The organism is Nocardia sp. NPDC046763 (genome assembly GCF_040645495.1).
In the GTDB taxonomy this organism is placed as follows: domain Bacteria; phylum Actinomycetota; class Actinomycetes; order Mycobacteriales; family Mycobacteriaceae; genus Nocardia.
Map to the genome: position 1 here is coordinate 57,012 of NZ_JBEYYI010000026.1, position 56,103 is coordinate 113,114.

The 56,103-nt window shown below is 67.7% G+C and carries 56 protein-coding genes and 1 pseudogene (2 of these 57 running past the window's edge); 26 read left to right on the top strand and 31 right to left on the bottom strand.

What is annotated here, in order from left to right; genetic code table 11:
• The 3 genes in view from ABZ909_RS32790 to ABZ909_RS32800 are tightly spaced (each overlapping or abutting the next) and all read right to left on the bottom strand, a layout consistent with a single transcriptional unit that may run on beyond the window.
• Positions 1 to 624, bottom strand: partial view of a hypothetical protein gene (locus ABZ909_RS32790; RefSeq protein WP_357007441.1) — the 5' portion only. Its footprint begins 129 nt before the window's first position; only the first 624 of its 753 coding nucleotides appear in the window; its start codon is at positions 622 to 624; its stop codon lies off the left edge, out of view.
• Positions 621 to 1,448: an ABC transporter ATP-binding protein gene (locus ABZ909_RS32795; protein WP_357007443.1), complete on the bottom strand. Its 828-nt coding sequence runs from the start codon at positions 1,446 to 1,448 to the stop codon at positions 621 to 623. Before ABZ909_RS32795 ends, ABZ909_RS32790 begins: the two co-directional genes overlap by 4 nt.
• The gene (locus ABZ909_RS32800; protein ID WP_357007446.1) at positions 1,441 to 1,644 is read right to left on the bottom strand and encodes a PLDc N-terminal domain-containing protein; all 204 of its coding nucleotides are present in this window, start codon (positions 1,642 to 1,644) and stop codon (positions 1,441 to 1,443) included. The genes ABZ909_RS32795 and ABZ909_RS32800 overlap by 8 nt, the downstream gene beginning before the upstream one ends.
• A gap of 90 nt (positions 1,645 to 1,734) precedes the next feature.
• Here ABZ909_RS32800 and ABZ909_RS32805 point away from each other — a divergent pair, with 90 nt between their 5' ends.
• Entirely contained in the window at positions 1,735 to 2,295 is a 561-nt protein-coding gene (locus ABZ909_RS32805; RefSeq protein WP_357007448.1) for a helix-turn-helix domain-containing protein, read from the top strand.
• Positions 2,296 to 2,470: 175 nt separating this feature from the next.
• Here ABZ909_RS32805 and ABZ909_RS32810 read toward each other — a convergent pair whose 3' ends face one another.
• Positions 2,471 to 3,259: an alpha/beta fold hydrolase gene (locus ABZ909_RS32810; protein WP_357007450.1), complete on the bottom strand. Its 789-nt coding sequence runs from the start codon at positions 3,257 to 3,259 to the stop codon at positions 2,471 to 2,473.
• A gap of 65 nt (positions 3,260 to 3,324) precedes the next feature.
• On the opposite strand from ABZ909_RS32810, the gene ABZ909_RS32815 reads away from it, so the two are divergent.
• Complete coding sequence (locus ABZ909_RS32815) at positions 3,325 to 4,695, top strand: CoA transferase (RefSeq protein WP_357007453.1); 1,371 nt, start codon at positions 3,325 to 3,327, stop codon at positions 4,693 to 4,695.
• 190 nt (positions 4,696 to 4,885) lie between these two features.
• Complete coding sequence (locus ABZ909_RS32820; RefSeq protein ID WP_357007456.1) at positions 4,886 to 6,433, top strand: MFS transporter; 1,548 nt, start codon at positions 4,886 to 4,888, stop codon at positions 6,431 to 6,433.
• Between the two features lie 27 nt (positions 6,434 to 6,460).
• Here the strand turns inward: ABZ909_RS32820 and ABZ909_RS32825 are convergent, their stop codons facing one another.
• Positions 6,461 to 7,033, bottom strand: a complete 573-nt coding sequence (locus tag ABZ909_RS32825) for a helix-turn-helix domain-containing protein (protein ID WP_357007459.1) — start codon at positions 7,031 to 7,033, stop codon at positions 6,461 to 6,463.
• Positions 7,034 to 7,167: 134 nt separating this feature from the next.
• On the opposite strand from ABZ909_RS32825, the gene ABZ909_RS32830 reads away from it, so the two are divergent.
• The 3 genes from ABZ909_RS32830 to ABZ909_RS32840 all read left to right on the top strand — a co-directional run bounded on the left by ABZ909_RS32830 (position 7,168) and on the right by ABZ909_RS32840 (position 9,569).
• Complete coding sequence (locus ABZ909_RS32830; protein ID WP_357007617.1) at positions 7,168 to 8,199, top strand: nucleoside hydrolase; 1,032 nt, start codon at positions 7,168 to 7,170, stop codon at positions 8,197 to 8,199.
• Positions 8,196 to 9,083 carry an amidohydrolase family protein gene (locus ABZ909_RS32835; protein ID WP_357007461.1) on the top strand — a complete coding sequence of 296 codons (888 nt, stop codon included), beginning with the start codon at positions 8,196 to 8,198 and terminating at the stop codon, positions 9,081 to 9,083. Before ABZ909_RS32830 ends, ABZ909_RS32835 begins: the two co-directional genes overlap by 4 nt.
• Positions 9,084 to 9,206: 123 nt before the next feature.
• Entirely contained in the window at positions 9,207 to 9,569 is a 363-nt protein-coding gene (locus tag ABZ909_RS32840; protein WP_357007463.1) for a DUF1304 domain-containing protein, read from the top strand.
• Here the strand turns inward: ABZ909_RS32840 and ABZ909_RS32845 are convergent.
• The 3 genes from ABZ909_RS32845 to ABZ909_RS32855 are packed head-to-tail and all read right to left on the bottom strand — an operon-like array spanning position 9,555 to position 11,436.
• Entirely contained in the window at positions 9,555 to 10,550 is a 996-nt protein-coding gene (locus ABZ909_RS32845; protein WP_357007466.1) for a zinc-binding dehydrogenase, read from the bottom strand. The two genes, ABZ909_RS32840 and ABZ909_RS32845, sit on opposite strands and share 15 nt — an antisense overlap.
• Positions 10,551 to 10,561: 11 nt before the next feature.
• Positions 10,562 to 10,984, bottom strand: coding sequence for an organic hydroperoxide resistance protein (locus ABZ909_RS32850; RefSeq protein ID WP_357007468.1), 423 nt, complete (start codon positions 10,982 to 10,984; stop codon positions 10,562 to 10,564).
• Positions 10,984 to 11,436, bottom strand: a complete 453-nt coding sequence (locus tag ABZ909_RS32855) for a MarR family transcriptional regulator (RefSeq protein ID WP_357007471.1) — start codon at positions 11,434 to 11,436, stop codon at positions 10,984 to 10,986. Before ABZ909_RS32855 ends, ABZ909_RS32850 begins: the two co-directional genes overlap by 1 nt.
• A gap of 201 nt (positions 11,437 to 11,637) precedes the next feature.
• Between ABZ909_RS32855 and ABZ909_RS32860 the strand changes: the two genes are divergently transcribed.
• The gene (locus tag ABZ909_RS32860) at positions 11,638 to 12,822 is read left to right on the top strand and encodes an acyl-CoA dehydrogenase family protein (protein ID WP_357007473.1); all 1,185 of its coding nucleotides are present in this window, start codon (positions 11,638 to 11,640) and stop codon (positions 12,820 to 12,822) included.
• 1,223 nt (positions 12,823 to 14,045) lie between these two features.
• On the opposite strand, the gene ABZ909_RS32865 is transcribed toward ABZ909_RS32860, so the two are convergent.
• Both ABZ909_RS32865 and ABZ909_RS32870 read right to left on the bottom strand, forming a co-directional pair.
• Complete coding sequence (locus ABZ909_RS32865; RefSeq protein ID WP_357007475.1) at positions 14,046 to 14,645, bottom strand: TetR/AcrR family transcriptional regulator; 600 nt, start codon at positions 14,643 to 14,645, stop codon at positions 14,046 to 14,048.
• Positions 14,646 to 15,157: 512 nt separating this feature from the next.
• A complete protein-coding gene (locus tag ABZ909_RS32870; RefSeq protein ID WP_357007477.1) occupies positions 15,158 to 16,393 on the bottom strand; it encodes an LLM class flavin-dependent oxidoreductase in 1,236 nt (411 codons plus the stop codon).
• Between the two features lie 264 nt (positions 16,394 to 16,657).
• Here ABZ909_RS32870 and ABZ909_RS32875 point away from each other — a divergent pair, with 264 nt between their 5' ends.
• Positions 16,658 to 16,954 (top strand): hypothetical protein, encoded by a 297-nt coding sequence (locus ABZ909_RS32875; protein ID WP_357007479.1) that lies wholly within the window; start codon positions 16,658 to 16,660, stop codon positions 16,952 to 16,954.
• 5 nt (positions 16,955 to 16,959) lie between these two features.
• On the opposite strand, the gene ABZ909_RS32880 is transcribed toward ABZ909_RS32875, so the two are convergent.
• Positions 16,960 to 17,967: a WYL domain-containing protein gene (locus tag ABZ909_RS32880; protein ID WP_357007482.1), complete on the bottom strand. Its 1,008-nt coding sequence runs from the start codon at positions 17,965 to 17,967 to the stop codon at positions 16,960 to 16,962.
• Between the two features lie 102 nt (positions 17,968 to 18,069).
• On the opposite strand from ABZ909_RS32880, the gene ABZ909_RS32885 reads away from it, so the two are divergent.
• Entirely contained in the window at positions 18,070 to 19,380 is a 1,311-nt protein-coding gene (locus tag ABZ909_RS32885; protein ID WP_357007485.1) for an FAD-dependent monooxygenase, read from the top strand.
• Positions 19,381 to 19,836: 456 nt separating this feature from the next.
• A pseudogene (locus ABZ909_RS32890) lies at positions 19,837 to 20,153 on the top strand (hypothetical protein); the annotation flags it as partial.
• Here the strand turns inward: ABZ909_RS32890 and ABZ909_RS32895 are convergent.
• The 4 genes from ABZ909_RS32895 to ABZ909_RS32910 form a co-directional block, all read right to left on the bottom strand.
• Positions 20,134 to 20,649, bottom strand: coding sequence for an N-acetyltransferase (locus ABZ909_RS32895; protein ID WP_357007488.1), 516 nt, complete (start codon positions 20,647 to 20,649; stop codon positions 20,134 to 20,136). The pseudogene ABZ909_RS32890 and the gene ABZ909_RS32895 sit on opposite strands and share 20 nt — an antisense overlap.
• Positions 20,646 to 21,644, bottom strand: a complete 999-nt coding sequence (gene meaB, locus ABZ909_RS32900) for a methylmalonyl Co-A mutase-associated GTPase MeaB (protein WP_357007619.1) — start codon at positions 21,642 to 21,644, stop codon at positions 20,646 to 20,648. Before meaB ends, ABZ909_RS32895 begins: the two co-directional genes overlap by 4 nt.
• Before the next feature lie 125 nt (positions 21,645 to 21,769).
• Positions 21,770 to 24,028: a methylmalonyl-CoA mutase gene (scpA, locus tag ABZ909_RS32905; RefSeq protein WP_357007491.1), complete on the bottom strand. Its 2,259-nt coding sequence runs from the start codon at positions 24,026 to 24,028 to the stop codon at positions 21,770 to 21,772.
• Positions 24,029 to 24,030: 2 nt separating this feature from the next.
• Positions 24,031 to 25,848: a methylmalonyl-CoA mutase family protein gene (locus ABZ909_RS32910; RefSeq protein ID WP_357007494.1), complete on the bottom strand. Its 1,818-nt coding sequence runs from the start codon at positions 25,846 to 25,848 to the stop codon at positions 24,031 to 24,033.
• Between the two features lie 240 nt (positions 25,849 to 26,088).
• On the opposite strand from ABZ909_RS32910, the gene ABZ909_RS32915 reads away from it, so the two are divergent.
• Entirely contained in the window at positions 26,089 to 26,730 is a 642-nt protein-coding gene (locus tag ABZ909_RS32915) for a TVP38/TMEM64 family protein (protein ID WP_357007622.1), read from the top strand.
• Here the strand turns inward: ABZ909_RS32915 and ABZ909_RS32920 are convergent.
• The 4 genes from ABZ909_RS32920 to ABZ909_RS32935 form a co-directional block, all read right to left on the bottom strand.
• On the bottom strand, positions 26,709 to 28,442 hold the full coding sequence (locus ABZ909_RS32920) for a tetratricopeptide repeat protein (RefSeq protein WP_357007497.1): 1,734 nt from the start codon (positions 28,440 to 28,442) through the stop codon (positions 26,709 to 26,711). The genes ABZ909_RS32915 and ABZ909_RS32920 overlap by 22 nt on opposite strands.
• Positions 28,439 to 30,289 carry a hypothetical protein gene (locus ABZ909_RS32925; RefSeq protein ID WP_357007500.1) on the bottom strand — a complete coding sequence of 617 codons (1,851 nt, stop codon included), beginning with the start codon at positions 30,287 to 30,289 and terminating at the stop codon, positions 28,439 to 28,441. The genes ABZ909_RS32920 and ABZ909_RS32925 overlap by 4 nt, the downstream gene beginning before the upstream one ends.
• 7 nt (positions 30,290 to 30,296) lie before the next feature.
• Positions 30,297 to 31,559, bottom strand: coding sequence for an extracellular solute-binding protein (locus tag ABZ909_RS32930; RefSeq protein ID WP_357007503.1), 1,263 nt, complete (start codon positions 31,557 to 31,559; stop codon positions 30,297 to 30,299).
• Positions 31,560 to 31,898: 339 nt separating this feature from the next.
• Entirely contained in the window at positions 31,899 to 33,239 is a 1,341-nt protein-coding gene (locus ABZ909_RS32935) for an alpha/beta fold hydrolase (protein WP_357007506.1), read from the bottom strand.
• Positions 33,240 to 33,749: 510 nt separating this feature from the next.
• Here ABZ909_RS32935 and ABZ909_RS32940 point away from each other — a divergent pair.
• Together ABZ909_RS32940 and ABZ909_RS32945 are read left to right on the top strand one after the other, a co-directional pair.
• Positions 33,750 to 33,998: a hypothetical protein gene (locus tag ABZ909_RS32940; protein ID WP_357007509.1), complete on the top strand. Its 249-nt coding sequence runs from the start codon at positions 33,750 to 33,752 to the stop codon at positions 33,996 to 33,998.
• A complete protein-coding gene (locus tag ABZ909_RS32945) occupies positions 33,995 to 34,792 on the top strand; it encodes an ABC transporter ATP-binding protein (RefSeq protein ID WP_357007512.1) in 798 nt (265 codons plus the stop codon). Before ABZ909_RS32940 ends, ABZ909_RS32945 begins: the two co-directional genes overlap by 4 nt.
• A 78-nt stretch (positions 34,793 to 34,870) precedes the next feature.
• Here ABZ909_RS32945 and ABZ909_RS32950 read toward each other — a convergent pair whose 3' ends face one another.
• Positions 34,871 to 35,206 carry a transglycosylase family protein gene (locus ABZ909_RS32950; RefSeq protein ID WP_357007515.1) on the bottom strand — a complete coding sequence of 112 codons (336 nt, stop codon included), beginning with the start codon at positions 35,204 to 35,206 and terminating at the stop codon, positions 34,871 to 34,873.
• A gap of 434 nt (positions 35,207 to 35,640) precedes the next feature.
• Here ABZ909_RS32950 and ABZ909_RS32955 point away from each other — a divergent pair, with 434 nt between their 5' ends.
• The 6 genes from ABZ909_RS32955 to ABZ909_RS32980 all read left to right on the top strand — a co-directional run bounded on the left by ABZ909_RS32955 (position 35,641) and on the right by ABZ909_RS32980 (position 41,657).
• Positions 35,641 to 36,381, top strand: a complete 741-nt coding sequence (locus ABZ909_RS32955) for a helix-turn-helix domain-containing protein (RefSeq protein WP_357007518.1) — start codon at positions 35,641 to 35,643, stop codon at positions 36,379 to 36,381.
• A gap of 172 nt (positions 36,382 to 36,553) precedes the next feature.
• Complete coding sequence (locus ABZ909_RS32960) at positions 36,554 to 37,633, top strand: ABC transporter substrate-binding protein (RefSeq protein ID WP_357007520.1); 1,080 nt, start codon at positions 36,554 to 36,556, stop codon at positions 37,631 to 37,633.
• The gene (locus ABZ909_RS32965; protein ID WP_357007522.1) at positions 37,630 to 38,466 is read left to right on the top strand and encodes an ABC transporter ATP-binding protein; all 837 of its coding nucleotides are present in this window, start codon (positions 37,630 to 37,632) and stop codon (positions 38,464 to 38,466) included. The genes ABZ909_RS32960 and ABZ909_RS32965 overlap by 4 nt, the downstream gene beginning before the upstream one ends.
• On the top strand, positions 38,459 to 39,331 hold the full coding sequence (locus ABZ909_RS32970; protein ID WP_357007524.1) for an ABC transporter permease: 873 nt from the start codon (positions 38,459 to 38,461) through the stop codon (positions 39,329 to 39,331). Before ABZ909_RS32965 ends, ABZ909_RS32970 begins: the two co-directional genes overlap by 8 nt.
• A gap of 22 nt (positions 39,332 to 39,353) precedes the next feature.
• Entirely contained in the window at positions 39,354 to 40,700 is a 1,347-nt protein-coding gene (locus ABZ909_RS32975) for an LLM class flavin-dependent oxidoreductase (protein WP_357007527.1), read from the top strand.
• Between the two features lie 18 nt (positions 40,701 to 40,718).
• Entirely contained in the window at positions 40,719 to 41,657 is a 939-nt protein-coding gene (locus ABZ909_RS32980; protein WP_357007529.1) for a TauD/TfdA family dioxygenase, read from the top strand.
• A 98-nt stretch (positions 41,658 to 41,755) separates the two neighbouring features.
• Here ABZ909_RS32980 and ABZ909_RS32985 read toward each other — a convergent pair whose 3' ends face one another.
• Together ABZ909_RS32985 and ABZ909_RS32990 are read right to left on the bottom strand one after the other, a co-directional pair.
• On the bottom strand, positions 41,756 to 42,997 hold the full coding sequence (locus ABZ909_RS32985) for an SPFH domain-containing protein (protein WP_357007531.1): 1,242 nt from the start codon (positions 42,995 to 42,997) through the stop codon (positions 41,756 to 41,758).
• On the bottom strand, positions 42,997 to 43,428 hold the full coding sequence (locus ABZ909_RS32990) for an NfeD family protein (RefSeq protein ID WP_357007533.1): 432 nt from the start codon (positions 43,426 to 43,428) through the stop codon (positions 42,997 to 42,999). Before ABZ909_RS32990 ends, ABZ909_RS32985 begins: the two co-directional genes overlap by 1 nt.
• Positions 43,429 to 43,556: 128 nt before the next feature.
• On the opposite strand from ABZ909_RS32990, the gene ABZ909_RS32995 reads away from it, so the two are divergent.
• The 3 genes from ABZ909_RS32995 to ABZ909_RS33005 are packed head-to-tail and all read left to right on the top strand — an operon-like array spanning position 43,557 to position 45,657.
• Entirely contained in the window at positions 43,557 to 44,381 is an 825-nt protein-coding gene (locus tag ABZ909_RS32995; protein WP_357007536.1) for a DUF3097 domain-containing protein, read from the top strand.
• A gap of 22 nt (positions 44,382 to 44,403) precedes the next feature.
• A complete protein-coding gene (locus tag ABZ909_RS33000; RefSeq protein WP_357007538.1) occupies positions 44,404 to 45,213 on the top strand; it encodes a hypothetical protein in 810 nt (269 codons plus the stop codon).
• A gap of 51 nt (positions 45,214 to 45,264) precedes the next feature.
• The gene (locus ABZ909_RS33005; protein WP_357007541.1) at positions 45,265 to 45,657 is read left to right on the top strand and encodes a VOC family protein; all 393 of its coding nucleotides are present in this window, start codon (positions 45,265 to 45,267) and stop codon (positions 45,655 to 45,657) included.
• 437 nt (positions 45,658 to 46,094) lie between these two features.
• On the opposite strand, the gene ABZ909_RS33010 is transcribed toward ABZ909_RS33005, so the two are convergent.
• Positions 46,095 to 46,826, bottom strand: coding sequence for a helix-turn-helix transcriptional regulator (locus tag ABZ909_RS33010; protein ID WP_357007544.1), 732 nt, complete (start codon positions 46,824 to 46,826; stop codon positions 46,095 to 46,097).
• A 111-nt stretch (positions 46,827 to 46,937) separates the two neighbouring features.
• The gene (locus ABZ909_RS33015; protein ID WP_357007546.1) at positions 46,938 to 47,453 is read right to left on the bottom strand and encodes a pyridoxamine 5'-phosphate oxidase family protein; all 516 of its coding nucleotides are present in this window, start codon (positions 47,451 to 47,453) and stop codon (positions 46,938 to 46,940) included.
• A 71-nt stretch (positions 47,454 to 47,524) separates the two neighbouring features.
• On the opposite strand from ABZ909_RS33015, the gene ABZ909_RS33020 reads away from it, so the two are divergent.
• On the top strand, positions 47,525 to 48,271 hold the full coding sequence (locus ABZ909_RS33020; protein WP_357007548.1) for a serine protease: 747 nt from the start codon (positions 47,525 to 47,527) through the stop codon (positions 48,269 to 48,271).
• A gap of 4 nt (positions 48,272 to 48,275) precedes the next feature.
• Here the strand turns inward: ABZ909_RS33020 and ABZ909_RS33025 are convergent, their stop codons facing one another.
• Both ABZ909_RS33025 and ABZ909_RS33030 read right to left on the bottom strand, forming a co-directional pair.
• Positions 48,276 to 49,763, bottom strand: a complete 1,488-nt coding sequence (locus tag ABZ909_RS33025; protein ID WP_357007550.1) for an FAD-dependent oxidoreductase — start codon at positions 49,761 to 49,763, stop codon at positions 48,276 to 48,278.
• A gap of 92 nt (positions 49,764 to 49,855) precedes the next feature.
• Positions 49,856 to 50,452 carry a TetR family transcriptional regulator gene (locus tag ABZ909_RS33030; protein WP_357007552.1) on the bottom strand — a complete coding sequence of 199 codons (597 nt, stop codon included), beginning with the start codon at positions 50,450 to 50,452 and terminating at the stop codon, positions 49,856 to 49,858.
• A gap of 75 nt (positions 50,453 to 50,527) precedes the next feature.
• Here ABZ909_RS33030 and ABZ909_RS33035 point away from each other — a divergent pair, with 75 nt between their 5' ends.
• Positions 50,528 to 51,670, top strand: a complete 1,143-nt coding sequence (locus ABZ909_RS33035; protein WP_357007554.1) for an acyl-CoA dehydrogenase family protein — start codon at positions 50,528 to 50,530, stop codon at positions 51,668 to 51,670.
• A 243-nt stretch (positions 51,671 to 51,913) separates the two neighbouring features.
• The gene (locus ABZ909_RS33040) at positions 51,914 to 52,108 is read left to right on the top strand and encodes a hypothetical protein (protein ID WP_357007556.1); all 195 of its coding nucleotides are present in this window, start codon (positions 51,914 to 51,916) and stop codon (positions 52,106 to 52,108) included.
• Positions 52,109 to 52,153: 45 nt separating this feature from the next.
• On the opposite strand, the gene ABZ909_RS33045 is transcribed toward ABZ909_RS33040, so the two are convergent.
• The 3 genes from ABZ909_RS33045 to msrB form a co-directional block, all read right to left on the bottom strand.
• On the bottom strand, positions 52,154 to 53,368 hold the full coding sequence (locus tag ABZ909_RS33045; protein ID WP_357007558.1) for an FAD-dependent monooxygenase: 1,215 nt from the start codon (positions 53,366 to 53,368) through the stop codon (positions 52,154 to 52,156).
• 142 nt (positions 53,369 to 53,510) lie between these two features.
• Entirely contained in the window at positions 53,511 to 54,023 is a 513-nt protein-coding gene (gene msrA / locus ABZ909_RS33050; RefSeq protein WP_357007560.1) for a peptide-methionine (S)-S-oxide reductase MsrA, read from the bottom strand.
• Positions 54,020 to 54,475 (bottom strand): peptide-methionine (R)-S-oxide reductase MsrB, encoded by a 456-nt coding sequence (gene msrB / locus ABZ909_RS33055; protein WP_357007562.1) that lies wholly within the window; start codon positions 54,473 to 54,475, stop codon positions 54,020 to 54,022. Before msrB ends, msrA begins: the two co-directional genes overlap by 4 nt.
• Positions 54,476 to 54,659: 184 nt before the next feature.
• Here msrB and ABZ909_RS33060 point away from each other — a divergent pair, with 184 nt between their 5' ends.
• Positions 54,660 to 54,899 carry a hypothetical protein gene (locus ABZ909_RS33060; RefSeq protein ID WP_357007564.1) on the top strand — a complete coding sequence of 80 codons (240 nt, stop codon included), beginning with the start codon at positions 54,660 to 54,662 and terminating at the stop codon, positions 54,897 to 54,899.
• Between the two features lie 16 nt (positions 54,900 to 54,915).
• Here the strand turns inward: ABZ909_RS33060 and ABZ909_RS33065 are convergent, their stop codons facing one another.
• A complete protein-coding gene (locus ABZ909_RS33065) occupies positions 54,916 to 55,149 on the bottom strand; it encodes a hypothetical protein (RefSeq protein ID WP_354849335.1) in 234 nt (77 codons plus the stop codon).
• A gap of 10 nt (positions 55,150 to 55,159) precedes the next feature.
• Positions 55,160 to 56,103 carry the 3' portion of a ferrochelatase gene (locus tag ABZ909_RS33070; RefSeq protein WP_357007567.1) on the bottom strand. Its footprint extends 145 nt past the window's final position, so 944 of the gene's 1,089 nt are visible here — the last part of the coding sequence; its start codon lies off the right edge, out of view; it ends in the stop codon at positions 55,160 to 55,162.

The following is a 56,103-nucleotide window of genomic DNA, read 5'->3' on the forward strand; positions in this document are numbered from 1 at the left end:
CGGTTGCAGGGCGGTGGTGGGCAGATAGGGCTGCACCGATGGCACGGCCGACACCAGCAGGCAGCCCACGTAGACCACGGCGGTGACCCCGGCGGCGATGCCCGCCGAGCCGAACCGCGCTGCCAGGGCTGCGGCGAACACCGCGAACGACACCATCGCGAGGGCTTGCACCGCAAGCGAACCCACGGCCGGACCCAGCGGGTAGGCCCCGAACAGCGCCCAGCACTCGTACAGCGCGACCGCGGCCCCGATCGAGGCGGCCACGGTGATCACGGCCGCGGCGACCAGGATCCGGGGCAGATACAGCCGTACCGGAGAGACCTCGCGGCTGAAGTAGTAGATCCCGATCGGATCGGTATTGCGGAGGGCGCATGCCTGCGCGGCCAGGATCATGGCCACCGCCGCGACCAGCAGTCCGGCGTTCTTCACATACTGTTGCAACCCGTCTCGCCAGTCGGGCACGCGCAGCAACTGAATCTCCGATGAGTGCCCGATCAGGTCCGGCAGGTACTTCGCCCCGAGCAGCGATACGAATCCGAACAGGACGAAGGCGGCCACCAGGGCGACCAGTCGCCGCGTGCGCAGCCACCGGTACCACTCGACCCGGAATACGGCGCGGTTCATGGCTTCTCCCCGATGGCGGCGAAGAACGCGTCGGTCAAGGTCGGACGGGTGATGTGGATGTCGTCGAGTCGCCCGCTGTTTGCGGACGCATTCGCCAGGGCCGGGCCCCACTGCGGCTGCTCGGCCTCGATGATCCGGCCGTCGGTCATGACGATCCGAAGGGTCGGCGCGGCGGTGTGTTCATCAAGGAACTCCGCTGTCTCCCCAGCGAAGACGGCCCGCCCGCGGTGCAGGACCAGCAGCCGGTCGGCGAGATCCTCGACATCGGCGAGCAGGTGGCTGGAGAACACGACCGTCATCCGATCGCCCAGGTCCCGGATCAGCCCCAGCACGGCGGCGCGGCCTTCGGGATCCAGTGCGCTGGTGGGTTCGTCGAGGATGAGTACCTCGGGCTCGCGCACCAGCGCCGCGGCAATTCCCAAGCGCTGCAACATGCCCCGGGAGAACCCTCCGGCGCGCCGGTGGGCGTGCCGTTCCAGGTCGACGGCCGCGAGCGCCGCCTCGGCGGACCATGTGCCGGCGCCGCGGACAGGTCCGATGGCCGTGGATTGTTCGAGGACCTCCCGTGCGGACAGCCAGGGCTCGAAACCCGGTGTGTCCGGGCAGTATCCGAGGGCATCCAGTCCGATCGGCACCCGTACGGCGCCGCCGGTCACCGGTTGCAGACCCAGCACGGTGCGGATCAAGGTGGTCTTGCCCGCGCCGTTGAGTCCGATCAGCCCCACGACCCCGGGACCGTCCACGGTCCAGCTCACGGTGTCCAGGGCGAGGAAGTCGCCGAAGCGCACCGATACATCGGTGACCTCGAGGTGGGGCTCAGCCACGGACCGTGTCACCGTCCCGGCCGACGATCAGGTAGATGATCCCGCCCAGCGGAATGCTGATCAGGCAAATGATCGCCCACGCCCATTTCGGCAGGTATTTCACCCGCGTGCGGGACAGGTCGTACCAGCAGAAGCCGATGAAGCCGAGCCCCACCACGATCAGGGGCACCAGTGCGGCTACCGGAATGTTGGACACCGCGATTCCTCTCCTCAGCGCGAGCGCATGATTGCTACCAGATATGCGAACATTATCAATATCGATAGCAATGATGCTAGTGTCGAGACCGTGGAATCCGTCGAACTCCTGTTGCACCCGGTTCGGCTGCGGATCATGCAGGCATTCCTCGGCGACCGGACCCTGACCACGAGCGAGCTCAATGCCGAACTCGACGATGTTCCGCCCGGCAGCCTCTATCGGCATGTCGCCAAGCTGGTCACCGCCGGCGTCCTCGACGTCGTCACCGAGCGTCGTGTGCGCGGCACCGTCGAGCGCACCTACCGGCTACGATTGAGCGCCGCCCAGATAACCCCCGATCAGCTCGACACCATGAGTCCCGAGGACCACCGCCGCGCCCTCATGGGCTTCGTCGCCGGGCTCATGGCCGACTTCGACCGGTACGTCGACGGCGGCGATATCGATTACCTGCGAGACGGAGTCGGCTACCGCATGGCTGGTCTCTGGCTCGACGACGCCGAATTCGCCGATTTCGTCCGCGATCTGGGCCGCGTGGTGGCCCCGCGCCTGGCCAATGCCCCCGCGCCGGGCCGGAGGCGTCGCATCCTGCGCACCATCCTGGTCCCCGACGCTCCCACCCCCGGAGGCGAAACCGCTTCGGGCCCGGCGTAATCGCGACGATGTCCTGGTCGATGAACCGATCGCCGTCGTCGCCGGGTGCCCGGCACAGCATGGAAAGCAGGTCCGTGCCCGGGTTTTCGCGGGCGGCGACAATGCGGTCGGCGTGAGAACCCCCTCCTGCTACGAAGACGCAACGGAGGAAGCTACCCGCACGAATACGGGGTGCTCAACTCGAGCGCCCCGGAACCGCGGCGGCCAGCGCGCGGGTGATCAAATCGACTATCGCGGACAGGTTTTCGGGTAGATCCAGATAGAAATGGCCACCGAGGAAGGTGGCGAGGTCGAATCCGGCGGCGGTGTAGTCGCTCCACTCCCCCGCCTGCGCGGCCGAGGTGGTCGGATCGGCGGAGCTGACCAGTGCGGTGATCGGCGCACGCAGCAGCGCACCCGGCTCGTGCCGGTAGGTCTCCACGGCGCGGTAGTCACTGCGGAGGGCCGGGAGCACCAGCTCGGCCAGACCGGGCTCGTCGCGCAGGATCCGCACCGACGCCGGATCGTTCGACAGGCGTTCGAGATCGGCGATGAGGCCCTCGTCGGGTCCGGCGTGCAGGCGTGCGGTTTCGGCGAAAGCCGGTGCGGGACGGCCGGACACGAACAGATGGGTCAGCTCGCGCCCGTCCGCCTCGACCCGGCGGGCGGCCTCGTAGGCGACGGTCGCGCCCATGCTGTGCCCGAAGATGGCCAGGCGCACGTCCCGCGGCCAGGCCAGCAGGTCGGCGGCGGCCCGGTCGGCCAGTTCGGTGAGCTCGGTTACCGGCGCGTCGCCGATGCGGTCCTGGCGGCCGGGGTACTGCACGCCGAACACCGCGGTACCCGAGTCGACGCGCTGGGCCAGCGCCCGGTAGGCGGTGACCGAACCGCCGCCGGGCGGGAAGCAGACCAGCACGGTTGCGGGGCCGGGAGCGGATTTCAGTTCGCGCAGCCAGGTGGTTCCGGTGAGTCGTTGGGCTGTCATCCGATCGAGTATGCCGTGAGATATGCCACCGTGGTCGGACCCGGCGCCGGCGATACAGTCGGATCGTGGCTACCTACGATGCGCTGGTTCGTGCGTACGAGGCCGGAATCGGCGTTCCGGGGACACCGTTGCCCACGCTCGATCCGGGTGCGAATCTGGCTGCGACGCTGCCGGTCTGGGCGCTGGCGGGCGGTGCGGTGGCGGCCTTCGCCGCGGCGGCGGACCGCTGGCGGGCCACCTGCGGCGTGACACCGCTGGGCAGCACGGTCGACCCGGCCCGGGTCGCCGCGGCCTTCTCGAGTGAGCGCCTGTTCCGGCTCCACGGCGAACCGGCGGACGGTTTCGCAGAGTTGTCGGGATTCTTCAGAGCTGCGGACGCATGGGTCCGTACACACGCCAACTATCCGCATCATCGCGCCCGGTTGCTGGCCGCTATGGAGTTGCCCGGCACGGCCGGCCGCGAGGACTTCGCCCGGCGCGCAGCGACACTGACGGCTGCGGACATCGAACAGCGGGCCGGCGAGCACGGTGCGATCGCGGTGCGGGTCCGGCCCGAGCGGGAGTGGGCCGACAGCCCGCAGGGCAAGGCCGCCGCCTCCGGCCCGCTGGTGGCCGTGGACGTGCGCGGCGATCGGGGTGGATTCGAGTGCCCCACTGCCGCATCACAATTGCTGCCGCTGCGCGGGATCCGCGTTCTCGATCTCACCCGGGTGATCGCCGGACCGGTGGCGACGCGGGCATTGGCACTGCTCGGAGCCGATGTGCTACGGATCGACCCGCCCGGGTTGCCGGAGATTGGCTGGCAGTACCTGGACACGTGTCAGGGGAAGCGCTCTACTGTAGTCGATTTGCGTACCGGACTTCCCGTTTTTCGCGAATTGATCAACAATGCAGACATAATCATCTCGGGTTACCGACCGGGCAGCTTGGAACGGCTCGGAGTGCGGCCCGGGGAAATTCGTCCGGGAATTGTGCACGGCCGAGTTTCGGCCTGGGGCGAACTCGGACCATGGGGTGATCGACGCGGTTTCGACAGCATCGTGCAGGCTGCATCGGGAATTTCGCTCATCGAAGGCACACAGGATAATTCGCGTGGCGAATCATCCGTGGGCGCCCTCCCGGCCCAGGCACTCGATCACGCCAGCGGGTACCTGCTCGCAGCGGGCGTGCTCGACGCACTGTGCGCGCTCCGTGGCGACGGCCTCGGCCGCGATGTCCGGGTTGCCCTGGCCCGCACGGCATCCTGGCTGATCACCGCGCCGGGCCGGACGCCCGCCCACGAACCCGCCGCGGCGCCCAATGCCCGGTACGCCTTCACCCACGACGCGGTGACCACAGCGGGACCCGCGCTGAGCGAGTATCCGGACCATCCGTGGCCCGCTCCGGCCCACGGTTCGAGCGCTCCCGGATGGAAAGCCCGACCGGACGGTTCGTAACGCGCGCGAATGTATACAACGTGCTGCACGCACACCCGCAAGTGCATCGGCGAATTGGGCGAATTGGCTTTGCAATACAGTGCTTTCAACACGCCGGACTTGTCCCACGTCCGGCGTTAATATTTGAGACCCTGAAACCGACATCAAAATTGTCGACCTGTATGTCGGCATGCAGATGGAGGACGTCATCGTGGACACACCTACTCCCTTGCTCCCCGCCGCCAGCGACGCCGGCGCCATCTCGGTGGGGCGACGGGAATGGGCAGGATTGGCGGTACTGGCGCTGGCCTGCCTGGTGTACTCGATGGACCTCACCGTCCTGCACCTGGCGGTCCCCCAGATCAGCGAGAAACTCCGCCCCACGAGCTCCCAATTGCTCTGGATCATCGACGTTTACGGTTTCATGGTCGCCGGTTTGCTGCTCACCATGGGCACCATCGGCGATCGCATCGGCAGACGGCGACTGCTGATGGTCGGGGCGGCCGCCTTCGCCGCGGTCTCGGTGATCGCGGCCTTCGCGCCCTCGGCGCCAGTGCTGATCGGCTGCCGGGCCCTGCTCGGCGTCGCCGGGGCCACCCTGGCGCCGTCCACACTCTCGTTGATATTCACCATGTTTCGCGATCCGGGCCAGCGCTCCATCGCGGTCGGGGTCTGGGTGGGGTCCTACTCGGTGGGCGGCTCCATCGGGCCGCTGGCGGGCGGCATCATGCTCGAGCACTTCTGGTGGGGGTCGGTGTTCCTGCTCGCGGTGCCCGTCATGGTGTTGCTGATCGTTCTCGCGCCCCGCGTGCTCCCCGAGTTCCGCGATCCCGATGCCGGACGCCTGGACCTGGTCAGTGCCGGATTGTGCACGACAGCAGTGCTCTTGGTGGTCTTCGGCATGAAGAAGGCCGCCCAGGACGGCCCCGGCGCGGCCGCGGTCTCGGCACTGGTGGCCGGCCTCGCGATCGGCGCGGTCTTCGTCCGGCGGCAGCTCAACACCAGCGAACCCATGCTTGATCTGCGGCTGTTCCGGCTGGGCAGCTTCCGCACCGCGCTCACCATCAATATGGTCGCGATCTTCGTGGCCTTCGGATACGCCCTGTTCGTGGGGCAGTATTTCCAACTGGTGCTGGGCATGTCGCCGCTGCGGGCGGGTCTCGCCACCATCCCGGCGGGCCTCGGCTTCATGATCGGCTCGCAGCTGGGCCCGCGCATCATGAAGGTGATGCGGCCCGCCTACATGATCGGCGGGGGCATGGCCATGGCCGCGTGCGGACTGCTGCTGCTCACCCGGATCACCGCGACCGGCGGCGTGGAGCTCACCATCGCGGCGTCGCTGCTGGTGTCGTTCGGGCTGGCGCCGGTTTTCGGCATCACCACCGAGCTCATCGTGGGCACCGCGCCCCCGGAGCAGGCGGGCGCGGCATCCGGGCTCTCGGAGACCGGGGCCGAATTCGGTGGCGCGCTGGGGATCTCCATTCTCGGCAGCATCAGCATCGCCATCTACCGCAACCAGCTCAACACCACCCTGCCCTACGGGGTGCAGGAGCCCGACGCCCGCGCCGCGCGCGACACACTGGGCGCGGCACTCGAAGTCGCCCGGACGATGCCGGGGAAGGTGGGCAGCGCCATGGCCGAGGCGGCCAAGCACGCCTTCCTGACCGGCATGCACCTGACCGCCGCCATCGCGGCGGGCGCGGCGCTACTGCTGGCCGTCATCGCCATGACGCGGCTGCGGCACGTGCCGCCGGGCTGAGCTCACACGGCCGGCCGAACGGTGAGTTCATTTGCTCCGGATGGCTTCGATGGCGGTCACCACCGAACCACCGTCCAGCAGTTCGGCACCCGGCGCGATCATCTTCTGGATGGCGAGGCCCTGGAACAGCAGGAACAGCAGCTGCCCGACCGCTGCGGCCTGGTCGTCGGTCAGATCCGGGTGCGCCGAGTGGACGGCCGCGGCGATCTCGCGATGCGCGACCGCGCTGGCCTCGGCCATGTAGACCTGCTGCACGGGATCGCGCGCGATCTGGATGCCGTTCTCGGTGCTCAGCAACAGGCCGTCGCGATTACGCTGCACCACATCGACGAAGCCGTTCCAGGTCGCGGCCAGCGACTCCCACAGCGTGCGGCCCTCCCCCGCGTCCCGGATAGCGGCCTCCATGTCGTCACCGATCTGGGTGCCGACGCCCATCGTGATGGCCTCGGTGACCAGCTGGTCCTTGGAACCGAAGTGATAGCCGATGGCGGCCAGGCTCACTCCGGCGGCAGTGGCGATGTCCCGGGCGGTCACCTTGGCCAGGCCGCGTTCCAGGACGGCCTTGCGGGCGCCCGCCAGGAGGTCTTCTCGATTTCCCATAGGACCACCCTACCAGCGTCTTAGACGAACGTCCTAGACGAGCGTTTCATGAACCGGCAGGACCGGCACATGCTCCCCGTGGGGCGGCCGGCACCGATACGGCTACCCTCGAACCCGTGCGGCAGAAGATCCTCATGGACAACGACACCGGCATCGATGACTCCCTGGGCCTGCTCTACCTCCTCGCCTCCCCCGAGGCCGAGATCGTCGGAATCGCCTCCACCGCGGGCAATGTGCCCGCGCCGCAGGTGGCCGCCAACAATCTCGCGCTGCTCGAGCTGGTGCGGGCCCCGGAGCTCGAGGTAGCCCAGGGCGCGTTGACACCTCTGTCCGTGCCATTGCGCACGACCGAGGACACCCACGGGCCCGAGGGCGTCGGCTACGCCGAGCTGCCGCCGACCACCCGGACCCTGTCCGGCCGATCAGCGGCCCAGCTGTGGGTGGACCTGGTGCGCGAGCATCCGGGCGAGATCGTGGGGCTGTGCACCGGGCCGCTCACCAATCTCGCCCTGGCGCTGCGGATGGAACCTCAACTGCCGCAGCTGCTCCGACGCCTGGTGATCATGGGCGGCGCGTTCAACCATCCGGGCAACACCACTCCGACCAACGAGTGGAACGTGCACGTCGATCCGGAAGCGGCCAAGGAGGTGTTCGACGCCTTCTCCACCGCACCCGCCGACCGCCGGCCCATCGTGTGCGCGCTCGACATCACCGAGACCATCGAGATGAAGCCCAAACACCTGGCGCTACTGGCCGAACGGGCCGGGAGCACACCGGTGGAGCATGTCAGTGAGAACGATCCGCCGGAGGCGCGGTCGGCGGCAAGCAATCCGCTGGTGCGGTACCTGACCGATGCGATCCGCTTCTACTTCGACTTCCACAAGCTCTACGACCAGGGGTATCTGGCGCACATGCACGACCCGTTCGCGGCGGCCGTGGCACTGGACCCGAGCTTGGCCGTCACCAAACCCGCGACCGTCGACGTGGAGTTGACCGGAACGATCACCCGCGCCACCACGGTCGCCGACTGGGCGGGCATGTGGGGGCGGGAACCCAACGCCGACATCGTGATCGGGACCGATCCGGAGCTGTTCTTCGAGCGGCTCGTCGACCGCGTCGGGGATTACGCGCGAACCGTGTTCGCGGAAGGAGATTCGACCCGGTGACCGACGAGCAGGACCTCGACTACGTCACCGGTTTCCATACGCGGCTGGGCCTGCCCGGGATCATCGACGTCCACACGCATTTCATGCCCGAACAGGTGCTGCGGAAGGTGTGGGGCTACTTCGATTCGGCGGGGCCACTGCTCGGCCACCGCGCGTGGCCTATCACCTACCGCGCCGAGGAGCAGGTGCGGCTGAAGACGCTGCGCGGCTTCGGCGTTCGCGCCTTCACCTCGATGGTCTACCCGCACAAGCCGGAGATGGCGGCCTGGCTCAACGAGTGGTCCGCCGATTTCGCCGCCCGCACCCCGGACTGCCTGCACACGTCGACCTTCTACCCGGAGCCGGGTGCGGCCGGCTATGTGCGTGCCGCGATCGAGTCGGGGACGCGAATCTTCAAGCTGCACATCCAGGTCGGCAACTACCACCCGGCGGATCCGCTGCTGGACGAGGTGTGGGGGCTGGTACAGGAGGCGGGCATTCCGGTGGTCACGCACTGCGGGTCCGGGCCTGCCGCCGGGCGATTCACCGGACCCGAGCCGATCGCCCAACTGCTGCGGCGGTTCCCGCGACTGCGCCTGATCATCGCGCACATGGGGGCGCCCGAGTACAGCGAGTTCCTCGACATCGCCGCGGACAACCCCGGCGTCCTACTCGACACCACCATGACCTTCACCGACTTCTTCGAGGCCGGCGACCCCTTCCCCGCCACCGACCTGCGGCGGCTGCGCGACTTCGGGGATCGCATCCTGTTCGGCAGCGACTTCCCGAACATTCCCTATTCCTACGGCCATGCGCTGTTCGCTCTGGAACGGCTCGGTCTCGGCGACGACTGGCTGCGGGCGGTCTGCTACCGCAATGCCGCGGACCTCTTCGCCATCGGATAGCTCACCGGGCGCGCGACACTCCGCGTTCCGGCGATGCGCTCAGGGCCTTCCAGTGGGACTGGTCTGACACGATGAGACGCGATGGCCGGTGTCGGCCGAAACCCCACGGAAGGCGGGTCGGTCATGCGTTTGGTCGCGGACATCCTGGTCGGATTGCTCGCCGCGCTGCACATCTACATCCTGATCATGGAGATGTTCCTGTGGACCACGCCGCGGGTGCGCGCGGGCTTCGGTGTCACGGCCGAGTTCGCCGAGGAGTCCAAGGTGTTCGCCGCGAATCAGGGCCTCTACAACGGCTTTCTGGCGGCGGGGCTGATCTGGGGTCTGATCGCCGGCGATCCGGTCGGCCAGGCCGCGAAGATCTTCTTCGCGGCCTGCGTCGTGGTGGCCGGACTCTATGGTGGGGCCACCGCGAGCCGCCGGATCTTCTTCGGGCAGGCGCTGCCCGGCGCGATCACGCTGATCGCGGTCCTACTGGCCGGGTAGCGCCGCCGCACTGAGCGCGATCTTGGCATTGCGGCCCGGGCGTTCGCTCGCGGCCGCGGCCTCGGCGGCCTCCGCGAGCGGGTAGGTGGCCTCGACGGCCAGGTCCAGTTCACCGCGGGCGGCCAGAGTCACCAGCTCGGTGATGAGGCGGCGGCGTTCGTCGCCGCCGATCTCCTCGGCGCGCTTGGAACCCCAGAAGCCCTTCACCACGGCCTGTTTGAAGATGATCGGGCCGGGGTTGAGCACCAGCGGCTGGCCCGACAGCGCGCCGAAGGTGATGAGCTCACCACGCGGGCCGAGCACCGACAGTAGGTCGTTGGCGGCCGGCCCACCGACCTGGTCCACCGCGCGGGCGATGGGTTCGCCGTCGGTGACCTCCGCGACCTGCTGCTGCCAGTCCCCCGACTCGGTCTCCAGCACCGGTTCGAAGCCCAGCTCCCGCAACGACTTCGCGGCCGCCGCGCTACGCACCAGGTTCAGGACGTGGACACCGCGGGCGCGGGCGAGCTGGTTCACCAGTCGTCCCACCGCGCCATTGGCGGCATTGATCGCGATCCATCGGCCGGGTTCGACATCGAGGTCCTCGAGCAGCATGAGGGCGCTCAGCGGCATGGCCAGCAGCTGACTCGCGGTCGCGTCGGACACCGTATCCGGCACCGGGACGATCCCGCCCGCCTTGGCCACGAAGTACTCCGCCCACGCCCCCTGCACACCCGAAACCGTCACGCGCTGACCGATTTCCAGGCCGGTGACCCCGGGGCCCAGGTCGTCGATGTGCCCGACGGCCTCGGTGCCCGGGATGGCGGGCAGCTCGGGCCGGTAGCCGTAGACGCCCCGGATGATGGCCAGGTCGTGATTGTGGATCGGGGCCAGCGTGGTCGCGATCCGCACCTCACCCGGCCCGGGCTCGGGCATCGGACGCTCAGCCGTGGTCAGGACCTGATCGGGCTCGCCGAACTGTTCGATGATTACCGCACGCATGCTCAGCCTCCTCAGTCTTCGACCACGATGACGTCGACCTCGATATTGCCGCGAGTGGCATTGGAGTACGGGCACACCTGGTGTGCCTTGTCCGCCAGCGCCCGGGCCTCGTCCAGGGGCAGGTGCGGCAGCGACACCTCGAGGGTAACGGCCAGGCCGAATCCGCCAGCGTCATTGGCGCCGATACCGACCTTCGCGCCCACGGCCGAGTCGTCCACATTCGCCCTCAGCGACCGCGCCACGGTGCGCAGCGCCGAGTGGAAGCAGGCCGCGTAACCGGCGGCGAAGAGCTGCTCCGGGTTGGTGCCGAGGCCGTTGCCGCCCATCTCCTTCGGAATCGACAGTGTGGCGTCGATCTTGCCGTCGTCGGTGCGGACCTGGCCGTTGCGGCCGTCGCCGGTGGCGAGGGCTTCGGCGGTGTAGAGCACGTTCATCAGGGGGTCTCCTTCGATCGGGTGTGGGCTGTGAGGGCCACGGTGAGTCGGTGCAGGGTTTCCCGCAGTTGGATCAGTTCCTCGCCGGGCAGGCCGGCGAGCTCGGCCGATCGGGCCGGGATCCGGCATGCGGCCGAACGCAATTCGCGTCCGCGGTCGGTCAGCGTGATCTCCACGCGGCGTTCGTCGGCGGTCGAGCGGCGGCGTGCCACGAAGCCCGCCGCCTCGAGCCGCTTGAGCAGCGGCGACAGCGTGCCCGACTCCAGTTCCAGGGCCGAGCACAGGTCGCCGACGGTGCGGTCGTCGCGCTGCCAGAGCGCGAGCAGCACCAGGTATTGCGGATAGGTGATGCCCAGGTCGTCCAGCTGAGGCCGGTACATGGCGGTCATGGCCCGGGACGCCGAGTAGAGCGCGAAGCACAGCTGGTTTTCCAGCGCCAGCTCATCGGTCATGTCCAATACGGTAGCCAGCAATTAGATTGTGCACAATCTATCTGACCGTATGCTGCGTCACACCGGGCGAAAACATCGCCCGGACCCGACCGCGGGGCGGGTTCTCATCATCGGGAATTTCGCTCGCGGGCAGGCGGATTCCCGGACACCACCGCTAGAACGCGTTCTAATAGGGGCACACCGAACCAGTGGGGAGTTGCGATGACGCACGAGGTAGTGATCCGGGTCGCGGAGCTGTCGGGCCAGTTGGCGGCGACCGCCGAGGAGACCGAGCGGCTCGGCAAGCTCTCCGACGAGAGCGTCAAGCTGATCCGTCAGGCCGGGGTGATGCGGCTGCTGCAGCCCGCCGATTTCGGCGGGTACGCAGCGCATCCGCGGGATTTCGCCGAGGCGGTCATGGCCGTGGCCCAGCACTGTGGATCCACCGGCTGGGTATGCGGCGTCGGCGGCGTGCACCCGTGGGAGATGGCGCTGATGGACCGGCGGCTGCAGAACGAGGTGTGGGGCGAGAACCCTGACACCTGGATCGCCTCGCCGTACGCCGCCCAGGGTGTGGCGACTCCGGTCGACGGCGGGTACACCCTGCGCGGCCGCTGGAACTTCTCCTCCGGCACCGATCACTGCGACTGGATCTTCCTGGGCGCGCTGCTCGGTGACGCCGACGGCAATCCGGTCATGCCGCCGACCGTGCTGCACGTGGTGCTGCCGCGCGAGGACTACGCAATCGTCGACGACTCGTGGGATGTCATCGGGCTGCAGGGCACCGGCAGCAAGGACGTCATCGTGGACGGCGCATTCATTCCGGACTACCGGACCATCGAGTTCGATGCCGTCGCGGCCGGTGAGATCGCGGCCGAGCAGGCGGGCCGCACCGAGACCGTATACAAGCTGCCGTTCTGGGCCATGTTCCCGCTGGGCATCACCTCGGCGGTGATCGGCATCGCCGAGGGCGCGCTCGCAACGCACCTGGACTATCAGCGCGACCGGGTCACGGCCATGGGCACCAAGATCAAGGACGATCCGTACGTGCTGTCGGCCATCTCCGAGGCGGCGGCCGATATCGCGGCCTCGCGCACCCAACTGCTGGACGGCATCAGTCGCCTCTATGACCAGGCCGAGGCCGGGAAGACCATCACCTTCGAGGATCGTTCCCTGGTGCGCCGCAATCAAGTTCGCTGTGCCTGGCGGGCGGTTTCGGCGGTGGACGAGATCTTCGCCCGGTCCGGCGGCAATGCCGTGCGGCGACAGAATGTCATGCAGCGGTTCTGGCGGGACGCGCACGTTGGTCTGCAGCACGCCATCCACACGCCCGGATCGCTGTACCACTCAACGGCATTGACCATCATGGGCATCGAGCCCGAGGGCCCGCTGCGCGCCATGATCTGACAACCGCCCGGTCGGCCCGGCACTTTTCCGCGCTCAGCGGCCACGCTTCCAGGCCGTTCCGGTAGTCATGCCGCAGGGCTCCTTCGGCACAACACCACGACGCGGACATACGACTGGGTTCCGAACTCCGACGGCGTGTTCCTCAGCAATATTCTCCACACATCCGAGAAACCCCTCACCGGGCAAACGACCGTGCTCAGTTCCTGACAGCATCAACACAAGTGGTCCGCCCGGAAGGACAGACCACAACCTCGGCCACACGGCTCGTTCCCCGCCGCAGCACAGCCGAAGGGGCGCGGGTCACGGAATATCCAGAGGTCCGACCGAGGGCGGATGCTCGATCACGCAGCTAATTCGGAGATATCTACGACCTTCCGTGCCTGGGCACTCTCGATTCGTGCCACCAGCACGGTATTCGGGCCGCCCCGCGCAGCAACTCATTACTGTGCTGGAGCGGGTGAGCTGATAGTGGGACGCGGCGGTTAACCCGGCGCACTCTCACTTCGGATCATCCGGCCGGGGTCGTAGTTGGACGGCTCCGGAATCGGTGCCCGCGTCACCAACTCGAGCGGTGCACCGTGCTCGGCGGCCGGGTGGATCGGCTCGCAGACTCTTACGATCCACCCGGCCTGAGCAGTACGGACCGTCACGGCGGAAATGGCCGTGTGTCATGAGCAGGTATGGATGCGCGCCGCCGGAGTGATCCGCCGACTCTGGTGATGGTGAAGGCATGTCCCGCCTGGCCGAGCTGCACCTGTGAGGGGACCGTCGCCTACGGCGCCGAGCTCGCGCGGGTGCTGACCGCGGCGGGGGTCACCGTTATCGACATCGACCGACCACCCCGATCGCGGTGAGCGCGCCGTGTCAACGCCTGACCGCAAAACACCACGGCCACAGAATCCAAGTGTGGCAACAACTTTCGAACCAGGTCCCCAGAGCACGCCTGTCACCATTACCAGTACCGGACTCCGCCCGGCAAACTACCGACCAGCGCGATCACGCTTCCTGCGCCAGAACCCATCACCTTGGCAGGTGACATCGAGACCATCGAACCCCTTGATCAACAGGGGAATTCATACCACCGGAATACGAGCCCGTACCAGTCTCAACCCCCGAACCTGGCAGACACCCGCTGAGCGGGTCATTCCATGGTGCCCACCAGCTGCCGATCGACCGCCGGAAACCCGCACAGGTCCGGCCCGAGAACCGGCGAGGAATCGAGGCTAACGGCCATGGAGCCTGCAGACGTCATCGACAATGGTGTCGACATAGGCCGGATCGATGTTCCTGCCTGCCATGAGTTTCCGAAAGATGAGCGGTCCGGCCAATTGATCGATAACTTGGTCGACATCCGCTTCGGGTGCCAGATCGCCACGCACTCGGGCTGCTTCGAGGATGGCCCTAAAGCCTGCCGAACCGGCGGTATACAGCGCCTTCTTCAATCGATCGAAGGCTGGATCGAACGGAGCCCGGTCGATGACAGCGCGCATTCCGCGCTCACCGACTGGATCGTGGAGCAAATATCGCAGGCCGTTCAGTTCTTTTCGCAAGTCAGTTTTCAGATCGCCTGTGGGTGCATGCCGGATCCGGCCTATGCGTTCGGCTATCGCGTCATAGAGCAGGGCTGTGATGTCCGGCCAATGTCTGTAGAGGGTGGTCCGACCGATGCCGCTGCGCGCGGCCACTGCGACGTGCGTGACACCGCTCCAGCCCTGTTCGATCAGCAGTTGTCTTGCCGCCTCGAGCGCAGCCTCCCGACTGCGCACGACGCGCGGATCCGGTCCACGAGTCAGACTCGGATCCGTTCGCTGCGCTTCGCTCACTCCACCCTCCACGCTCGGACCCTTTTCAGCACATCTTGTACCACAAGGAACTGTTGTGCACGTATCCCGGTCTTCGGGTGCAAGAAATTCACGAGTTCGGCGACTGTGGAGTTACGTCTATCGGGGTCTCACGTCCAAGGCCGAGATTGGTTGCGGCGGGATATGGTGCGGCGCTTGCGCACTGGGCAGACGTTACCCAAGCAGCCGCCCCCGCAAGATCGCCGAAACGCAAGTGCGCCACTGTCATCCGACGTGTACAGCGCGATCGAAGTTGACCACGCCATGATCGAAGTCATGCGCGTGGTCTGTCCCGTGTCCCGGTAAGCGAGCTCTTTCAGGTATCCATCCCGCCGACTGATGCGGCCGATCTCGGGGCCGGGTCGGACCGCTCGGCCCGACCCGGATCCAGCAGCGACAGTGGTGGTCCCGATCGGCACCAACAAATGGGCCATCCGTGTAGATAGTGCCGGATCACCTCCGTGCTCTATGGTGCTGGCATTCGATGTTTCTGGTCAGCGGAACGCTGGCATAATTTCATCGGCATAGGTACTGAGCTGGTAGCGATGAACTTCGCTGCGCTCGTCATCGGGCAGTGACTGCCCCCAGGTCTCATAAATCAGCCAGTCCAACTCGCCATCACCATAGACGCTGGCCACTTCCGCAATCTGGTCACGAACCTGATCGGCGGTGCCACACAGCAGCTGGCCGCAGTCGATCATCCGTTGGGTCAACGCCCGTGTATCGGCCATGTCGAACGGCCGGTTGGGGTCGTCGGCGTCGGTACGAAAAATCTCTGTGAAGCCGAACTTCTGGAAGAAGTGGTGGTACCAGAACCCGAAAGTTCGGGCAGCGTAGTCAAACGCCTGCTCGTAGGTGTCACCGAAAGCGATCTTCACCAAGAGCCCGTAGTTCTGGCCTAGGCGCAGTTCCTGGCCGGCCTCACGCGCGGTGTCCCGGTAGAGTTCGGCAGTCTCGCGGGCCCGTTCACGGTTTCCTGCAGCAAAGACAAGCGTGCGCCCGTGTTGGGCGGCGTCGATAGCGGTTTGCCGCGAGAACGTATTCGGGATGAAGACCCTGGGCCGCTGCAGCGGCTTCGGGATGACGCCGATCTCATGAATCGTCCCGTCCGCATCCACCTCTCCAGAACTACCGTAGTCGCGCGTCCAGTCCGCCAGCGCCCAGCTGCGGATGCCGTCGGCCGGAAACGGCGCCTGGTAGAACTCGCCGCGGTGGTTGAACGAATCCTGCGTCCACGCTTTCTCGATTACTGCGAGGTAGTCGTTGAACCTGTCCCGATTACGCCGATCAGATACCGGATTCAAGGCGACGGCGTTCTCCGACTGGGTCAAGGTCTGCATCCAACGGGTCTGGTAACCACGAGCAAACTGAACACCAGCCAAGCGCCCGGGGAACATATGCGTGAACAATGCCAGATCCTCGGCCACCCTGATCGGATCGTGCGATGTCACCACGACCGACATGGGCATGAACTGAATCCGTGAGGTCATCGACGCCAACTTGGCGTAGGCGAGAAGAGGATTCGGCATCGATTCCCCTCCCTCTGTCTGCAGATGGTGCTCGGTGCTACCGAAACCATCAAAGCCGAGTTCGTCAGCTATGCACGCGGTTTCTTCGTACCTGCGCAACATGCGTTGATAAAGCTCGACATCGCGGGCGACCGGACGACGAGCTCGGCGTTCCTCAACCGACACCGGGACAGCCGCGGTGCTCATCAGCAAGGTCTTCATGGTCACTCCGTTTCGGTACATATTGCCCCATAAGTACAGAACAAGTTGTACCATAGTGCTGGTTTCGGGACAAGGTGTCCCGCAGCCATGTGCCTCTCGTTTCGAAGGAGGATCTGGCCCGTGAGGGGCTGAGCGGCAAAAGTCGCGCTCAGCGTTCGTCCAGCCCACAGACCAGGCGTTTTGGTTCTTCTGATTCCGAATTGACCTCCACAGCAAAGCGTTTCAGTCGCCAACCCTCGCTATCGCCAGTTTCCGTGAAGTCCGGTGAAGTCCGGTGGCGGCTGCACCGCACTGGTCGGGCCCGGCTTTCCATCCGCCGCCATAGGAAGCCAGTTGTTCGGTCGGCCACGACCGCTTGTCCTCGACGACCGACACCGCGCCACGCAGATTGCCATCGAACATCACGTCACGGTCGGGCACTCGTTCGAAACGTTCGTTGTAGACAACGAATCCGTTCTCGTCGTGGGCGATGGTGCGGATGGATTCGTCGTCGGCGTGCCGAGCGAGGATGACGCGGCGCGTGTCGGCGTCGATGACGTGGGGTCGGCGAGCGTTCGGTAATCCGTTTATTGAGCGGTGAGTTCTGCCGTCTGGATGCTGGCGTAGCGGTGCGCGATGTGGTGGCAGGCGTGCAGGAGTTCGGGTGGGTGCAGGTCGGTGAGGTCGGTGTCGAAGGTGGCGAGGATTCCGGCGATACCGGCCCAGGACCAGGCGCCGAGGGTGAGGCGGCAGTGGTCGGTGTCGAGGTGTTCGACGACGGAGCCGCCGGGTGCCCAGCGGGCCACGATGTGGGCGGGCAGGTTGAGGCGTGCGCTGCCGGTGCATTGCCAGGCTGCGGCGGTGTCGCCGCGGTCGTGGCTGCTCATGACGAAGTGCGCGAGGTCGCCGCCGGGGAGTTCGCGGGGTGCGAAGCCGCGGGTGGTGGGCCGCGGGTGCAGTCGGTCCACCCGGTGTACTCGCCAGTGGTGGTCTTCGAGGTCGTAGGCGATGAGGTACCACCGTCCCGCCCACACCGCGAGGTGGTGGGGCTCGAGCCGGTGAGCTGCTGCGAAGTCCGGCTCGCCGGGGGCCGGGCGTGTCCCGTCGGGGCGGAGAACTTCGGTGATGAGGATATGGCGGAGCCGCACGGCGGTGCCCACGGCGGTGAGCGCGGTGGGGTCGATCGGGGGTGCGGGGAACTCCCAGTAGTTGTGCAGCCTGGTCAGGCGTAGGGATTCCATCGCGGCTCGTAGCGTGTCGGGTATGGCTTGCTGCAAGGTGGCCAGTGCCCTGGCGGTGTCGTCCTGCAGGCCGAACACGGAGCTGGGTGCGGTTTGCAGCGCGATGGCGATCGCGAGTGCTTGGTCGTGGTCGAGCAGCAGGGGCGGCAGGGTGTGTCCGGTGCCGAGCCGGTAACCGCCGGCCGGGCCTCGGACGGTCAGGACCGGGTATCCGAGTTCGCGCAAGGTGTCCAGGTCGCGTCGCACGGTGCGTTCGCTGACCGTGAGTCGGGCGGCGAGATCCCGCAACTGCCATGTCCCGCGTGAGCCGAGCAGGGACAGCAGCCGCAGCGCCCGGTGTGACGTACTGGCCATTGCATCATCGTGCCATCCGTACTGGCCATCCGGTGTCCACTACTGCTGGCATCGTCTGCGTCGACAGCGATTGATCGTTCGACGATGGAAAGGCGGTTGAGCATGCGTGTTGTCGTGGTAGGGGGAGGGATCGGTGGGCTCGCACTGGGTGCGGGATTGCGCCTGGGCGGCTATGAGGTGGCGGTGTTCGACCGCGACACCGACGTCGCTGCGACCGGCGGTTACCACATCACCCTCGACGCGCGAGCCCAGTCGGCGCTCGGGCGGCTGGTGGCCCCGGAGATCATGCGCCGGCTGCTGGCCTCGGGATCGGCACTGCGCCTGCGGGACCGGGACATGTTCTGGGACTACCGCGGCCGCCTGCTCGGACATGGTCCGGACCTGTCCGCCAGCGCGAGCATCGACGTCGACCGCATCACGCTGCGCACGCTGCTGGCGGAGGCCGTCGGCGGGGATCTGCAACTCGGGCGGGCCGTGTCGGACGTCGGTGCCGACGAACATGGGATGCCGCAGGTCATGTTCATCGACGGCACCTCGGTCACCGCGGACCTGGTGGTCGGCGCCGACGGAACCCACTCGGTCGTCGGCCGCCGCCTGGCGGCAGGCCCGACCAATCACCCGACCGGCATCATCGGATTCTCCGGCCGCACCCGGCGCTCCGACCTCAGCGTCGCCGAGCAGCAGCGGCTCGGGACCCGCTCGACGACTGGCATCGGCCCACGAGGCGCCGCACTCTACGTCGGGTTCCTCGACCCGGTCGGCAACGCCGCGCTCGATGCCCCCGAGCTGAGCATGTCGATCACGACCGGCCCGACCTACATCTGGGGGGCGATGTTCCCCGAATCCGCCCACATCGACTCCCTGCGCGAACTGCGCGGCTGCGCGTTGCAGACCGCTCTGCTCGACCGGTTCCGTGACCGCAACTGGGCCGGCCACACGCTGGAAGTTATCGCCCGCGCCGATCCCGCCAGCGTGGCCGCGTTCCGGTTCAACGCCGCCTCGACCCGCGCCACCGACCTCGCACCGTGGGCCGCAGGCCGTATCACCGCCCTCGGTGACGCCGTGCACGCCACACCACCCACCGCGGGCATGGGCGCCGGCGCGGCCATACAAGACGCAGCCGACCTACTCGCCCAGCTCGACACCCTCTCCGACGGCACCACGACCATCACCGACGCGATCGGGCGCTACGAAGAGCAGATGCGCCAGCGCGGCGGCGAGGTCCTCTCCGCGGCCATGAAAACTGTCCGGCTGATCCTGGCCACCAACACCACCCTCGGCGCCTTGGCCACCGCCACGCTCAGCCCGCTCGTAGCGGCGGCCACCCGGCTTCGACACACACCCGCAGCTCCCACCCGCGCGGCGTCGGTTCCCGATCAGAACAACGTGTCGCGCACACGCAGCGGCCGGTAACCAGTCGAGCCGAGCTCAGCGAGTTCACCACCGATGTCGACGTCGATGGCGCCGAAGAAATTGATGTTCTCGCTGTGGGCCGGGGAGAGGTGGGGTTCCGACCAAATTCGAGAAATCTGGCGCTGAGGGGTTACCGAAGATAGGAGCGCATTATCTGCGGTAGATGCTCAGCGCCGGATCTCGCAGAGGTAGGCCGCCAGGCGATTCCGCCCTGCCCCGGAATTTATCTGTGGCAGCACGCTGGATTGACAGCCAAACCGCTCAGCGTGACCTTTCGCGGATCTGTCCCTCAACCCCCGAGTTGCGGAGGCGGTGCGCGTGCTGCGCGTTACGCGCCGCAGCGCGGTCAAGGCCCGCACCCAGGCCATCTACCGGATCCGCGGTCTGCTCGTGTCCACGCACGCGATGCCACGTGAGCAGACCACCCGCCTGGGCACCACCGCCCTGGCCACGCTGCGGCCCAACCATGCCCTGCACACCATGCCGTGGTCCGCATGCGCCACGACCCACGCACCCGCGCCTACGTCGAACACCGCACCCGACAAGGACTTTCGAGGAAAGAGATCGTGCGCTGCATCGAACGATTCGCGGCTCGAGAGGTCCATCACGCACTCACCGACCAACCGCACCGCCATCGGCTTCGAACGGTCGTTCAGTCCGTTCCGCCTGGCCACCATAAGTCCGGCGGGGTTCACCGTCGGCGAGATGGCTACCCGGCTGCGCCGCATAGATCGACTGATCGCGATGCCCGCGTCAGCCGCGTGACCAGGTAATTTCCAGCTCCTGGAGATCAAAGCCCTGGGGGAAGTGGGCGGTTCGGGGCTCAGCGAGGCGACCGCCGTGGCGCTCGTAGAAGGCGATGGCGGGTGTATTGGCCTGGAGGACTTCGAGGTAGACGGGGCGACCCGGGTATTCGGCAGCGGCCCATTCGAATCCGTGATGCAGGAGGCGGGAACCGATGCCGCCCCGCACGAGGGTCGGGCTGACGTGCAGATTGTCGATGAGAATCCGGCCATCCGCGCGGGGTGCCAGGTAGATGAATCCGAGTATTTCCGAGCCGGATTCGGCGATGAACAGATCGCCTTCGGATCGGTCGTCGGTCAGGCGTCGGCGCCAGAGCGCCTTGTGGTCGGCGGCCAACGCACCGTTCAGATAACCCTCGGGCATGATGCTCGCGTAGGCGGTGCGCCAGCTGGCGGTGTGCAGCGCGGCGACCGCTTCCGCTTCGGATTCGGTACCTGGTCGGATCCTAATGTCCATGGGGCTCATGCCCGTTCGTCGAAGGCCCGGAGGATTTCTTCGGCGGCGAGGGCAGGGGTCAGTGAGCCGTCGCGGACCTGCTTTTCCACCTGGGTGCGCAGGGCCTTGACGTTCGGGTTCTCGGTGAGGCGACGGAGCAGGTTGTCATGGACCATGGTCCAGGTCCAGTCGACCTGCTGGCGGCGGCGCTTCTCGGCGAACTCGCCTGCTTCGGTGAGGACGCGGCGGTGGGTGAGGACCGTGTCCCAGAACGAATCCAGTCCGATGCCGTTCAGGCCGGACATGGTGAGAACGGGTGGGCGCCACAGGGATTCGCGCGGGTGGATGAGCCGCATGGCTCCTTGAAGTTCCCGGGCGGCGGCCTTGGCCTCCAGCTCGTGGCGGCCGTCGGCCTTGTTCACGGCCACCAGGTCGGCGAGTTCGAGGACGCCCTTCTTGATTCCTTGCAGCTGGTCGCCGGTGCGGGCCAGGGTGAGGAAGCAGAAGACGTCCACCATATTGGCGACGGTGACCTCGGACTGGCCGACACCGACGGTCTCCACGAGGATGACGTCGTAGCCTGCCGCCTCCAGCAGCACGATGGTCTCGCGGGTGGCTTTCGCCACGCCGCCGAGGGTTCCGGCCGTGGGGGACGGGCGGATGAAGGCATCCCGTTCCACCGACAGTCGCGCCATGCGGGTCTTGTCGCCGAGAATCGAGCCGCCGGTCCGGGTCGAGGACGGGTCCACGGCCAGCACCGCCACGCGGTGGCCCTGGCCGATGAGGTACATGCCCAGCGCGTCGATGAACGTCGACTTGCCGACACCCGGAACACCGGTGATGCCAACGCGATTGGACACCACCCTGCCCGCTTCGGGGGTCAGCCGCAGCAGCAGCTGCTGGGCCAGTTCCCGGTGGTCGGTGCGGGTCGATTCGACCAGGGTGATGGCGCGGGCCAGGCCGGCCCGCTCCCCTGCCCGGACCTGCGCGGCCAGCTGGTCGACGTCGATCACTCGGCGCGCCACCGGAGTGGCGGGCTGGGTACCGGGGCCGGGCGTTTCTGCGCCGGCGGCGCCGGGCAGGCCGACGCCGGCGGTGGTGCCGAGCCGAGGGTGGATTCCGCCACCCTCGGTCCCGCGTGCGGCGTCGCTCATTCCGTTGCGCCGGTGCCGATCTCGTGGCCCAGCTGCGCGGCCAGCTTCTTGATCAGGTCGATCGCGGCGTCGGCGATGATGGTGCCGGGGCCGAAGATGCCGGCGGCACCCGCGGCGTACAGCTCGTCGTAGTCACCGGGCGGGATGACGCCGCCGACCGTGACCATGATGTCGGGGCGTCCGACATCGGCCAACGCCTGCCGCAGGGCGGGCACCAGCGTGAGGTGGCCTGCGGCCAGCGACGAGACACCGACGACGTGTACGTCGTTGTCGGCCGCCTGCTGCGCCACCTCCTCGGGGGTCTGGAACAGCGGGCCCACGTCGACGTCCATGCCGAGGTCGGCGAAGGCCGTGGCGATCACCTTCTGGCCGCGGTCGTGGCCGTCCTGACCCATCTTGGCGACCAGGATGCGCGGGCGGCGGCCCTCGGCCTCGGCGAAGGCCTCGACCAGTTCGATCGCCTTGCTGATGTTGGTCACCTTGCCGGCCTCCTCACGGTAAACGCCGGAGAGCGTGCGGATTTCGGCCTGGTGGCGGCCGTATACCTGCTCCAGCGCGTCGGAGATCTCACCCACGGTGGCCTTGGCGCGCGCGGCGTTGATGGCCAGGGCGAGCAGGTTGTTGTCCATGCCACCCTCCGAAGAGGCTGCCGCACGGGTCAATTCGGCCAACGCCTTCTCGACCTCGGCCGAATCGCGTTCCGCCCGCAGCTTTTCCAGCTTGGCGTTCTGCTCGGCGCGCACGCGCGAGTTCTCTACCTTGAGCACCTCGATCGGGGTGTCTTCCTCGACCAGGTACTTGTTGACGCCGATCACCGGCTGCTGACCGGTGTCGATGCGCGCCTGGGTGCGAGCCGCGGCCTCTTCGATGCGCAGCTTCGGGATGCCCTCCGAAATCGCCTGCGCCATACCGCCGTGCGCCTCGATCTCGGCGATGTGGGCGCGGGCGCGCTCGGCCAGCTGGTAGGTCAGCCACTCCACGTAGTACGAGCCGCCCCACGGGTCGGCCGGACGGGTGGTGTTGGACTCCTGCTGGATGAGCAGCTGGGTGTTGCGGGCGATGCGGGCGGAGAAGTCCGTCGGCAGGGCCAGCGCCTCGTCCAGCGCGTTGGTGTGCAGCGACTGGGTGTGGCCCTGGGTGGCGGCCATGGCCTCGACGCAGGTGCGCGCGACGTTGTTGAACACGTCCTGTGCGGTCAGCGACCAGCCCGAGGTCTGCGAGTGGGTGCGCAGCGCCAGCGACTTGGAGTTCTTGGGCTCGAACTTGGCGACCAGCTCGCTCCAGAGCAGCCGTCCCGCACGGAGTTTCGCGACCTCCATGAAGAAGTTCATGCCGATGGCCCAGAAGAACGACAGTCGCGGCGCGAACTTGTCGACCTCCATGCCCGCGTCCAGACCGGCCTTGATGTACTCCACGCCGTCGGCGAGGGTATAGGCCAGCTCCAGGTCGGCCGTGGCTCCGGCCTCCTGGATGTGATAGCCGGAGATGGAGATCGAGTTGAACTTCGGCATCTTCGCGGAGGTGTAGGCGAAGATGTCGGAGATGATCCGCATCGAGGGCTTGGGCGGATAGATGTAGGTGTTGCGGACCATGAACTCCTTCAGAATGTCGTTCTGAATGGTTCCGGCCAGCTGCTCGGGCTTGACGCCCTGCTCCTCGGCGGCGACGACGTAGAGCGCCAGGATCGGCAGCACCGCGCCGTTCATGGTCATCGACACCGAAACCTGGTCCAGCGGAATCTGATCGAACAGTTCCCGCATGTCCAGGATGGAGTCGATGGCGACACCGGCCATGCCGACGTCACCGGTGACGCGCGGGTGGTCCGAGTCGTAGCCGCGGTGGGTCGCCAGGTCGAAGGCGACCGACAGGCCCTTCTGGCCCGCCTGCAGGTTGCGGCGGTAGAAGGCGTTCGAGTCGGCGGCGGTGGAGAAGCCCGCGTACTGGCGGATCGTCCACGGCTGGTTCACGTACATGGTCGGGTATGGACCGCGCACGAACGGCGCCACACCCGGCACGCTGTCGACCGGGTAGCCCGCGGCGGCGATGGCATCCCGGTCGGCCTTGGTGAACACCGGCGGCACCTCGATGCCCTCGGGGGTCGACCAGGTGAGCTGTTCGGGCGCATAGTGATTGGCGCTAGCGGCCTCGGCGACGAAGGCGTCGACCTGCGCGGCGCTGACGCCGGCGGGCGCGGTGTCGCCCTCGGTCAGCGGTACTTCGGCGAAATTGCCGATGCGATGTTTGATATCGCTCATCTCTACGCTCCCAGCTTTTCGAGCAGGCCGGTCAGAGCCGCCACAGCATCCATGCGGGCCGTCACGAAGTCGTCCGGGCGCTGCGCGCCGGTCAGCTCCGCGACCGCCTTCTCGGGTCCGGCCAGCAGCACGGTGGTCACACCGGCCGCCCGCAATTCGTCCACGGCCGCCGCGGCATCGGTGCCGTAGCGGGTGTCGGAGCCGCACAGCACGGCGATCGACGGGCCGGTGCCGGTGACCGCCTCGATGCCGCCGGAGGCCAGCAGGTTGGTGGTGAAGGTGACACGAACATTGTTCTCCGACACCGGGCCCAGCGGAACCAGGCGCACCTGCGGGCGCGCGCCGTTGGTGGCCAGGTAGGCGTCGGAGCGGTTGCGCAGCGCCTCGAAGGCCGCGCCGTAGCGGGCCGGAGAGGTCTTGGCGCGCGCGGCCTCCGACAGCGGCTTCTCGCCCAGGTTCGGGAACTCGTTGACGCCGGTGACGGCCGTCTTGCGGTGCGCCACATCGGAATCGCGCTTCGCCTTGGTCTCGCCGATGCGCTCGGCGAGCAGGCCCGCCTGCAGCGCGGCCAGGTAGCCGCCGGCGGCCTCGATCTCCTGCATGAACTCCCACGCCTTGGCGGCGAGCTCATCGGTCAGCGACTCCACGTACCAGGAGCCCGCGCCCGGGTCCTGCACGTGGCCGAGGCGGGATTCCTCGAGCAGCAGCAGCTGGGTGTTGCGCGCCATGCGCTCCGAGAACGCCTTGGAAACCTCGAGTTCCCCGGCGGGCAGGGCGTCGTCGAAGGGCAGCACGGTGACGATGTCCGCGCCACCGACGCCCGCGCCGAAGGCGGCGAGGGTGGTGCGCAGCATGTTCACCCACGGGTCGCGCTGGCTCATCATGGCCGCGGACGTGATCGCCTGCTGCGGCGCGTTGCCGAAGGCCGGGGCCCCGCACACCTGCGCCACGCGCGCCCAGAGTCGCCGGGCGGCACGGAATTTGGCGATGGTCTCGAACTGGTCGTCGGTGGCCGCGAAGCGGAACTCCAGCTGCTCCAGCGCATCCGCGATATCGGCCCCGGCGTCGGTGAGCGAACGCAGGTACTCCAGGCCCGCGGCGACGGCCGCACCCAGCTCCTGGGCGTCGGAAGCGCCGGCATTGTGGAAGGCCACGCCGCACACGGTGATCGCGCGGACCGTCTCGGTGCGGGCCACCGCCTGCTGGGCCAGCGCGACCGCGCCGTCCAGGTCGATGGCCGAGGAGCCGGCGAACAGGCTCGTCAGCGGGGTGGCGCCCAGCGAGACCCGAATGTCCTTGCGGTTCGGGGCTTCATAGCCGTCCAGCACCGAGAACAGTGCGGCCGCAGCCTCATTGGCGGCCGGTCCGGCGTCGAGGGTGAGCGGCGCCAGCTCGAACAGGAAGCCCTGCAGTGCGGTGGCCAGCCCGTCGACCGGCACGCCGCGCTCGGCGACGCCCAGCCACACCGCGCTCACGCCGTTGTCGAGCGCGAAGAGGATGTCCGCGTTGACGGCCTTGGCATCGGGGCCGCCGAAACGCTGGCTGACGAACCAGCCACGGTGCACGTCGCGGGTGGCGTCGCCACCGCGCACGTAGGGGAACTGCCCGGGCAGCGGCTGCTCGGGCAGTTCGTCGCGGCGCGTGTAGAGCGGGTTGACGGTCAGGCCGTCATAGGTCGTGACCGCGAGCAGCTTCTCCGGCTCATCCGGCAAGTCGCTCGCATCCACCCTGCGGGCCTTCGCCAGCACCCCGGCGACACCCTTGCGCCAGGCGGCATACTCGGGCACCGGATCGGTGTCCGAGTCGGAAGCAATCGGCATAGCTGCTGTTCCTTCTTCCACTCCCTGACCGGATGGCCGTTGCACCGGCATTCACCCAGCTCAACGGCCACTTTGGTTAACGAGCATTCATCGTCTTTCCCCTGATGCTAGCGGCAGCCTCGAGATAACGGTCTCCGGAGTCTCACTACCAGCGGGTAACCTGGCGCGGTGCCAACAACCGTGCGTGTGCCGCTCGAGCGGGTATCCGGGCTGCTCAGCCGCCTCCGTCAACCGCGAAATCTGGCCTTGCTGATCGGCTGCGGGCTACTTTTCGCGCTGGCCGCCTTCGCACCGCACCCGGCGCCCCAGCAGATCCGGCAGTGGGCCGACTCGGTCGGGCCGCTGCTGCCGCTGGTGTTCTTCGCAGTGCACACACTGATCTGTGTCGCGCCCTTCCCGCGCACCATCTTCACCCTCAGCGCGGGCATGCTGTTCGGCTCTGTGGAGGGGCTCACGCTGGCCCTCGCCGCCACGACACTCAGTGCGGTGCTGGCGCTGTGGCTGGTGCGCGCCCTCGACCACGAGCGGGTGCGTGCGCGGCTCACCCATCCGACCGTGCAGGCGGTCGACACCCGGTTGGCGCGGCGGGGCTGGCTGGCGATCGGATCGCTGCGGCTGATCGCGTTCGCGCCGTTCTCGATCGTGAACTATTGCGCCGCACTGTCTTCGATCCGGTTCACCCCGTACCTGATCGCGACGTTCATCGGCATCGTCCCGGGGACCGTCGGGACGGTGCTGCTCGGTGATGCCCTCACCAATCGCACCTCGCCCGCCCAATTGATCGTCACTGCGGCCTGTTTGGCGGTGGGCGTGATCGGGCTGGTGGTGGACGCGAGAATGGCCGTCGCCCAACCGGAGGTTCAGCCCGAGCCGGTCGCCTGATCGGGCGGCGGCAGCGGCCATCGGTCGAAACCGGGTAGTGAGTCCAGAGGTGACGCGGCGTTGGTCAGCTCGTTCAATTGTGTGAGCAAATCGTCCCGGTGGATCTCGACGTAGGTCAGGGTGCTGTCGAGTTCGTGCGCCTCGACGAGCCAGCCGACGGCTTGGCGCACCACCTCGGCTTGCGATGCCACGCCGTCGGAGTCGACCAGGAACGCGGCGAGGGTCGGTTCCATCACTGCGGCCGAACCCAGATGCTGCAAACAACGCCCGATGCCCAGTTCGTCGGCGAGAGCACGCCATTCGCTCAGTGCTGTCTGCCAGCGCGACAGCGCACGCCTCGGCTCTCCGACCGACCAGTCGAGTACGCCTGTCACCTCGTGCACATGAGCCAGGCCGCTGGGATCGTGTCCGCCCGCTGCCATCGATTCGGCCAGTTCCAGGCGGTCCCGCGCGGCGGTGTGCCGCCCCTGCATGAGATGCGCGATGGCCATGTTCACCAAGGTGCACACTTCGCCGGCGACGTCTTCGCGGGGTAACAGCCACCATGCCTGTTCCAGGAGGTTGACCGCCTTGCTCAGGTTGGCGTCCGTATTGTCCATGGCCCCCAGGGCCTGTCGGTGCAGGGCGCGGGCGCGCAGGCTGCGGGACACCGTCCACGGGCTGTAGCGCGCTGGTCTCCGGTCCGGCACGCCCGCGCGAATGTCGGCCAGGGCGTGCAGGGCGCCGTATCGGGTTGCGGCGGTGATCGTCACCATGGCCGCGGCCGGATCGGGGTCGTTCGGGTCGCCACCTCTGCCTGCGCTCTCTTCCGCGCGGCCGCTGCGCGCGAACCAGATGTCCAGCGCGTCGGCGATCGCTGCCAGATCCGGCACCACGCCTCGAACCTGGATCAGCAGCGCGTTGTGCGCCTGTCCTGCTTCCGGTTCGGCGCGCTTCGCACAGTTGCGCAGGAGCCGGCACAGTCGGGGCTCCTCGTTCTCGAACCAGCGGCGTGCGGTCGAGGCGTAGGCCGGAAGGTCGAGTGCTCGCGCCCACAGCGTGGCTTTCTCGGCGTGGCTGCGGAGCAACACCGCGAGGGCCGCCCGCCACTCGGGCGTCTCGGTGATGGCCGCGGCATCGGCCGGAACCGCAGCCAGCCGATAGCGTCCGGGCGAGACCGGCTCCACCGCACCCGCCGTGGTCAGACTCGTCAAGAGTTTGGGCGCGGAGGGTGTTTCGGTCTCCGCAGTGGTGGCGGGGAGCCGGGCGGCGGCGCTCGCCCCGAGCACATCGAGGAGCACCCCGGTCTCGTAGGTCCGGAGGGGCAGCTCCCGGAGAACGGCCGCAGCCCAGTTGCCCCTCAACTCCGGTTTCTGCTCCGGCTCGGTCTCCGGTCCCCAGGGCGCTCCGGGCTCGGGTAACTCGACGGGTCCCGGATCCGTGAACCCGGCGCGATCGCGCACCAACCGGTAACCACGCCTTGCCAATTCGGCGAGGAAGTACGCGAGCACGACCCACCCGATGGCGGACTCGGTCCACCGCACCGCCGGATTCGCCTTGAACGCGCCGGTCATCACATTGGCGATCAGGGTGGCGACGCCGATACCGACCAGCGCGGGGGCACCCAGCAACCACTGCCACACCGCGGATTTCGGCGTGGCCATGAGGCTGCGGCTCTCGCGGGCCAGTTCGGTGGATTCGGGTCCGCCCGGCGCGGATTCCGTTTCGCTCATATCCGCGCTCCCCCGGCCAGGCCCGGCACGAGCCATCGCCGCCAGCACACCAGCAACAGCGCAAGCGGCACGACCGCCGAGATCAGCGCCCCGCTCGCGAGTTGTGCCGAGCTCTCGTCGAATTGGCGGGTGTAACCCCACAGCAGCAGCGACCACGGGCTGCCGCCGGTGCCGTTGACCAGCAGTCCGATGAAGAAGTCGTTCCACACCTGAATGAATTCGAGCACCGCCACCGCGACGACCGCCGGAACCACCGCACCCAGCCGGGCCACGATGGTGTGCAGGGAGGCCAGCCCGTACAGGGCGTCGGCGGCCGGGGTGTACGCCGGTGCGAGCAGCGCTCCGCGCAGGACGAGAATCGCGACCGGCAGTCCGGCGGCGGCATGGGTGAAGATCAGCGGGACGAGGGTGCCGAACCAGCCGGAGGAACCGATCACCCGCTGCAGTGCACCGAGATACATCTGGGCGGGCAGGACGGTCAGAATCACCAGGCAGGGCACCGCAATCCGGACGCGTGCGGCGGCCAGCCAGTGCGCGACGGGCAGTGCGAAGGCGACGACCATCACGGTCGCCGGAACCGCGACGATCAGGGTGGTGCGCAGCGCGGCACGCAGCGCTGGATCGATGGCGACGGCGTGGATGCCGCCGGCGTTTGTTCCGGCTGTGCCGTGCAGCGCGACGTAGACCAGCTCCGCGATCGGCGACAACACCACGAGCACAGCGACTCCCACCAGGAGCCAGCGCGGAACCGCCCGCCACGCCGGCAAGTGCTCGCGCCACGCGGACGAGCGCGGGCGCAGCGGACGCGGGCCACTCGGGCGGCGCACAGTGATCCGATCCTGGGCGAACAGGGCAGCCAGCACGAGCGCGGCCGTCAATGGCAGGGCGTACGCCGCCGCCTCCCCGCACGAATTCGATTCGCAGGCACTGTTGAGACGCCACCATTCGACGGTGGCAGTGCCGACATCGTGTTGCAGCGATCGCGGTACGGCACCGAGCACGGCGTCGAAGACCCGGGCGGCGGCCACCGCGACCACCAGGAAGGCGACCGAGGCGACGGGCCGCACCTGCGTCCACAATCGAAGCGGGATGAGCCAGCGCGGACCGCCGGTGAGTTCCGGGGCGCGCACCGGATCGTCCTCGATCGCGAGAATGGCGGCGCGGAACAGACCGACCAGCAGGCCGAGCCAGGTCCACACGAACGCCGCCACCAGAACCGCTTCGAACGCATAGCGTTCCGCCGCGACACCACTGAAATATCGTCCGCGCGTCACGGTTTCGAGAATCAGCCGGAACGCGATGCCCGAGGTGAACGCCGAGACGCCGAACGGCACGATGAACGGCCACCAGAGCCAGGGCAGCCGCCGGCTGGGCCAGGCGAGTACCAGGGCCACCCCGACCAGGACCAGGGCCAGCGCCACCCAGCCCGCGGTGTGCAGGTAGGCGCTGCGGCTCGCTCGTGGCAATTGCCGCCACACCATCATGGACCCTACTGTCAGGCTCGCGAATCCGAGCGCGGCCGCGAACGCCCAGACCGTGAAGGCGAAAACGCTTGGCAGACTCTGCATCCCGGTGCGGAGCCGCCGCCGGTCGACGATGAGCAGCGCGCCGCCCCCGAGCAGTTGCAGCCAGCAGCCCAGGGCGAGCCACGGATGCGTCCGCGCGCCGAGCCCGACCGTGTACAGCGCGGGGGCCACCAGCAGCAGCCCCATCAGCACCAAGGCCGGTGCCCGGACCAAGTAGTTGACCACGACCTCGATGTGCGGATGCCTGCCCGGAACCAGCGGTCCCGACAGCCGGCGGGTGGCGAGTGCGAGTTCGAGGCCGTTGGAATCGACGGTGTACAAGCGCGTTTCACCCCCGCCTAGTGCGTTCCAGGTCATAGATGGCATCGACGGCATCACTGACAGCCACGGCATTCCGCTGCGACGGATCCGCCGGAGCGCCATCGAGATCCATCAGGAATTTGGTGATGATCCCCCAGAGCGGATTGTCACCGCCCCGGGAACCGATCCGGTCGGCCAGATCGAATTCGGTCCAGGATCGGACGCGCGGGCCGAGTGGTTCGAGCATGGCCGGATAGGCCGGGCGGGTGCGCAGATCCGGCGCGATGAATCCGCCCGCCTCGGCTATCCAGCTGTCCGGGGCATCGGGCAGCGACAGCAGGCGGATCAATTCGCCCGCAGCGGCTTGGGCCGATCCGGTCAGCACCATGACATCGCCGCCACCGATCACCGGACCGTCCCGGAGTCCGGGCGCATTGCTCGGAAACAGCGACACCCCGACTGTCTGTTTCATGGCCACGTCATCGCCGTCGAAACAGCTTTTCACGATCGGCTCGGCGAAATCGGGCGCCAGCACCATCGCCGCCTCACCTTTGGCGAACACCGCTCGCACGGCGTCGGGAAATTGCTGGGTGAGCGCGCGGCCGATACCGCCGGGAAAGGCATTCGGAAATCCCCAGATTGCGGCGACGGTGTCGAGGGCCTTCGCGATGTCGGCGCGGCGCTGCTCAGGCCGCCAGTCGTTCGGGGTCACGATGCTCCGGTAGGCATCGGAAGACCGCGCGAGCAGCACATTCGCGAAGAAGTCGGCGAGCATCCAGCCGTCGGCCGCGCCGAGCGCCAAGGGGTGGGTTCCGCTGCGCGCCAGCCGGTCCAGCATTGCGGGCCACTGCCACGGCGCCCAACTGCCCGGCGGCGACAGGCCGAGCTTCCGGAATTTCGGCAAGTCGAACCAGATCAGCGATTTGCACGACGCCTTGAACGGCAGTCCGTAGAGCGGATTCCCGGACGCCGTCTCGACATGCACCAGCTCCCACCAGCCGTGGGCATAACGCGGGGCTTTCCGTTCCTCGCCCCACAGGGATTCGTCCAGCGCGCGCAAGCGGCCGTCGTGCGCGAGCCGCGTTATCTGCCCGATTTGCGGCAGCACCACGATGTCCGGCGTGTATCGACCGGCCGAGAACACCGTCCCCACATCGTCACCCAGCGTGAATACCTGCGTGTCATGCGAAAACTGATGGGAATTCCGCAGGTTGGCCAGGATGTCCTCGAAGGCGCGCAACTCCGCGCCGCCCCAGGGCACCGCGAGCTTCACGCTGTCTGAACTCGACACGTTGCCCAGCGGTGTGCAGGCCGCGGCCAGGGGAAGTAATGCGCCGGCGCGCAAAATGGTTCTGCGGCTCGCCATTCCATCCCCCAACCGATGCGACGATGCCCGGTGTCGGCTTCGGTGCGGGCAACGTTACTCCGATTGCCCTCGCCACAAGTCCGCTAAACGTGGGACCGAGACCAGCGACCTCACCGCGGGCACGTCACCGGCCCCCCTGTAACCGGCTCCCGCACAGGCGAACCAGCGGCGGGCCGGATGCCCTGCGCTCCCGCGCCGCCGGGCCCGCATTCCGCCATTGTCACGGCGAAACGGTCGACGGCGCAGGAGCTTCGGTCGTCGGTGTCAGTCGAGAACGCACCCCGAGATCGGCACGTCGTTCAAGCGATCGACGAGGTAGCTGATCGCATTGTTGGTTCCGAAGCCGTCGATCAGCTCGGGGCCGAAGTGGTTCGGGAGGGTCGCCCCGGGCAGGATCGGGGGGAGCTCATCGGTCCGGAAGCTCACGGTCGCGCCCTTTCCGCACCATTCGGTGGCGAGTTGCCGGGCCTGACCGTAGGGCACGGTGTCGTCGTTGCGACCGCTGGTGATCAGCACCGGGGTTGCCGGAGTGAGGTTTCCGATGTGCTGCTGCCGCAGGATGTCCTCGGCCTCGGGGACCTCCTGCAGGTGGTCGATCATCGGCCGATGGTCGACCGTGAATTCGGTGCTGCGCAGGAACGGGTGCTTCAGGATCACGTCACCGATGCACTCGTTGCCCAGATCGCTCAGCAGCGCCTTGCCTTCCGGCGTGGTGCGTTCGTCGAGCTTCGGCTGCAACTCGGGATAGCGCGCCACGAAACCGTTCAGCGCGAATCCGATGACGCCGCTGATCAGACTGCCGTCGGCCTTCTTCAGCACCTCGGTCAGATCCGCTACCGGCGCACCCGCCCACGTGCCCTCGAGGTTCAGCTCGGGCGCGTACTCGGGTTGCATCTCGACCGCCGCGGCCGTGGCCCCGCCACCCTGCGAGTAACCCCAGAACGCGAGCGGCGTGTCATCACCGGAACCGGCGAGGTTGTTCGCCGCTCGCGCGGCATCCAGCACGGCATGAGCCTCCTCGACGCGATTGACATAGGTGTGGGTACCGGGGGTTCCCATACCGATGTAGTCGGCCACGAAGACGCGGGCCCCCAGCGAGTTCCACGCCAGCGCCGAGATCGCCTCCTGATTGGCCGAGAAGGTCGGCGGGGTGATGCTCGCGTACATACCGGTCGAAAAGGCCAGCGACACAGCGCATTGGTCACCCTGACCGGTGGTGCCGGGTGCGATGACGACGGTCGGCCGCTGGCCGGTGCCGTGCCAGGACTGAGTGGAATCGAGGAACACGCCCGTCGCGGCGACGGGCGTGCCGTCCTGCATCTGCGTCGTGTACATGACCTGCTTGGCAGGCAACGGCCACACCCCGTTACCCGCGGGCTGCGCCAGCAGGGCCGAGATATCGGTGGTCTTGATGATCGCACCGCGCGTCGAATCGAATTGCGCGGGCGGCACATAGAAGTCATTGACCGGATCGGCGGAGGCCGACCCCGGAACAGCGGCCGCGCCGGCGGCGGTCACACACAGCGCCGCGGCGGCGGCCAACGCGTGATCGACCTTCCGGGGCGTCTGTCTCTTCCGGCGGGACGGACGGCGTTGTCCAGACATTTTCTGCTTTCTCTGCGGACTCGCGTGCACTCGGACACGGAGATGTCGGTGTGTTGAAGCCGGAGTTGTGCTCCGTGCCGGGCCCGAGCATGGGTGTCGCAACGGCCGAGCACCCGAGTAACACCGTTACCCGAGTAACACGGTTACTCTAGCCACATGTGAAGACGCCGGGAAGAGGGTGACCCCGCCCCGGACCACATTCGCCTTCAGAATCACGCTGATCCTGGCACTGTCCGCCTGCCCGCCCCCGGGACAGGATCTGGCGGGACGGTTTCGGTCTCGCGCCGGCACCGCAGGCCAACCCGTCGGACAGAGAGGCGTTTTCACGTGAGTCCCCACCGCGTGCCCGGAATACCCGCATGATCAGCATCGGCGCTGGCCGATCGGCCACCACCTCGAATCCGGCCCGGTTCGCACTGCCCACCGGACCGCTGCGCAGGCTCGCCGTGCGCGCGCTGTCCCTGGCCGGATTCCTCGCACTGTGGTGGGCGGTCGTCGCCGCGAAAATCATTGACCAGCAGTTCCTTCCGAGCCCACAGACGGTGTGGGACGCGTTCGTACGCGCCAACGGCTGGCACCAGCTCGCGCCCGGAGTACCCCGCGAAGTGGGCCGCCTACCTGGGCGGGCAGCTGGGTACGGACCTGGAGTCCACGGCCGACTTCCTGTTGAGCCAGGGCGAGATTCAGGGCGTGGCGGCACCGCAGGCCTATGCGGGATCGGTGTACGCCAACGCCGCCGCCACGGTGAGCGCGAAGTGACCGCCGCCGTCGAGCCCCGCGATCGCGTGGTGCCGACCGGGGTGTCCAAGACCTACGAGACCCCGAGCGGCAGCACCGTCGCGCTCTCTCCCACCGATCTGATCATCGAACCCGGCGAGTTCGTGAGCATCGTCGGCCCCTCGGGCTGCGGCAAGACCACACTGCTGCAACTGCTCGGCGGTTTCCTCGAACCCAGCGACGGCACGCTGCTGGTCGGCCACGATCCCATCGGCGGGCCCAGTCCCGAACGCGGTGTGGTCTTCCAGGCCCCCACCCTCTACCCGTGGCTGACCGTCTGCGGCAATGTCGAGTTCGGTCCGAAATGCCGAGGTGTGGATCGGAAGACGCGACGCGCCGAGGCCCAGCGCCTGCTCGAGCTGGTCGGGCTCGGCGATGCCGGCGGCAAGCGGCCCTACGAGCTGTCCGGCGGTATGCAGCAGCGGGCGCAGATCGCGCGGGTGCTTATCAACGATCCGCGCATCATCCTCATGGACGAACCGTTCGGGGCGCTGGATCAGCTCACCCGGGAGCGGCTGCAGGTGGAGCTGCTGCGACTGTGGCGCGAATCGGGCAAAACCATTGTGTTCGTGACCCATTCGGTGGAGGAGGCGGTATTCCTCTCCACCCGGGTCCTGGTCATGAGTGCCCGTCCGGGACGGATCATCGTGGACCGGGAAGTCGTATTACCGGCCGATGACGAGGCGGGCGTCCGGAACATCACCGTCACCGCGACACCCGAATTCCAGGCCCTGAAAACCGAATTGGCGAAGGCGATCTACGCAGCCCACGTTTGATCATGAATACGACGATGGCCCGTGCCGCGACTTTGCGGAACGGGCCATCGGACGTTTCGAACCGACGCGAAACCTGAATTACAGGTAGGCGCCGCACACGGGCCAGGCGCCCGGACCCTGACCGGCGAGCACGTTCTCCGCGACGCGGATCTGCTCCTCACGGCTGGCGCTGGCGGCACTGCCGCCGCCACCGTAGGCGTTCCAGGTGCTCTGGGTGAACTGCAGACCGCCGAAGAACCCGTTGCCGGTGTTGGCGCCCCAGTTGCCGCTGCTCTCGCACTGCGCGACAGCGTCCCAGTTGTGCCCGGCGGCCGAGGCGGTCGCGGTGGACAGCGCGAACGGGACGGACACGAGCGCACCGATGGCCGCCGCGGCGGCGAATGTGCGGGTGGTGAGCTTCCGGTTGCGATGCATAAGGTATTTCCTTGCCTGCGCCCGCCGGCCCGCGCTCTCGATTGCGGGTCCCCGTCCCCAGGGTTCTCGGTTGCTCTCGAATCGCGGGACGGAGTTGCCGGTGTTCGTCGATTCGAGCGGGGCCCGGTTGAATCCGAGCCATGAACGACGGTAACGGATCAATCACGTTAGATAACGTAACGATCACGGCCGGTTGACGAATCGATATCGGGGATACTCAATCCGTTTTCGCAGTTCGCATCGGAATTTCACCGAATGACATTTCTGGAATTCGTAAAAGTTTTTGTGACGGAGGTCACGAGAAAATAGTGACCTCGATCGCGTAATACAAACCCGAGACAAAACGATCCCCACCCAGAATCGCCCTCCGACCGGCTCGGATCGCGGTGCGCACAACCATTGATCCAGGTCAGAGCCCTGACCATAGTGCCTCCATGGCCGATGAACCCCGTTCCGGAGCACGCGCTGTCGACCGCGCGATCCAGGTGCTGAATTGCTTCCACGGCGACGATCCGGAGCTGTCGCTGAGCGAGCTCGCCCAGCGGACCCGGCTGCCTGTCAGCACCGCACACCGTCTCGCCCAGGCGCTGGTGCGCGGCGGCCTGCTCGAGCAGGGGCCGGCCGGTGATCGCTACCGCGTCGGGCACGGGCTGGCGACCCTGGCCCGGCCCGCCCTCGCCCGGCTGGGCCTCGAGTCCGCGGCGCCGCATCTGTACGCGCTCGCCGCGGGCATCCGGATCACGGTCAGCGTGAGCATGATGGACGACAGCGACGCGCTCACCGTCTTCCAGGCCCGCCCGCCGATCCACTTCTGCCACCACCAGGTGCCGCGATCCCGGCAATCCCTGCACGCCAGCGCGGCGGGCCACGCTCTGCTGGCCCACTCCCCCGCCCGCGCCGCCGCCGACATCGACCTGGACCGGGTCCGCCGCACCGGCTTCGCCTCCGAGCTGATCGAGACCGACGACCCCATCCGCGCCCTGGCGGTGCCCATCGTCGGGCCGGGCCGGCAGGTGCACGGGGCACTGGCGGTGCAGGCCCGTTCGGCCCGCCTGGACAGCGAGCTGATCCGGGCCGTCGTGCCCGCCATGCGGATCGCCGCGGGCCGGATCGCACCGCTGTTCCAGACCACCGACGGCGTGGCGCCCTCCGCCGCCGAGTTTCGCTCACGCTGATTTCCACATGGTGAAAAGCCGGTTGCCGCGCCGCAGCCCCCATCGCAGCATGTGACCACCGCCGAATCATCGCCAGTTCCCCTGTCCGGCAAAGGAATCCCCATGACGCTCTGTTGTCGCCCCGCCCTCGAATCCCACCGAGCGACAGTCGTATTCACCGAAAGACTCCCCCATGGCATTCCCTCCCCGCCGGACCAGGGTGCACCGCGCCCTGGCCGCCGCGTTCGCCGTCTCCAGCGCGGTCGTCCTGCTCACCGGCTGCGCGAAAACCGACCCGGGCACCACCGCCGACGGTAGGACCGTCATCCGCTATCAGGGGTCGACCGGCCAGGTCTCCGCCTTCGAACTGGCCGCCGACCTCGGTTACTTCAGCAAGATCGACCTCCGGTGGGAGGGCGACACCACCAGCGGCCCGGCCAATATTCAGGCCGCCGCCACCAAGCAGGTCGAATTCGGCAGCGCCTTCAACGGCGCGGTCATCAAGCTGGTCGCGGGCGGCGCTCCCGTCACCGCCGTGCTCAGCTCCTACGGGGCCGACGAACTCAACTTCACCGGCTACTTCGTGCGCGACGATTCGGGCATCACCTCCGCGCGCGACCTCATCGGCAAGAAGGTCGGCGTCAATACCCTGGGCGCGCACCACGAGTTCATCACCCGGCAGTGGCTGCACGACCAGGGGCTCAGCGATCAGGAGATCAAACAGGTCCAGCTGGTCGTATTGCCGCCCGCCAGCACCGAGGACGCGCTGCGCAATGGGCAGATCGATGTGGCCGCCCTCGGCGGCGTCTTCCGGGACACCGCCGTCGGGCGGGGCGGGGTGCATCCGCTCTACACCGACAAGGATCTGTTCGGGCAGTTCGATTACGGCACTTACGTTTTCCGCAACGACTACCTGAAGTCGCATGCCGCGGCCGTCGCCGATTTCGTGCAGGGCACCGCACGCGCCACCCGCTGGCTGCAGGTCACGCCGCGCGACGAGGTGGTGGCGCGGTTCGCCGACATCATCCACAAGCGCGGGCGCAACGAGAACACCGCGCTGCTGCAGTACTACAAGAGCTCGGGTATCCCCGTCCCCGGCGGCGTGATCGCCGAACGCGAACTGCAGATCTGGATCGACTGGCTGGTCCGCAACGGGGAACTGCCCGCGGGCAAGCTCGCCGCCAAGGACCTCTACACCAACAAGGACAATCCGTACGCCAACGGCGCCTACCCGGCCACCAGCGGTCCCAGCGGTGAGGCGGTGGCGAAATGAGTTCCGCGACCGTCAAACTCGCGCTCACCGGGGTCCGCAAGGAGTTCCGCGTGCGCGGGGAGCAGGAGAGTTTCACCGCGCTCGCCGATATCAGCGTCGATGTGCGCGACGGTGAGTTCCTGGTCCTGGTCGGGCCCAGCGGCTCGGGCAAGTCCACCCTGCTGGATCTGCTCGGCGGGCTCGGCAAACCCACCTCCGGGCAGATCCTGCTGGACGGGGTGCCGGTCACGGGACCCGGTCTGGACCGCGGGATCGTCTTCCAGCAGTATGCGCTGCTGCCCTGGCGCACCGCCCGGGCGAATATCGAATTCGGGCTGGAGGCCAAGGGCATTCGCCGTCGCGAACGCCGCGAGACCTCCGAGCACTATCTCGAGCTGGTCGGCCTGGCCGGATTCGGGAATCGCTATCCGCACGAATTGTCCGGCGGTATGAAGCAGCGGGTAGCCATTGCCCGGAGCCTGGCCTTCGACCCGGAGGTGCTGCTGATGGACGAACCCTTCGCCGCCCTCGACGCCCAGACCCGGGAGTCGTTGCAGGACGAGCTGTTACGAATCTGGCGGGCTACCGGGAAGACGGTCCTGTTCATCACCCACGGCATCGACGAGGCGGTGTACCTGGGGCAGCGCGTGGCGGTGCTGACCTCGCGGCCCGGGCGGATCAAGGCGGTCGTGGACATCGACCTCGACCGGGACGGGGATCCGGATATCCGTTCCAGCGAACGATTCCGCGAACTGCGCCATCACGTCTGGTCCCTGCTGCACGACGAGGTCGCGCGGGCACAGGACCTCGAGCAGGCCGCGCTCACCGGCGACAAGAGGAGTTCCCATGTCTAGCGCACTGCAATTCGTCGAAGCATCCATCGATCTCCGTCGCGAGCCCGCCGCCACCGGCGGTGCGACCCGCACGAAAACCCGGCACGCTACGGCCGTGCTGACCGCCGTCGCCGGCATCGCATGGCGAATCGGCAAGCCCACCATCGTGATCGCGGCCTTTCTTGCCCTGTGGGAAGCCGCGCCGCGGCTGGGGCTGGTGGACGAGGTGTTCCTGCCCCCGTTCTCGGCGGTCGTGCAGGCCGGGCTGGAGCTCATCCGCAATGGCCAACTGTGGGAACACGTCTCGACCAGCGTGACCCGCTCGCTCATCGGCTTCTCCATCGCCTTGGTCGCGGCCGTTCCGGTGGGTGTGGCCATTGCCTGGTACCGACCGGTGGCGGAATTCCTGAGCCCGGTGCTGGAACTGTTCCGCAATACCGCCGCCCTCGCGCTGCTGCCGGTGTTCATCCTGATCCTCGGCATCGGCGAGACTTCCAAGATCGCGCTCGTGGTGTACGCCGGATTCTTCCCGATCCTGCTCAACACCATCAGCGGGGTGCGGACGGTCGATCCGCTGCTCGTGAAATCGGCCGTCTCGCTCGGGTTCTCACCGATCCGCCTGTTCCAGAAGGTGATCCTGCCCGCCGCCGTGCCGTCGATCTTCACCGGCATCCGCATGGCCGCCTCCGGATCGATACTGGTGCTCATCGCCGCCGAGATGTTCGGGGCGCGTTCCGGGCTCGGCTACCTGATCACCGCCGCCCAGCAGAACTTCCAGATTCCGGACATGTACGCCGGGATCGTGGCCATCGCCGTGGTCGGACTCGCCTACAACGGCGTGCTCGTGGCCATCGAGCGACGGCTGTCCCGCTGGCGCGCCCACTGAATCCGTCGAAGGAACCTCTTCCATGTCCAACGCACGCAAGACCTTCCATCTGAACGCCTTCCTCATGGGCGTCGGCCATCACGAGGCCGCCTGGCGGCATCCGCGCACCGAGGAACACCGGGTCCTGGACGTGAAGCACTTCCAGGAACTGGGCCGCATCGCCGAACGCGGCAAGCTCGACTCGGTGTTCTTCGCCGACGGGCTGGCCGTCGGACCTCGGATCAAGCGCAACGCGCTCTCCGTCTTCGAGCCGATCACGCTCCTCGCCGCCATCGCCGCCGTCACCGAGCACGTCGGATTGATCGCGACCGCCTCCACCACCTACAACGAACCCTTCAACCTGGCACGAAAATTCGCGTCCCTGGACCACATCAGCGGCGGCCGGGCCGGCTGGAACATCGTCACCTCCGGTAGCGAGGACGAGGCGTTCAACTTCGGTTACGACGCCATCCCCGAGCACGCCCGCCGCTACGAGCGCGCCGACGAGTTCGTCGACCTGGCGGTACGGCTCTGGGACAGCTGGGAATCCGATGCCATCGTGCTCGACCCGGAGGCCGGCATCTTCGCCGACCCTGACAAGGTCCACACCCTCGACTACCGCGGCGAACGCTTCCAGGTCCGGGGCCCGCTGAATTCGCCCCGCAGCCCTCAGGGCCGGCCGCTGCTGGTGCAGGCCGGATCCTCCGAGAGCGGAAAGGAATTCGCCGCCCGCCACGCCGAAGCGGTGTTCACCGCGCAGCGCACCCTCGAGGAGGGCCAGCGGTTCTACCGCGACCTCGAGTCCCGGCTGCCCAAGTACGGCCGCTCCGCCGACGATCTCGAGGTCCTGCCGGGTCTGGTCCCCTTCATCGCCGACACCGAGGCCGAAGCCCGCGCACTCGAACAGGAATTCACCGACCTCATCTCCCCCGACTACGCGCTGCGGCAACTCTCCACCCTGCTCGGCGTCGACCTCACCGAGCACGCCCTCGACGCACCGCTGCCGCCGTTGCCGCGGGAAAGCGACATCCAAGGCGGCAAGAGCAGATTCACCCTCGTCAAGGAGCTCGCCGAAAAGGAGGACCTGACCGTCCGCCAGCTCATCGGCAAACTCGGCGGCGGCCGAGGTCACCGCACCTTTGCCGGCACGCCGGAGCAGATCGCCGACGAACTCCAGTCCTGGTTCGACCAGGGCGCGGCCGACGGCTTCAACATCATGCCGCCCTACCTGCCCGGCGGGCTCGAGGACTTCGTCGACCGCGTGGTCCCGATCCTGCAGGAGCGCGGGCTGTTCCGCACCGACTACACCGCACCGACCCTGCGCGGCCACTACGGACTCGCGCCCGTGGAAAGCCAATTCACCCCCGCCCGTACCCAGGCGACCGCCTGAGATCTGAAAGGAACGCTCATGACCACCGCAACCGAGAACCCGGTCGGCACCTTCCGCATCGGACCCGTCGCCGGGCATATCGGCGCCGAGATCACCGGCATCGACCTGCGCGACGACTTCACCGATGAGCAGATCGCGGTACTCACCGCCGCGCTGCACGAATACAAGGTGCTGTTCTTCCGGGATCAGCACATCGGGCACGCCGAACAGATCGCCTTCTCCCGGCGATTCGGCGCGGTCACGCCCTCGCATCCGTACGACGATGACGCGCCCACCGAGTACCCCGAGATCCTCGCCGTCGACAGCCGCCTGTACGAAAAGCGGTTCGGGAAGAAGAAATTCAGCTACACCAACCATTGGCACACCGATGTCTCGCCGCTCATCAACCCGCCGGCCGCCTCCCTGCTGCGGGCCGAGATCGCGCCCGACCGCGGCGGCGACACCCAGTGGACCAACCTCGCCGCCGCCTACGCGGGCCTGCCGGATTCGCTCAAATCCTTCCTCGACGGACTGCGCGCCGAGCACCGATTCGGCGGCACGCTGCCCGCCTGGGACGCGGAGAGCGACTACGCCAAGCGGGTCGCGGCCGCACCGCTGATCACCGAACACCCGGTGGTGCGGGTGCATCCGGTGACCGGTGAACGCGTGCTGTTCGTGAACCCGGGCTTCACCACCCGCATCGTCGGCCTCAGCCCGCGCCAGAGCGACGCGCTGCTGGAACTGCTGTACGCCGAACTCTCCGATCCGGCGTATACGGTCCGATTCCGTTGGGAGAAGGGCAGTGTCGCGTTCTGGGACAACCGGGCCACCGCCCACCTCGCACCCGGCGACCTCACCCACCTGGACGTGACCCGCGTGCTCTATCGCACGACCCTGGAGGGCGACGTGCCCGTCGGCGTCGACGGCGAGCCCTCACGCTCCATCGCCGGTGAGCACTTCGGCGGCTCACAGAACTGATCCCGCGGCGCTCACCGCGGAATCAGCGGGGCCCTCTCGACAGTGTCGAGAGGGCCCCGCTCAGTTCCTGATTCGATTCTGCTTCGATCCCCGGACCGTCAGTGGCCCAGCGGACGCGGCGGCGCAGGCGGGTTCTGCCAGCGCTGGTCCGGGGGCTCCTGGCGGTACTGCGGCTGTACCGGCTGCTGCTGCGGGAGCCGCTGCTCCAGATGCGGCCTTGTCGCGGTCTGCGGCAAACCGACCGGCTCGACCGGCGTCCGTGCGTCCGCCTCGGCCGCCCGGACGGCCCGCTGGGTGGCCGGGTCGGTGGCGGTGTCGAACCAGTCGGCCACCTCGTCGGCATCGTTCTCGGGCGCTTCCGCGGCCGCACCGTCCTCAGACGGCTCGTACCGGAACACACCGTCCTCACCCTGCTTGCCGAAACCGCGCGCGAAGCCCTCGAGGGCCTTGCCGAAATCGCTGGGCACCAGCCACACCTTGTTGGCGTCGCCCTTGGCCACCTGCGGCAGGGTCTGCATGTACTGGTAGGCCAGCAGCTCGGGGGTCGGCTTGCCGTTCTTGATCGCGGCGAACACCTTCTCGATGGCCTTGGCCTGGCCCTGCGCCTGCAGGTAGGCGGCGGCCCGCTCACCCTGCGCGCGCAGGATGCGGGACTGCCGCTCACCCTCGGCGGAGAGGATGGCCGACTGCTTGGAGCCTTCGGCCGCGAGGATCTGCGCCTGCTTCTGACCCTCGGCCGTCTTGATCGACGCCTCCCGCTGACCTTCCGCGGTGAGGATCATGGCGCGCTTCTCACGGTCGGCCTTCATCTGCTTCTCCATCGATTCCTGAATCGACGGCGGCGGATCGATGGCCTTGAGCTCGACGCGCGACACCCGCAGACCCCAGCGGCCGGTGGCCTCGTCGAGCACCCCGCGCAGCTGGCTGTTGATCTGGTCGCGGGAGGTCAGGGTCTCTTCGAGGGTCATGCCGCCGACCACGTTGCGCAGCGTGGTGATCGTCAACTGTTCCACGGCGGCAATGTAATTGGAGATCTCGTAGACCGCGGCCTGCGGACTGGTGACCTGGAAGTAGACCACCGAGTCGATCTGGACGGTCAGGTTGTCCTGGGTGATGACCGGCTGCGGCGGGAACGACACCACCCGCTCGCGCAGATCCACCTTGGCGCGCACCCGATCGGCGAACGGCACCAGGAAGGTCAGTTGCCCGGACACCGTCCGCGAATAGCGGCCCAGCCGCTCGATCACGGCGGCCTCGGCCTGCGGCACCAGGGCCACCGATTTGAAGACCACTACCACGACCAGGAGGATGAGTACGACGGCGACTATCAGTACAGCCATCACGGCCCTTTCATGACGACGGCGTGGGCGCCGTCGATCCTCATGATGTACACGGTCGAACCGACGGGATAGGACTCCGCGGCGTCATAGGGACGCGCGCTCCACACCTCGCCACCGAGCTTCACGCGACCGCCGTGCTCGTCGACCGTCTCGAGCACCTTCGCGGTCTTCCCTGGCAGCGCGTCCACCCCGGTCTGATGCGGCGGCGGAATTGCGTAGCGCCGCAACAGGAATGGGCGAACCAGCACCAGGAGAGCGATCGACGAGACACTGAATACCACCGCGTCGATGAGCACCGACGAGCCGGTGAGCTCGTTGGCGCCCGCAGTGATGAGCGCGGCAACACCCAGCATGATCAGCACGAGACTGCCCGTGAGCATCTCAGCTGCCGCGAGCAGAATCCCCGCGACCAGCCAAACTATTGCGGCCACGCCACCAACAGTAACCGTAATCGCGGGTTACGGCCGGTATTCGTGATCACTCCGCGCTTCGTACCCGACATATCGGAATGGGCGCGGCGCGAGAGGGATTCCCGCTCATCGCCGGTAACCTTCACGCGGTGAGTGGGCACCAACGGTACGGCGACATCTTCTCCGGGCACGCGCGCAAGCAGAAACGGGAGGTGCCCCGCGTGGTCGCCGAACGCGACCTCGTCGCCGAGGACGCGGCCACCGGATTCTGCGGCGCCGTAGTGGGTTTCGATCGCAGCTACGACGGCGAGTTCGTCAAACTCGAGGATCGCGGCGGGCGGGTCCGGCTGTTCGCGCTGCGGGAAGCCGCGTTTCTGATCGACGGGCAGCCGGTGACACTCGTGAAGCCGACCGCCGCCGTGCCCGAGCAGCCCACCCGATCCGCCTCGGGATCCACCCGCGTCGAAGGACTGAAGGCGCGCGTCGCGCAGGCCAGCCGCATCTGGGTGGAGGGTGTGCACGACGCCGCGCTGGTCGAACGGGTGTGGGGACACGACCTGCGGGTCGAAGGCGTGGTGGTCGAACAACTCGAGGGCCTCGACCATCTCGGCGCCAAACTCGCCGAATTCCAGCCCGGACCGACCCGGCGCGTCGGAGTCCTGGTCGACCATTTGGTCACCGGCTCCAAGGAATCCGGCCTGACCCAGGGCCTCGGCGCGCACGTCCTCGTCACCGGCCACCCCTACATCGACGTGTGGCAGGCCGTCCGCCCGCAGGCCGTCGGCATCCCCGCCTGGCCCGACGTCCCGCGCGGGGAAGACTGGAAAACCGGCATCTGCCAGCGGTTACGCTGGGGCACGCCGCAGGAGGGGTGGCGGCGCGTCTACAACGCGGTCAACTCCTACCACGATCTCGAGACCCCGCTCATCGGCGCGGTCGAACGACTGATCGATTTCGTCACGGAGCAGGAGTAGCCCGCCAGTTATCCTCGAATGCATGAGTTCCCCGAGTGCATCGCTGACGGTCTGGGCCGGCGCCTGGCTGGCCGGCCGCAGCGCCCCCGACGACGTGCTGGACGCGTTGCGTACCTGGGCTCCCCAGCAGACGGTGGCCGCCGGGGATCCCGTGACCGGAGGACACACCGGATTACCGTGGGCGTCCGACGACGAGCCCGCCGCGGTGGCCGGGGCGGGAATCATGGTGCTGCTCAAGGTCATCCGGGAAGCGATCGACGGACCCGAGGCGCAGATGCGGCTGGTGCTGCCGATTCCCGGAGACGTGCGCGGACTCCCGGTCGGCACCGAATTCGCCGCCGCCGCAACCGAAGCCGAGGAAGGCATTCTGATCGGGACCGCCGGATCGGCCGGCACCGGGCTGGTCCCGGTCTGGACCCACGACGACGCACTGCAATGGCGGGTCTACTCGACCCCGATCCCCTTCGCGCACGTACCCGAAATGCCGCTGGGCGAAGCCGAATACACCATGCGGGAGGCGGTCCGCGACGCCGCCGACGCACTCCAGCAGCTCCAGACCACCAGGCTCGGGTCCGGCGGAGTCGGGCCTCGCGAACTCGTCGAAGCCGAACTAGCCGGACATACCAAACACAAGTACCCCGATTCGATGCCCCTGCGCGCCCGGCGGATCCTCGACACCGCCGACCAGGTGGCCGCGATCCTCACCGTCGCCGAACGCGAACCAGCCTCCGCCCCGACCTCCGCCACCGCCGTGGCCGCACAGGAGGCCCTACTCCGACCACTCTGGAACGCGATCCGGGCCGCACGGCTGGCCGCGGTCCACGCCCGCTGACTGTCCGATTTCTTCAAGACCGATCGCGATGGGGACGCATACCGTTCGGGTATGGCTATTCGACTGAATGTGATCGGGATCGTGGTGGCGGACATGGGTGCGTCGCTGGAGTTCTATCGGCGTCTGGGAGTGGAGTTCGCCGACGGCTCCGAGCAGCAGCCACACGTGGACGCCGACCTGGGCGGCGGTATCAAGCTCATGCTCGACACCGAGGAAACAGTCCGGTCATTCCATCCGGACTGGAAGGCCGTGCCCGGGGCCGGGCGAATCGGCCTCGCGTGCGACTGCGGCTCGCCGGCCGGGGTGGACCAGAAGTTCGAAGAGCTGATCGGCGCAGGCTACCGAGCCGAGCTGAAGCCGTTCGATGCGTTCTGGGGCCAGCGGTATGCCACAGTCCTCGACCCGGACGGGAATGGGGTCGACCTCTACGCCGCCCTCGCGTAAAACGGCAAGACCCGGACGCGCAGGGGTGCGACTGGCCGGGCGGCGCCGCCGACGCGAGCACCGCGAGGACAGCGAGCAGCGGTGGCGGTGCGATCGCGAAGGCTGTCGCAGGTACCGATCCCGGTCGCAGTGGCGTCTGCGGTCGCGGTCGACGTGATGGATCGCGACCGCAGTCCAAACGGCGGCCGGTTGTGCCCAAGGTCGCCGTCACATATGCCGATCGCAATCGCAATCGCGCCCGCTGCGGCGGTTGCGATCGGGGCAGCAACTGGGACGGCGGTCGCACCGCGGCAGTGATTGTGGTCGGAATCATGATCTCGACGGCGGCTGTCAGGTCGGCGATGCCGCACGTGTCGAGTGCTTCCCCGTTCGGATGCATCAATTCCACCTCCGCCACGTGCCAATGCGGCGCGAATTACCATGTGATATAAGGAAATTCAGACCGGGGACATTTCCACTAGACCAAGCAATTGCCCGGGCGACATGTCGGAAAACTCCCGAATATCCCGCGTCAAATGCGCTTGATCCGAATACCCGACAAAGACGGCAACCTGCGCAAGTTTCATCCCGCCCCGCGCCAGCGCCAGCGCCCGCTGCATCCTCAACACCCGGCCCAGAGTTTTCGGCCCATACCCGAAGGCCGCCAATGAGAGTCGATGCAGTCGCCGCGGCCCGGTCCCCAATTCTTCGGCCGTCGCCGACACCGACATCCCCGAACCCAGCGAGGTCACGATGAATCGCACCATCGGATCCGCGGCGTCGGTCTCGCTTGCACGCCAGCGCACGATGAGCTCCAGGCCGACCGCCGGATCCGGCGCCTTGGCGATCAACTCGGATGCGCGGCGGAGATCCGCCGGCGACCACAGGTCGGCGAGATCAGCTCTGGCGTCGCGTAGTTCGTGCGCAGGCACCCCGAGCAGAGCCGGAGCCGTGCCGGGGAAGAAGCGGATCCCCGTGATCCGATCGGCGAATCCCGCCGGCGGACGGTATGCGCGGGTGTCCGGGCCTGCCACCGAGAGTCGCCCGTCGATCCACAGCAGATCCATGCTGCCGTCCGGCAGCACGGGCAGATCCGTGTCCGCGACACCCTCACGAGTCCACACCACCGCGCCGCCGACCCCCGACGGTCGCTCCCGATAGCTCCGCGGCGCGTGGATTTCAATCACCACATCCACTCCTCACCGCATCCCAGCCCCGAAAAGCGCTGAAACACACACTTGTTCGGCACTCAATGCGCACTTGCATCATTTGCTTGTTTGCACTCGATGCAATGTTGCACGTTATGTCGTCGCTGGTTCCGCTTCATCGGAGACTTCGACCACGTGCTCGGACTGCCCCGGCTTCCACGCCGTCACCTCCATGCGCCCGTCCACGATCTCGACCGACGATGCCCCCGTGATGTCGACGGCGTAGAACGGCTCGAACTTGCGGCCGCGCAGGTCGAACCCACTCTCGGCGAAAAGGTCCTCGGCCCAGCGCCGCTGCAGTTCGGAATCCTGGACGTCGTGCACGGTGCCGAAGATCTTCACGTCCCCATCACTGACCTGCGTGTCCACCGTCGCCGTGTGCAGGCAGAAGCGTGGGTCGTGGGCGAGATCCGCGAACTTCTTCGTCCCCGGCATGCCGACCAGCCATAGCTCACCCTCGAAAATGCGCGGTTCGAGCGGGCTGATACGCGGGAAGCCATCCTTGCGGAGGGTAGCGAGCATGCACAGGTTGCCAGTGGCGGCGTGACGACGGGTGAAGATGGTCGAGATGCGGGGTGCGGCATTGGCGAACTCGGTCCAGGACGTCATGTCCGCGACCGTACTCCTGGGGACCGACACCTCCGCTCGTCGAAACTCCCGATCTCTGTTTGAATGGCCCAATGTCGATCTCCCGCCGGATCGCCGTGCTCGCCGCGGCGCTCATCGGCTGCGCCATCCCCGCCACGCTCCCGGCGAACGCCGTGGTCGGCGGCACCGAAGCCCAGGCCGGCGACTATCCCTGGCTCGCCGCCGTCGGCACCCCGCTGTTCTTCCTCCGCGCCTCCGGCCAGTTCTGCGGCGGCGCGCTCATCGCGCCCGACCAGGTGCTCACCTCCGCCCACTGTGTAGCGATCGCCCAGCTGCTGCCACAGGCGCTGACGGTCACCTTCGATCGCAGCGACCTGACCTCGCATGACGGAACCACCGTGAGCGTCACCGATGTTCGCCTGCACCCCGATTTCCGCACCGACACGGTCGGCGGCGTCGACGTCTACCACCGCGACCTCGCCATCCTTACCCTCGCGACCCCGCAGCACCGGCCCACCGTGCCGATCGCCGCGCCGCAGGGCGGCAGCGCGACCGTGCTCGGCTGGGGCGGGACCTCCGACCACGACCTGTTCAACACCAAGCTCATGCGTGCCACCGTCCCATTCGTCTCCGACGCCGACTGCGGTGCCGCCTACCCCGGTGCCTTCGATGCCACTGAGATGGTGTGCGCCGGCTCGACCGAGGCCGACACCGCCGAATTCGACAGCGGCGGACCGCTGCTCATCGACGGCAAGTTGGTCGGCGTCACCTCGTGGGCGCGCGGGACGGCCCTGGCCGGCTATCCGACCGTCTACGCTCGGCTGCCCGCATCGTTCTGAGCCGTCAGACCTTCGACGCCGACTGGTCGAAGGTGAAGACGCCATTGGGGTCGTAGTGCTCGGCGATGCCGTGCATACGAGACGCGTTGTCGCCGTAATAGGCACTGCCCCAATTCGACAGGTCGGGGTCGATGTAGTTGACGAATGCCGTATTCCCGGTCAGGTCACCGAGCCGATCCCGTACCTCGTTCACTGCGTTCCGGGCATCCGGCGTGGCGGCGCCGACATAGATCTGGGCGGTCGCCAGTGCGCCACGATACGGAAAAGCCGTGTCCTTCGCGCCGATTCGCGAGGGCGCCCCGGAGAGACTGTCCAGCAGAATATCCATACCCTCGCGGCCGGTGAGCAATGCGGTCAGCCGACTCGGGTCGGAGAGTGGCTTGGTCAGCACTCGCGAGGAGGCCGTGAACGATTCGCGGCCCAATACTCCCCCGCCATTCCAATTCGGCCGGCACTGTTCCACCGAATAATTGGCGCACCCGCCGAAATACATCATTGCCGGTAGGTAGTCCTTGGTCAGCGAATACCTGTTCGACGGTTGAGTCTTGGCGGCTGCTACCAGTTTGTCGACGAGACCGTTCATCTCGCTCTCGGATCCGACATAGCAGCCGTTGATCCGGCACGTCGGCGGGCTCCCGGCGGAAATGCCGAGGGTGGACCAGAATTCGTCCGGAGCCGACGCGGTGAAGGTCTGCCAGGCGCCCAGCACGTCGGTCAGCGATCCGGCCGGAAAGCGGACCTGGAACACCGCCAGCTGCGGCGCCGCCACGGTCCGGAAAGTGAACGAGGTGGCGATGCCGAAGTTGCCGCCGCCACCACCGCGCAGCGCCCAGAACAGATCGGGTTCCGAGGTCGCCGAGGCGGTCCGCACCGTGCCGTCCGCGGTGACCACCTGCGCCGAAACCAGGTTGTCGCACGTCAATCCGTACTTCCCGGCCAGCACGCCGACCCCGCCGCCGAGCGTCAGCCCGGCGATCCCGACCGTCGGGCAGGACCCGGCCGGGAGGCAGCGGCCCGCCCGAGCCAACGCGGAGTACACGTCCATCAGCCGCGTACCCGCACCGATGACCGCGGTGCCGTCCGCTTTCACTTCGACCCCGCTCATCCCACCCAGATCCACGACCAGGCCCTTGTCGGGTGTCGAGTACCCGGCGTAGCTGTGCCCGCCGCTGCGCGCCGCCACCGGGATCTTCGCGCTCGCCGCGGCATCGACGCAGACCTGTACATCGGAAGCCGTGGCGCACTGCGCGATTGCCGCAGGCTGCCGGGCATCGAATGCGGGATTGTAGGCCAGTTTCGCCGTCGCATAACCGGAGTCGGACGGCAGATTCAGTGTCCCGGTCAGGCGCTGCCGTAGTGTGACCCAATCTACCTGTCCGGCAGGATGTTCCGCGGCAGGCGCCTCCGGTACGCAGCCGGTCGCCGCCCCGAGTGCAGCCAGGCTCGCGCCGAGCCCGGCCGCCCGCAACAGATTTCGCCGATTGATCGCCACGACGGCGTCCCTCCCCCGAGGGTGTGCCCGGCCCGCCGGGCACACACAAACTATTCAACGGTCGGGTTATCGCGACCGTGAACGTTCGTGTTTCACCCGAGCATGCCCTCGGCGAGCCGCGCCCAATCGGCGAGAACCTGCTTGCGCCGCAGGCGATCCCGCCCCACCATCTCGTCGAGGGTCGCGCCGCGCACCAGGTTGATGGTGAGCCAGAACGCGGCCTCCAAGCGCTCACGCGGCGCGACGATGAAACGCCCGCAGGCGTCGAGCAGTTCGATCGTCAGGTCGTGCTGCACCCGCAACATGTTCCGGCGCAGGTCCTTGTCATTGGCGATGCCGACATACAACTCCACTGCCGCCTTGCCCAGCTTCCCGGCGAACGGCGCGGTCACCAGCTCGACCAGCACCTCCCCCGCCGACGCTGCCCGCGGCAGGGTCCGCTCCCGCCGCCGCAGCGCCTCCCCCTGCCGCTGCGTCAGATGCTCGATGGTCTGGGCGAACAATTCCTGCCGGGTGTGGAAGTGATGTAGCTGTGCACCCCGCGTCACCCCGGCCCGGGCGGTGATGTCGGCGATGGACGCGCTCGCGTACCCGACCTCGGCCAGGCTCTCGATGGCCGCGTCCAGCAGCAGCGCTCGGGTGCGGAGGCTCTTCTCCTGATGCTTGTTCGGGGGCAGACCGGATACCACCTGGTCAGTCTAGCGGCCTTGCAAAATTGCGTGCTCCCTTGCACGCAATTGGGTGTCGGTCGTAATGTGACCAGCATGCCCGTCGATCGCCTGCTGCCCACGCCCGAAGCCCGCGACCTCATCGAGCTCACCCGCGATATCGCGGACAAGGTGCTCGAACCCCAGGTCGTCGAGTACGAGAAGCAGGAGCGCTACCCTGCCGAGGCATTCCGCGCGCTCGGAGCGGCGGGGCTGCTGAGCCTGCCGTATCCGGAGGAGTTCGGCGGAGCCGGGCAGCCGTACGAGGTGTATCTGCAGGTGCTGGAGGAGCTCGGCGCACGCTGGGCGGCGGTCGCGGTGGCGGTGAGCGTGCACAGCCTGTCGTGCCATCCGCTGTTCGCCTACGGCACCGAGGAGCAGAAGCAGCGCTGGCTGCCGGAGATGCTGTCCGGCAATCTGATCGGCGCCTACAGCCTGTCCGAGTCGCACGCCGGATCCGACGCTGCCGCCCTGCGCTGCCGGGCCGTCGAGGCCGAGGGCGGCTACCGGATCACCGGCACCAAGGCGTGGATCACCAACGGCGGCAAGGCCGATTACTACACCCTGTTCGCCCGCACCGGTGAGGGCTCACGCGGCATCTCATGTTTCCTGGTCCCCGCCGGCACCGAGGGCCTGTCGTTCGGCAAGCCCGAGGAGAAGATGGGCCTGCGCGCGGTCCCGACCACCACCGCCGCCTACGACAACGTCTTCCTCCCGGCCGAGCGCCTCATCGGCGAACCGGGACAGGGCCTTCCGATCGCCTTCAGCGCCCTGGACTCCGGCCGCCTCGGCATCGCCGCCGTCGCCACCGGCATCGCCCAGCGCGCCCTCGACGACGCCGTCGCCTATGCCAAGGAGCGAGAAGCCTTCGGCCGCCCCATCATCGACCACCAGGGGCTCGGCTTCGTCCTCGCCGACATGGCCGCCGCCGTCGACTCCGCCCGCGCCACGTACCTCGATGCCGCCCGCCGCCGCGACGCCGGCCTCCCCTACTCCCGCCAGGCCAGCGTCGCCAAGCTCACGGCTACCGACGCCGCCATGAAGGTCACCACCGACGCCGTCCAGGTCTTCGGCGGCTACGGCTACACCCAGGACTTCCCCGTCGAGCGCTACATGCGCGAGGCCAAGATCACCCAGATCTTCGAGGGCACCAACCAGATCCAGCGCCTGGTCATCGCCCGGTCGCTGGCCAACGGCTGACCATCGCGAGAACCACAGCGTTCAGCCATCCCGCGCGCCGCATGGGTGCGCGGGATGGCATCAGGAACGGTCACAGGCTGCCGAAGGGGTTCCACGGGGTCGGCGCCGGGGCCTCGTCACGGTCGTGATGCCAGCGCCAGCCGTTGTCGCGCCACTCCCAGTGGCCACGGCCGTGTGTCCCGTCGCTCGGCCCGATGAACGCCTCGAACTCCTATGCTGAGATCAGGCCACCGAGGAGTCGTCATGGGGCGGATTGTTTCAGCCGTGATCGGCGTCGTATTGTGCGTCGTCGGAGTGATCTGGATCGTGCAGGGCGCCGGTTCCCTGCACGGATCGCCGATGACCGGGCACTCCGAGTGGAGTTACCTCGGCGGCGCACTCGTCGTGGTGGGCGCGGGCCTGCTGCTCTGGGCCGGATACCGGTCGCTACGGCGCTGACCGGCGCACGGAACAGGTGAATCCCCGGGGATCACTGTGTTCGACTCACGCGATAACCGTTGCGTCCCAGTCGATGACGAAACGGTGGACCGGACCGAACATCTTCTCCGGCTTGAGAAAGGTGCGGGTCGCGAGGGGCATCATGAGGCCGAACAGGGCCTTGGCGACGGGACCGGAGGTCTTGCCGTTGTTGGTCTTGGCGGCATTGTCGGAGATGTCCTCGACCCGGGGGCGGCGCAGGCGCTCGTAGGCCGCGAAAGCCGCTGCGGGGTCCGGGATGTCACGCAGGCAGCGGGCCAGCTCGACGGCCGACTCGATGGCCAGCGACGCACCCTGGCCCGAGCTGGAGGACGGGGCGTGCACGGCGTCGCCGACCAGGACCACGCGACCGCGGAACCAGTTGGGCACGTGGGGCATCCGCTCCATCGGACCGGTGACGATCATGTCCTCGACACTGGTCTCGGCGAACAGCTGCTCGCCGGGGGTGTCGCCGACGTGGGCGGCGCGCAGCTTCGCCAGCCAGTCCTCGGCGGGCACGGCCTTCGCCTCGGCGAGGGTCATGGGCTGTTCCTGCGGGAAATTGCTGAAGAATACGTGCTTGCCGTTGGGCTGACGCCAGTAGCCGTAGAACGCGCGCTTCCCGAAGGCGAAGTGCATGGCCTCGATATCGCCCTCGCCGCCGTCGGAAAGCCTTCCGTCCGGGGTGAATTCACCGAAGCCGAAGCTCATCAGGCCGGTGTACTCCGGGCCGGGGGCCTGCGGGTCGATCAGGCTGCGCACGGTGGAGTGGATGCCGTCCGCGCCGATCAGGATGTCGCCGGTAGCCGTGGTGCCGTCCTCGAACTGCGCGATCACGCCCGTCTCGGTCTGCTCGAGGTCGACCAGCCGCTTGCCGTGCTCGATGGTGATGCCATTTGCGACCGCGTGGTCGTGCAGCACCCGGAACAGGTCCGAGCGCAGCATGGTGCAACTCGGCGGCAGGCCGGGCAGCGCGTCGACCCGCATGAGCGTGCGGCCCGCGCCGGTTTCCATCACCATGCTGTGCAGCGGGTGCCCGGCGGCCTCGACAAGCTTGTCCGCGCCGATGATCCCCAGTGCCGCAAGACCATTCGGCGCTACCGTGAGCATCGCGCCGGTGTCGGCCGCCGCCGGGTACGCCTCGTACACCGTCGCCTCGATACCGGCCTTCTGCAGCGCGAGGGCGGTCACCGGGCCCGCGATGCCGCCGCCGATGATCAGTGCCTTCTTGATGCCGTTCATGACTATTGCCTTCCCCGATTCCTTCGATCACCCTCGCGACCGCCTGCAGCAATAGTATCCACGCAACTAGTTTCTGCGCAACTAGTTTGTGGAACAAAAAGGGGCCTCATCGGGGACACACCCCGATGAGGCCCGCTCGGATCTACGCCGTGGCCTGTCGCTTCGGCAGCTTCCAGCCCGGCCGCGGGAAGTGGCAGGTGTAGCCGCTGGGGAACCGCTCCAGGTAATCCTGGTGCTCCGGCTCGGCCTCCCAGAACGTGCTCGCCGGGGTCACCTCGGTGACCACCTTGCCCGGCCACAGGCCGGAGGCGTCGACGTCGGCGATGGTGTCCTCCGCGACCCGCTTCTGCTCGTCGTCCAGGTAGAAGATGGCAGAGCGGTAGCTCGTCCCGATGTCATTGCCCTGCCGATCCTTGGTGCTCGGATCGTGGATCTGGAAGAAGAACTCCAGCAGCGCACGGTAATCCGTGTGCGCCGGGTCATAGACGATCTCCACCGCCTCCGCGTGCCCGGGGTGATTGCGATAGTTCGGGTTGTCGTTGCGACCACCGGTGTAGCCCACCCGGGTCGACAGCACACCCGGCTGCTTCCGGATGAGATCCTGCATGCCCCAGAAGCATCCGCCGGCCAGAATGGCCTTCCGCGTGTCGGTCACGCTTCCTCCTTCGTGAACAGAGACTTGTACTGCCCGTAGCCCTCGGCCTCGAGCTGGTCGAGGTGGATGAACCGCAGCGACGCCGAGTTGATGCAGTAGCGCAGCCCGCCCGCATCACGCGGCCCATCGGTGAACAGATGGCCCAGATGACTGTCGCCGTGCGACGAACGCACCTCGGTCCGGATCATGAAGTGGCTCAGATCCCGTTTCTCGACCACATTGGCGTTGTCGATCGGCTTGGTGAAACTCGGCCACCCCGATCCGCTCTCGAACTTGTCCGTCGACGCGAACAACGGCTCACCGGACACCACATCCACGTAGATACCAGGCTCGTGGTTGTCCCAGTACTCGCCCGTGAACGCCCGCTCGGTCCCGTTCTCCTGGGTGACGTGATACTGCTCAGGCGACAGCGCGGCCACAGCCGCCGGATTCCGGTTGTACTCCCGTGCCACATGACCTCCTTGATCGGCCTCAGCTACAACCCACCCTGCCTGCCGGAAAGTCCACCCTCAACCCCGCGTCATACTTCTGTCACCTTTGGCTGCCGGGCGTACTCACCAGCGTGAGCGCGACCGGGAACGAGACCGACGACGATCAGGTGCCAGCGTAGGCGCGGCGAAGAGCAGGGGAATCGGGGTGGGCGCGACCGCCGCCGCCATCGTCGGGATCCTGGTCGTGCAGTTCTATCTGCCCGCGCAATTCATCGCCATCGCAATTTCCGGATTGCCTCTACCTGTCCTTCACCAACGCCAGCGCAGCCCGACCGACGTGATGCCCATGTCCCGCTGGGCGAAAACCCTGATGATGGTCCGATCGGCGATCTCACTCATCGCCGCGAGCCTGGTCATCGCCCGCGCGGTCAACGTCCTCGAGTAATGCCGAATGTGCTGTGTCAGCGGTTGAACCACATGTCGGCTACCAGCATGATCACGGCGACACCGACGAAGGCGGCGGCGAAGCCGATGGACTGGCCGATGGTGCCGACGATACCGGCGGCGAGGAAAAGCGTCAGGACCGGCGCCCAGACGAACATGTCCGGCGGACCGAAGGTGCGCTGCTTGCGGGCGGCGGCACCGCTCGAGGCGGGCTGACGACGTTGCGGGGTTCCGCGTCCGGGTGTAGTCACCTGGGCGAGACTACAATTCGGCGGCCGCCGGTGCCACCGCGGGTCGGCGCGGTGGGAGGGCGCAGCAGCCCACGACGCAGGGCACGCCGTTGACGGTGCAGCCCAGGGCGGTGATGTCGCTCAGGCGTGCGGGAGCGGCGGCAGTGCGGTACTCGTCCACCAGGTCGGCGACCATCTGCGCGTAGCGCGGGTCCGGGCCGGGCGTGGCGGCGCGCGCGAAGGCCATACCCAGTTCGGCGGCACGCTCTTTCGCCTCGTTGTCCAGGTCCCAGATGACCTCGAGGTGATCGGAGACGAAGCCGACCGGGCACACCACGACCGCGTCCACGCCGCGCTCGGCGAGGGTGTCGAGGTGGTCGACGATGTCGGGGTCCAGCCACGGGATCTGCGGCGGGCCGGAACGCGACTGCCACACCAGGTCGTAGTTGTCGAATCCGGTTGCGGCAGCGCACAATCGGGACGCCTCGGCGACCTGGCGGCTGTAGAGGTGCTGCTCGGCGGGCGGGCCGGAGGCGACATCGGCCGAGACCGGCACCGAGTGGGCGGTGAAGACCAGGCGAGCGGACTCGCGTTTGTCCGCAGGCAATTCCGCGACAGCCGCGCGGATCGAGTCCGCGAAGGCATCGATGAACAGCGGATGGTCGAAATACTGGCGCAGCTTCACCAATTCGGGCGCGTCGGCGACCGCGGCCCGGGCGCGCACGATGTCCTCGTGGTACTGCAGGCAGCCGGAATACCCGCCCCACGCCGAGGTCGGGAACACCAGTGCGGACCGGATCCCGTCCGCGCGCATGCGCTCGACGGTCTCCTCGACCATCGGATGCCAGTTGCGGTTGCCGAAGTACACCGGCAGATCGATACCGCGCGTAGCGAATTCGGCCTCGATGGCCTTGATGATGTCCAGATTCAGGGCATTGATCGGCGATACCCCGCCGAAGTGCAGGTAGTGCTGCG

What these genes read in the sequence shown, in the direction of transcription:
- ABZ909_RS32840 (WP_357007463.1), top strand. Translation starts at nt 9,207, where the DNA reads ATGCGTTTGGTCGCGGACATCCTGGTCGGATTGCTCGCCGCGCTGCAC.
- ABZ909_RS33035 (WP_357007554.1), top strand. Translation starts at nt 50,528, where the DNA reads ATGCCCGTCGATCGCCTGCTGCCCACGCCCGAAGCCCGCGACCTCATC.
- ABZ909_RS33045 (WP_357007558.1), bottom strand. Translation starts at nt 53,368, where the DNA reads ATGAACGGCATCAAGAAGGCACTGATCATCGGCGGCGGCATCGCGGGC.
- ABZ909_RS32960 (WP_357007520.1), top strand. Translation starts at nt 36,554, where the DNA reads ATGGCATTCCCTCCCCGCCGGACCAGGGTGCACCGCGCCCTGGCCGCC.
- ABZ909_RS32810 (WP_357007450.1), bottom strand. Translation starts at nt 3,259, where the DNA reads ATGACAGCCCAACGACTCACCGGAACCACCTGGCTGCGCGAACTGAAA.
- ABZ909_RS32870 (WP_357007477.1), bottom strand. Translation starts at nt 16,393, where the DNA reads ATGAAGACCTTGCTGATGAGCACCGCGGCTGTCCCGGTGTCGGTTGAG.
- ABZ909_RS32950 (WP_357007515.1), bottom strand. Translation starts at nt 35,206, where the DNA reads ATGCATCGCAACCGGAAGCTCACCACCCGCACATTCGCCGCCGCGGCG.
- ABZ909_RS32855 (WP_357007471.1), bottom strand. Translation starts at nt 11,436, where the DNA reads ATGACCGATGAGCTGGCGCTGGAAAACCAGCTGTGCTTCGCGCTCTAC.
- ABZ909_RS33015 (WP_357007546.1), bottom strand. Translation starts at nt 47,453, where the DNA reads ATGACGTCCTGGACCGAGTTCGCCAATGCCGCACCCCGCATCTCGACC.
- ABZ909_RS32880 (WP_357007482.1), bottom strand. Translation starts at nt 17,967, where the DNA reads ATGGCCAGTACGTCACACCGGGCGCTGCGGCTGCTGTCCCTGCTCGGC.
- ABZ909_RS32975 (WP_357007527.1), top strand. Translation starts at nt 39,354, where the DNA reads ATGTCCAACGCACGCAAGACCTTCCATCTGAACGCCTTCCTCATGGGC.
- ABZ909_RS32970 (WP_357007524.1), top strand. Translation starts at nt 38,459, where the DNA reads ATGTCTAGCGCACTGCAATTCGTCGAAGCATCCATCGATCTCCGTCGC.
- ABZ909_RS32910 (WP_357007494.1), bottom strand. Translation starts at nt 25,848, where the DNA reads ATGCCGATTGCTTCCGACTCGGACACCGATCCGGTGCCCGAGTATGCC.
- ABZ909_RS32845 (WP_357007466.1), bottom strand. Translation starts at nt 10,550, where the DNA reads ATGCGTGCGGTAATCATCGAACAGTTCGGCGAGCCCGATCAGGTCCTG.
- scpA (WP_357007491.1), bottom strand. Translation starts at nt 24,028, where the DNA reads ATGAGCGATATCAAACATCGCATCGGCAATTTCGCCGAAGTACCGCTG.
- ABZ909_RS32935 (WP_357007506.1), bottom strand. Translation starts at nt 33,239, where the DNA reads ATGTCTGGACAACGCCGTCCGTCCCGCCGGAAGAGACAGACGCCCCGG.
- ABZ909_RS33020 (WP_357007548.1), top strand. Translation starts at nt 47,525, where the DNA reads ATGTCGATCTCCCGCCGGATCGCCGTGCTCGCCGCGGCGCTCATCGGC.
- ABZ909_RS33040 (WP_357007556.1), top strand. Translation starts at nt 51,914, where the DNA reads ATGGGGCGGATTGTTTCAGCCGTGATCGGCGTCGTATTGTGCGTCGTC.
- ABZ909_RS33000 (WP_357007538.1), top strand. Translation starts at nt 44,404, where the DNA reads ATGAGTTCCCCGAGTGCATCGCTGACGGTCTGGGCCGGCGCCTGGCTG.
- ABZ909_RS32850 (WP_357007468.1), bottom strand. Translation starts at nt 10,984, where the DNA reads ATGAACGTGCTCTACACCGCCGAAGCCCTCGCCACCGGCGACGGCCGC.
- ABZ909_RS32920 (WP_357007497.1), bottom strand. Translation starts at nt 28,442, where the DNA reads ATGAGCGAAACGGAATCCGCGCCGGGCGGACCCGAATCCACCGAACTG.
- ABZ909_RS32825 (WP_357007459.1), bottom strand. Translation starts at nt 7,033, where the DNA reads ATGGGAAATCGAGAAGACCTCCTGGCGGGCGCCCGCAAGGCCGTCCTG.
- ABZ909_RS32895 (WP_357007488.1), bottom strand. Translation starts at nt 20,649, where the DNA reads ATGAGCCCCATGGACATTAGGATCCGACCAGGTACCGAATCCGAAGCG.
- ABZ909_RS32955 (WP_357007518.1), top strand. Translation starts at nt 35,641, where the DNA reads ATGGCCGATGAACCCCGTTCCGGAGCACGCGCTGTCGACCGCGCGATC.
- ABZ909_RS32985 (WP_357007531.1), bottom strand. Translation starts at nt 42,997, where the DNA reads ATGGCTGTACTGATAGTCGCCGTCGTACTCATCCTCCTGGTCGTGGTA.
- ABZ909_RS33005 (WP_357007541.1), top strand. Translation starts at nt 45,265, where the DNA reads ATGGCTATTCGACTGAATGTGATCGGGATCGTGGTGGCGGACATGGGT.
- ABZ909_RS32980 (WP_357007529.1), top strand. Translation starts at nt 40,719, where the DNA reads ATGACCACCGCAACCGAGAACCCGGTCGGCACCTTCCGCATCGGACCC.
- ABZ909_RS32885 (WP_357007485.1), top strand. Translation starts at nt 18,070, where the DNA reads ATGCGTGTTGTCGTGGTAGGGGGAGGGATCGGTGGGCTCGCACTGGGT.
- ABZ909_RS32830 (WP_357007617.1), top strand. Translation starts at nt 7,168, where the DNA reads ATGGACAACGACACCGGCATCGATGACTCCCTGGGCCTGCTCTACCTC.
- ABZ909_RS32965 (WP_357007522.1), top strand. Translation starts at nt 37,630, where the DNA reads ATGAGTTCCGCGACCGTCAAACTCGCGCTCACCGGGGTCCGCAAGGAG.
- ABZ909_RS32860 (WP_357007473.1), top strand. Translation starts at nt 11,638, where the DNA reads ATGACGCACGAGGTAGTGATCCGGGTCGCGGAGCTGTCGGGCCAGTTG.